54 protein-coding genes (2 of these 54 cut by a window edge) are annotated in these 57671 nt (G+C 62.8%); 23 read left to right on the forward strand and 31 right to left on the reverse strand.

What is annotated here, in order from left to right:
• Both AC1DW2_RS25360 and AC1DW2_RS25365 read left to right on the forward strand, forming a co-directional pair.
• A protein-coding gene (locus AC1DW2_RS25360; protein ID WP_477007395.1) for a hypothetical protein crosses the window boundary here: on the forward strand, positions 1-20 show its 3' end. Its footprint begins 904 nt before the window's first position; 20 of the gene's 924 nt are visible here — the last part of the coding sequence; its start codon lies beyond the left edge, outside the window; the stop codon is at positions 18-20.
• Entirely contained in the window at positions 17-1030 is a 1014-nt protein-coding gene (locus tag AC1DW2_RS25365) for a DUF2891 domain-containing protein (RefSeq protein WP_477007396.1), read from the forward strand. Before AC1DW2_RS25360 ends, AC1DW2_RS25365 begins: the two co-directional genes overlap by 4 nt.
• Positions 1031-1073: 43 nt before the next feature.
• Here the strand turns inward: AC1DW2_RS25365 and AC1DW2_RS25370 are convergent, their stop codons facing one another.
• The 13 genes from AC1DW2_RS25370 to AC1DW2_RS25430 form a co-directional block, all read right to left on the reverse strand.
• Positions 1074-2771 carry a dipeptide ABC transporter ATP-binding protein gene (locus tag AC1DW2_RS25370; RefSeq protein ID WP_477007397.1) on the reverse strand — a complete coding sequence of 566 codons (1698 nt, stop codon included), beginning with the start codon at positions 2769-2771 and terminating at the stop codon, positions 1074-1076.
• Positions 2750-3598 carry an ABC transporter permease gene (locus AC1DW2_RS25375; protein ID WP_477007398.1) on the reverse strand — a complete coding sequence of 283 codons (849 nt, stop codon included), beginning with the start codon at positions 3596-3598 and terminating at the stop codon, positions 2750-2752. The genes AC1DW2_RS25370 and AC1DW2_RS25375 overlap by 22 nt, the downstream gene beginning before the upstream one ends.
• Positions 3595-4605 carry an ABC transporter permease gene (locus AC1DW2_RS25380; protein ID WP_477007399.1) on the reverse strand — a complete coding sequence of 337 codons (1011 nt, stop codon included), beginning with the start codon at positions 4603-4605 and terminating at the stop codon, positions 3595-3597. Before AC1DW2_RS25380 ends, AC1DW2_RS25375 begins: the two co-directional genes overlap by 4 nt.
• A 38-nt stretch (positions 4606-4643) precedes the next feature.
• Positions 4644-6296 carry an ABC transporter substrate-binding protein gene (locus AC1DW2_RS25385; protein WP_477007400.1) on the reverse strand — a complete coding sequence of 551 codons (1653 nt, stop codon included), beginning with the start codon at positions 6294-6296 and terminating at the stop codon, positions 4644-4646.
• 958 nt (positions 6297-7254) lie between these two features.
• Complete coding sequence (locus AC1DW2_RS25390) at positions 7255-8577, reverse strand: cyclic nucleotide-binding domain-containing protein (RefSeq protein ID WP_477007401.1); 1323 nt, start codon at positions 8575-8577, stop codon at positions 7255-7257.
• Positions 8578-8718: 141 nt separating this feature from the next.
• Positions 8719-9159, reverse strand: a complete 441-nt coding sequence (locus AC1DW2_RS25395; RefSeq protein WP_081369286.1) for a hypothetical protein — start codon at positions 9157-9159, stop codon at positions 8719-8721.
• Between the two features lie 155 nt (positions 9160-9314).
• A complete protein-coding gene (locus AC1DW2_RS25400) occupies positions 9315-9515 on the reverse strand; it encodes a hypothetical protein (RefSeq protein ID WP_477007402.1) in 201 nt (66 codons plus the stop codon).
• A gap of 130 nt (positions 9516-9645) precedes the next feature.
• Complete coding sequence (locus AC1DW2_RS25405) at positions 9646-10059, reverse strand: outer membrane protein (RefSeq protein WP_477007403.1); 414 nt, start codon at positions 10057-10059, stop codon at positions 9646-9648.
• Entirely contained in the window at positions 10056-10220 is a 165-nt protein-coding gene (locus tag AC1DW2_RS25410) for a hypothetical protein (protein ID WP_477007404.1), read from the reverse strand. The genes AC1DW2_RS25405 and AC1DW2_RS25410 overlap by 4 nt, the downstream gene beginning before the upstream one ends.
• A gap of 480 nt (positions 10221-10700) precedes the next feature.
• Positions 10701-10823 (reverse strand): hypothetical protein, encoded by a 123-nt coding sequence (locus AC1DW2_RS25415; protein ID WP_477007405.1) that lies wholly within the window; start codon positions 10821-10823, stop codon positions 10701-10703.
• Positions 10824-11171: 348 nt separating this feature from the next.
• The gene (locus AC1DW2_RS25420; protein ID WP_477007406.1) at positions 11172-11897 is read right to left on the reverse strand and encodes a response regulator; all 726 of its coding nucleotides are present in this window, start codon (positions 11895-11897) and stop codon (positions 11172-11174) included.
• Positions 11890-13482, reverse strand: a complete 1593-nt coding sequence (locus tag AC1DW2_RS25425) for a DUF4118 domain-containing protein (protein WP_477007407.1) — start codon at positions 13480-13482, stop codon at positions 11890-11892. Before AC1DW2_RS25425 ends, AC1DW2_RS25420 begins: the two co-directional genes overlap by 8 nt.
• Positions 13483-13931: 449 nt before the next feature.
• Entirely contained in the window at positions 13932-14507 is a 576-nt protein-coding gene (locus tag AC1DW2_RS25430; protein WP_477007408.1) for a hypothetical protein, read from the reverse strand.
• Positions 14508-14949: 442 nt separating this feature from the next.
• On the opposite strand from AC1DW2_RS25430, the gene AC1DW2_RS25435 reads away from it, so the two are divergent.
• The 8 genes from AC1DW2_RS25435 to AC1DW2_RS25470 all read left to right on the forward strand — a co-directional run bounded on the left by AC1DW2_RS25435 (position 14950) and on the right by AC1DW2_RS25470 (position 26722).
• Positions 14950-16572, forward strand: a complete 1623-nt coding sequence (locus AC1DW2_RS25435; RefSeq protein WP_477007409.1) for an outer membrane beta-barrel protein — start codon at positions 14950-14952, stop codon at positions 16570-16572.
• Between the two features lie 65 nt (positions 16573-16637).
• On the forward strand, positions 16638-17363 hold the full coding sequence (locus AC1DW2_RS25440; protein WP_477007410.1) for an outer membrane protein: 726 nt from the start codon (positions 16638-16640) through the stop codon (positions 17361-17363).
• 518 nt (positions 17364-17881) lie between these two features.
• Positions 17882-19111, forward strand: a complete 1230-nt coding sequence (locus tag AC1DW2_RS25445) for an efflux RND transporter periplasmic adaptor subunit (RefSeq protein ID WP_477007411.1) — start codon at positions 17882-17884, stop codon at positions 19109-19111.
• 20 nt (positions 19112-19131) lie between these two features.
• Entirely contained in the window at positions 19132-22290 is a 3159-nt protein-coding gene (locus AC1DW2_RS25450; RefSeq protein WP_477007412.1) for an efflux RND transporter permease subunit, read from the forward strand.
• A 56-nt stretch (positions 22291-22346) separates the two neighbouring features.
• Positions 22347-23708, forward strand: coding sequence for a TolC family outer membrane protein (locus AC1DW2_RS25455; protein ID WP_477007413.1), 1362 nt, complete (start codon positions 22347-22349; stop codon positions 23706-23708).
• Positions 23709-23734: 26 nt separating this feature from the next.
• Positions 23735-23986 (forward strand): hypothetical protein, encoded by a 252-nt coding sequence (locus AC1DW2_RS25460; protein WP_477007414.1) that lies wholly within the window; start codon positions 23735-23737, stop codon positions 23984-23986.
• A gap of 807 nt (positions 23987-24793) precedes the next feature.
• Complete coding sequence (locus tag AC1DW2_RS25465; RefSeq protein WP_477007415.1) at positions 24794-25654, forward strand: DUF4118 domain-containing protein; 861 nt, start codon at positions 24794-24796, stop codon at positions 25652-25654.
• Positions 25655-25756: 102 nt separating this feature from the next.
• Entirely contained in the window at positions 25757-26722 is a 966-nt protein-coding gene (locus AC1DW2_RS25470) for a magnesium and cobalt transport protein CorA (RefSeq protein WP_477007416.1), read from the forward strand.
• Positions 26723-27300: 578 nt separating this feature from the next.
• Here AC1DW2_RS25470 and AC1DW2_RS25475 read toward each other — a convergent pair.
• Entirely contained in the window at positions 27301-28083 is a 783-nt protein-coding gene (locus AC1DW2_RS25475) for a toll/interleukin-1 receptor domain-containing protein (RefSeq protein WP_477007417.1), read from the reverse strand.
• A 361-nt stretch (positions 28084-28444) separates the two neighbouring features.
• Here AC1DW2_RS25475 and dusA point away from each other — a divergent pair, with 361 nt between their 5' ends.
• Positions 28445-29431: a tRNA dihydrouridine(20/20a) synthase DusA gene (dusA, locus tag AC1DW2_RS25480; RefSeq protein ID WP_477007418.1), complete on the forward strand. Its 987-nt coding sequence runs from the start codon at positions 28445-28447 to the stop codon at positions 29429-29431.
• 52 nt (positions 29432-29483) lie between these two features.
• On the opposite strand, the gene AC1DW2_RS25485 is transcribed toward dusA, so the two are convergent.
• The 6 genes from AC1DW2_RS25485 to AC1DW2_RS25510 all read right to left on the reverse strand — a co-directional run bounded on the left by AC1DW2_RS25485 (position 29484) and on the right by AC1DW2_RS25510 (position 35223).
• Complete coding sequence (locus tag AC1DW2_RS25485) at positions 29484-30152, reverse strand: outer membrane protein (RefSeq protein WP_477007419.1); 669 nt, start codon at positions 30150-30152, stop codon at positions 29484-29486.
• Positions 30153-30501: 349 nt separating this feature from the next.
• Positions 30502-31041 (reverse strand): TIGR02281 family clan AA aspartic protease, encoded by a 540-nt coding sequence (locus AC1DW2_RS25490; protein ID WP_063984038.1) that lies wholly within the window; start codon positions 31039-31041, stop codon positions 30502-30504.
• A 28-nt stretch (positions 31042-31069) separates the two neighbouring features.
• Positions 31070-31273 (reverse strand): DUF1289 domain-containing protein, encoded by a 204-nt coding sequence (locus AC1DW2_RS25495; protein ID WP_028146760.1) that lies wholly within the window; start codon positions 31271-31273, stop codon positions 31070-31072.
• Between the two features lie 44 nt (positions 31274-31317).
• Positions 31318-32913: a sensor histidine kinase gene (locus AC1DW2_RS25500; protein ID WP_283018637.1), complete on the reverse strand. Its 1596-nt coding sequence runs from the start codon at positions 32911-32913 to the stop codon at positions 31318-31320.
• 137 nt (positions 32914-33050) lie between these two features.
• Complete coding sequence (gene nhaD / locus AC1DW2_RS25505; protein ID WP_283018638.1) at positions 33051-34328, reverse strand: sodium:proton antiporter NhaD; 1278 nt, start codon at positions 34326-34328, stop codon at positions 33051-33053.
• Positions 34329-34350: 22 nt separating this feature from the next.
• The gene (locus AC1DW2_RS25510; RefSeq protein WP_354117347.1) at positions 34351-35223 is read right to left on the reverse strand and encodes an NAD(P)-dependent oxidoreductase; all 873 of its coding nucleotides are present in this window, start codon (positions 35221-35223) and stop codon (positions 34351-34353) included.
• A 206-nt stretch (positions 35224-35429) separates the two neighbouring features.
• Here AC1DW2_RS25510 and AC1DW2_RS25515 point away from each other — a divergent pair, with 206 nt between their 5' ends.
• The 4 genes from AC1DW2_RS25515 to AC1DW2_RS25530 all read left to right on the forward strand — a co-directional run bounded on the left by AC1DW2_RS25515 (position 35430) and on the right by AC1DW2_RS25530 (position 39272).
• Positions 35430-35867: a VOC family protein gene (locus AC1DW2_RS25515; protein ID WP_354176947.1), complete on the forward strand. Its 438-nt coding sequence runs from the start codon at positions 35430-35432 to the stop codon at positions 35865-35867.
• A 108-nt stretch (positions 35868-35975) separates the two neighbouring features.
• Complete coding sequence (locus AC1DW2_RS25520) at positions 35976-37118, forward strand: Mrp/NBP35 family ATP-binding protein (protein ID WP_166094096.1); 1143 nt, start codon at positions 35976-35978, stop codon at positions 37116-37118.
• A 193-nt stretch (positions 37119-37311) separates the two neighbouring features.
• Entirely contained in the window at positions 37312-38403 is a 1092-nt protein-coding gene (locus AC1DW2_RS25525) for a TRAP transporter substrate-binding protein (RefSeq protein ID WP_014496209.1), read from the forward strand.
• A 524-nt stretch (positions 38404-38927) separates the two neighbouring features.
• Complete coding sequence (locus AC1DW2_RS25530; protein WP_354176945.1) at positions 38928-39272, forward strand: YunG family protein; 345 nt, start codon at positions 38928-38930, stop codon at positions 39270-39272.
• A 125-nt stretch (positions 39273-39397) separates the two neighbouring features.
• On the opposite strand, the gene AC1DW2_RS25535 is transcribed toward AC1DW2_RS25530, so the two are convergent.
• Together AC1DW2_RS25535 and plsY are read right to left on the reverse strand one after the other, a co-directional pair.
• Positions 39398-40000, reverse strand: a complete 603-nt coding sequence (locus AC1DW2_RS25535; protein ID WP_354176944.1) for a TrbC/VirB2 family protein — start codon at positions 39998-40000, stop codon at positions 39398-39400.
• Positions 40001-40331: 331 nt separating this feature from the next.
• The gene (plsY, locus tag AC1DW2_RS25540) at positions 40332-41018 is read right to left on the reverse strand and encodes a glycerol-3-phosphate 1-O-acyltransferase PlsY (protein ID WP_354176942.1); all 687 of its coding nucleotides are present in this window, start codon (positions 41016-41018) and stop codon (positions 40332-40334) included.
• Positions 41019-41275: 257 nt separating this feature from the next.
• On the opposite strand from plsY, the gene AC1DW2_RS25545 reads away from it, so the two are divergent.
• A complete protein-coding gene (locus AC1DW2_RS25545; RefSeq protein WP_477007420.1) occupies positions 41276-41461 on the forward strand; it encodes a hypothetical protein in 186 nt (61 codons plus the stop codon).
• Positions 41462-41537: 76 nt separating this feature from the next.
• Here AC1DW2_RS25545 and AC1DW2_RS25550 read toward each other — a convergent pair whose 3' ends face one another.
• Positions 41538-42395 (reverse strand): metal-dependent phosphohydrolase, encoded by an 858-nt coding sequence (locus AC1DW2_RS25550; protein ID WP_477007421.1) that lies wholly within the window; start codon positions 42393-42395, stop codon positions 41538-41540.
• Positions 42396-42860: 465 nt separating this feature from the next.
• Between AC1DW2_RS25550 and AC1DW2_RS25555 the strand changes: the two genes are divergently transcribed.
• The 4 genes from AC1DW2_RS25555 (at position 42861) to AC1DW2_RS25570 (ending at position 47922) form a co-directional block, all read left to right on the forward strand.
• Positions 42861-44624, forward strand: coding sequence for a cache domain-containing protein (locus AC1DW2_RS25555; protein WP_477007422.1), 1764 nt, complete (start codon positions 42861-42863; stop codon positions 44622-44624).
• Positions 44625-44755: 131 nt separating this feature from the next.
• On the forward strand, positions 44756-45709 hold the full coding sequence (locus tag AC1DW2_RS25560; protein ID WP_071915177.1) for an ABC transporter substrate-binding protein: 954 nt from the start codon (positions 44756-44758) through the stop codon (positions 45707-45709).
• A 160-nt stretch (positions 45710-45869) separates the two neighbouring features.
• Entirely contained in the window at positions 45870-46544 is a 675-nt protein-coding gene (locus AC1DW2_RS25565; protein ID WP_477007423.1) for a response regulator, read from the forward strand.
• 67 nt (positions 46545-46611) lie between these two features.
• Positions 46612-47922 (forward strand): sensor histidine kinase, encoded by a 1311-nt coding sequence (locus tag AC1DW2_RS25570; protein WP_414643296.1) that lies wholly within the window; start codon positions 46612-46614, stop codon positions 47920-47922.
• A gap of 16 nt (positions 47923-47938) precedes the next feature.
• On the opposite strand, the gene AC1DW2_RS25575 is transcribed toward AC1DW2_RS25570, so the two are convergent.
• The 6 genes from AC1DW2_RS25575 to AC1DW2_RS25600 all read right to left on the reverse strand — a co-directional run bounded on the left by AC1DW2_RS25575 (position 47939) and on the right by AC1DW2_RS25600 (position 54299).
• The gene (locus tag AC1DW2_RS25575) at positions 47939-49225 is read right to left on the reverse strand and encodes a M20/M25/M40 family metallo-hydrolase (RefSeq protein ID WP_477007424.1); all 1287 of its coding nucleotides are present in this window, start codon (positions 49223-49225) and stop codon (positions 47939-47941) included.
• A gap of 121 nt (positions 49226-49346) precedes the next feature.
• Positions 49347-50948, reverse strand: a complete 1602-nt coding sequence (locus tag AC1DW2_RS25580) for a TRAP transporter large permease (protein ID WP_166352235.1) — start codon at positions 50946-50948, stop codon at positions 49347-49349.
• On the reverse strand, positions 50945-51484 hold the full coding sequence (locus tag AC1DW2_RS25585) for a TRAP transporter small permease subunit (RefSeq protein ID WP_014496195.1): 540 nt from the start codon (positions 51482-51484) through the stop codon (positions 50945-50947). The genes AC1DW2_RS25580 and AC1DW2_RS25585 overlap by 4 nt, the downstream gene beginning before the upstream one ends.
• Before the next feature lie 299 nt (positions 51485-51783).
• Positions 51784-52836 (reverse strand): GTP 3',8-cyclase MoaA, encoded by a 1053-nt coding sequence (gene moaA / locus AC1DW2_RS25590; protein ID WP_085404869.1) that lies wholly within the window; start codon positions 52834-52836, stop codon positions 51784-51786.
• Between the two features lie 131 nt (positions 52837-52967).
• A complete protein-coding gene (locus tag AC1DW2_RS25595; RefSeq protein ID WP_354117354.1) occupies positions 52968-53471 on the reverse strand; it encodes a hypothetical protein in 504 nt (167 codons plus the stop codon).
• Between the two features lie 153 nt (positions 53472-53624).
• On the reverse strand, positions 53625-54299 hold the full coding sequence (locus tag AC1DW2_RS25600; protein WP_085404867.1) for an HAD-IA family hydrolase: 675 nt from the start codon (positions 54297-54299) through the stop codon (positions 53625-53627).
• A gap of 165 nt (positions 54300-54464) precedes the next feature.
• Here AC1DW2_RS25600 and rpiA point away from each other — a divergent pair, with 165 nt between their 5' ends.
• From rpiA to gor, 3 genes are all read left to right on the forward strand, one after another.
• The gene (gene rpiA / locus AC1DW2_RS25605) at positions 54465-55190 is read left to right on the forward strand and encodes a ribose-5-phosphate isomerase RpiA (protein WP_247307008.1); all 726 of its coding nucleotides are present in this window, start codon (positions 54465-54467) and stop codon (positions 55188-55190) included.
• 2 nt (positions 55191-55192) lie between these two features.
• Complete coding sequence (locus tag AC1DW2_RS25610; protein WP_477007425.1) at positions 55193-55741, forward strand: DUF2059 domain-containing protein; 549 nt, start codon at positions 55193-55195, stop codon at positions 55739-55741.
• A 131-nt stretch (positions 55742-55872) separates the two neighbouring features.
• Entirely contained in the window at positions 55873-57261 is a 1389-nt protein-coding gene (gene gor / locus AC1DW2_RS25615; RefSeq protein WP_071915170.1) for a glutathione-disulfide reductase, read from the forward strand.
• Positions 57262-57300: 39 nt separating this feature from the next.
• Here the strand turns inward: gor and AC1DW2_RS25620 are convergent, their stop codons facing one another.
• Positions 57301-57450 carry a hypothetical protein gene (locus tag AC1DW2_RS25620; protein WP_155255931.1) on the reverse strand — a complete coding sequence of 50 codons (150 nt, stop codon included), beginning with the start codon at positions 57448-57450 and terminating at the stop codon, positions 57301-57303.
• Positions 57451-57511: 61 nt separating this feature from the next.
• Positions 57512-57671 carry the 3' end of a DUF892 family protein gene (locus AC1DW2_RS25625; protein WP_477007426.1) on the reverse strand. Its footprint extends 1154 nt past the window's final position, so only the last 160 of its 1314 coding nucleotides appear in the window; its start codon lies beyond the right edge, outside the window — the gene reads right to left on this strand; the stop codon is at positions 57512-57514.

Consider the following 57671-nt stretch of genomic DNA (forward strand, 5'->3'; position numbering starts at 1 on the left):
CTGGAAAGGCCAAGCCGTGACCACGCCCCGTCTTACCCGCGAACATGCCTCGCATTTTGCCAACATCGCGCTCGGCCATGTCGGGCGCGAATATCCCAATAACGTTGACCATGCGCTGGCTGAACCGGCGGATGCCCGCACGCCGAGCCAACTGCATCCGATCTTCTACGGCAGCTACGACTGGCATTCCTGCGTCCACAGCTACTGGATGCTGGCGCGACTGCTGCGCAGGTTTCCCGACTTTGCGGCAGCCTCCGACATCCGCGCTCTCTTCGATACGCAATTCGTGCCCGAGAAGGTCGCCGCCGAACGTGCTTACTTCGCCCGCCCGACTGCCCGCGGCTTCAAGCGGCCGTATGGCTGGGCCTGGCTCCTGAAGCTCGCGACTGAACTGGCGCTCCATCCTGACGATCGCTGGAGCCGCAATCTCGCGCCGCTGGCCGAGGTCATCGCGCAACGCTTTCGCGACTTCCTGCCGTTGGCGTTCTATCCCGTACGCGTCGGCACCCATTTCAATACGGCGTTTGGCCTGCGGATGGCGGCAGACTACGCCGCCATCAAAAAGGATGAAGCGCTCGCCAGGTTGCTGCACGAGACTGGCCAGCGCTGGTATGGTGAGGACAGCGACTGCCCCGCCTGGGGTGAGCCGAGCGGCGACGACTTCCAGTCCTCGGCTCTTATCGAGGCCGAATGCATGCGGCGCCTGTTGCCTCCGGACGCGTTCCTGCCCTGGTTCGATCGGTTTCTGCCGCGGCTGGTCGAACGACGGCCGGCAACGCTGTTCAAGCCTGCGACGGTCACCGATCGCACCGACGGCAAGATCGCTCATCTCGACGGGCTCAATCTCAGCCGCGCTTGGTGCTGGCGCTCTCTCGGCGACGCCTTGCCGGCAGGCGACCCCCGCCGCGTCGTTGCTCATGAAGCGGCGCGCGAGCATCTGGCCGCAGGCCTCCCCCATATCGCCGGTCACTACATGGGAGAGCACTGGCTCGCGAGCTTTGCCGTGCTCGCACTGGATGATGAGAACTGAGCGGGCAGGGGCCTTTCGCGGCTTATTCAATCCGCGGTCATGATCAACCGAAGGCGCGCGTGCGCATGTGTGCGACATCGTCGCCACCCGACGGGATCGACGCCAGCAGCGACCTCGTATAGGGCTGCTGAGGGTTGTCGAAGATGTCGGCGACGGCCCCGTGTTCGACGATGCGTCCGCGATGCATCACGGAGACGGTGTGGGCGAGCTGACGCACCAGCGCCAGGTCATGAGACACGAACACGTAGGTCAGGCCCAGAGTGGCCTGTAGCGAGAGCAGGACTTCGACGATGCCGGCCTGGACGCTGACGTCGAGCGCGGAGGTGGGTTCATCGAGGACGATTACGTCGGGCTTGAGGACCAGCGACCGGGCGATGGCCACGCGCTGGCGCTGGCCACCTGACAGGGCTCCGGGCTTGCGGGAGAGCAGGTGCTCGCCAAGTCCGACATCGGCCAACGCTTCGCGGACACGCTCATCCCGTTCCTTTCGCGTTCCGATCTTGAATCGATCGAGCGGCTCGCGCACGAGCCGCTCGATCGTCCAGGTCGGATCGAGCGAGGTGAACGGGTTCTGGTAGACCAGCTGAAGGTGGCGCCACACCGTCCGCAGTGCCTCGGGCGAGCGGCCGGTGATTTGTTCGCCTGCGACCGAGATGCTCCCGGTGTCGGGTCCCTCCAGTCCAAGCAGCAGCCGGACCGTCGTGGTCTTGCCCGAGCCCGATTCGCCGACCAGCGCGTGCGTGGTGCCAGCAGGGACGCTGAACGACAAATCGTCGACGGCCGTCAGCGCCTTGCCGTCGACTGTGAAGGTCTTCGTGACGGCGCTGACCTCGATCTTCGGTGCCTGGCCGGTCTTGAGGGAACGGAAGCCCGTGTCGCGCAGTGCGGCGTAACGGTCGGGGTTGAGGGCCGGGACATCCGCGCGCAGCCTCTTTGCGTAGGCCGACGCCGGCGAGGAGAAGACGGAAGCGGTCCGGCCAGCCTCCTGGATGACGCCGTCCTTGAGCACCACGAGCGAGTCCGCTCGCTCGGCGGCGATTGCAAGGTCGTGCGTGATGAGCAGCAGACTGATCTTGAGATCGTGCTGCAGCCGCGTGAGCAGGTCGAGGATCCGCTTCTGGATCGTGACGTCGAGCGCGGAGGTCGGCTCGTCCGCGACCAGCAGTGCCGGCCGTGGCAGGATCGCAAGGCCGATCAGCACGCGCTGGAGCATGCCGCCGGACAGCTGGTGCGGGTAGGAGTCGTAGACACGCAGGGGGGTGTCGAGCCCAACCTGGGCGAACGTCTCCAGGATGAGCTGCTTGCGGATCGCCTTGTCGGGCTCGTCGAGCAGCGCAGCCGACTCCTGCGCCTGGGCACCGATCGTCCGCACCGGGTTGAGTGAGTTGGCGGGATCCTGCGGGACGAACCCGATGGCTCGTCCCCGCAGCGGCCGGAAGCCGCGCTCGGAAATCCCCAGCACCTCCTGGCCGTCGAACGCGACGCGGCCGGTGGCGTGCCCGCCGCTGGGGAGCAGCCGCAGCACCGCGCGGGCGATCGTCGACTTGCCGGAACTGGACTCTCCGATGAGGGCGAGGCTCTCGCCGCGGCCGAGTTCAAAGCTCACGTTGGTTACGACCTCGTGCGGCCCATAGGAGACCGACAGGCCGTCGACCCGGAGCTGCGGAATCGACCGCAGCGGCGTCGGCGCGACGCGCTCGGCGCGGGTAAACGTGGCGGTCAGTCTGTCTTGCGGAGCCATCGGCTGATCCTGTTTGCGGAGAGGACGGTCGCGATCGTGACGAAGGCGGGGGCGTACACCAGCCACGGCCATTTGAGGTAGTCCTTGCCGATCGAGATCAGCAGGCCCCAGTCGGAGGCGGGAGGCGGATTGCCGTAGCCAAGGAAAGCAAGGCTGGCGATCACCAGGATCGACAGGCCGAACTGCAGCACCGCGAGCGGGAGCACCGAGCGCGATGCATTCGGCAGCACGTGCCGCAACAGAATGTGCCAGCGCGAGCCGCCCATCAGGAACGACGCCTCGACGAAAACGGCCTGCCGGGTCTTGATCACTTCCGAGCGCATCACCCGCGCGAACACGGCGACCGCCGAGACGCCGGTCGCAACCGCAGCGTTCGTGGTGTCGAAACCGATCGCGGTGACGACGATGACCGCCAGCAGGAAGTTCGGGATCGCCAGCAGCACATCCACCAGGCGGGCGAGCACGATGTCCATCCAGCCGCCGAGGAAGCCGGCCAGGAGGCCGATGAGCCCGCCGGCAACCGCGGCGATGACGACCGCGATGAGCGCGCTCGTCACCGAGGAGGCCGTGCCATAGACGACCCGGGTATAGAGGTCGCGACCGAGGTGATCGGTGCCGAACCAATGCGCTGCGCTGGGGCTGAGCAGCTTGTCAGCGGGGACGCCGCTGGCGGGATCATGACTGGTGAACAAGCTCGGCGCGAGCGACCAGGCGATTACGATCGCGATGACCGCGAATGCGAGCGCGACGGTTGGCGGCACCCGAAGGGCTGCCAGCCGGCTGATCGCCGTGATGCGTGGCGAGGAGGAAACGGAGACGAGTGTCATGGCGTCACCGCCTGGGAAAGTTTGGTGGAGCTCTCGTCGGCGGTGGTCGGGCGGACCTTGCGACCGCCGATCAGCTTCACGCGCGGGTCTAGCAGCGGGTAGACGAGGTCGGCGATCAAATTGACGAGCACGAACACCACTGCCGCAAGCGAGACGACCGCTTGCAGGACAGGCAGGTCCTGCGTGCTCACCGAACGCTGCACCAGGCTGCCGATGCCGGTGCGTCCGAACACCGTCTCGGTGATCAGCGAACCGCCGAGCAGTTCGCCGATGGCGAGTGCGATGACGGTGATGACCGGGAGCGAAGACGGCTTGAGCAGGTGCTTGGCAAAGAGGCGCATCTGCCCGAGCCCACGGCTGCGCGCARCGGCGGCGTATTCCTGCTCGGACTCGTTGTCGAGGTTCGCGATCAGCACCTCGGTGATCCGTGCGGAGATGGGGATGCCGAGCGCGACCGCGGCGAAGAAGGTCGTCCAGAAGCTGTCCGGCGCGATTACGCGAAAGAACCCGAGCTGGAAGCCGAAGATGTGGATCAGCACCAGGCCGATCACGAAGTTCGGCACCGACAGGAACAACGATGGGAAGCCACGCAGCAAGCCCTGGCCAAACCGTTTCGGAAGGAACTGGGTGCCGTAGGCGATCGTAGCCGCCAGCAGCAGCGCGATGGCGAAAGCTGCGGATGCGAGGATCAGTGTCGAAGGGAGAACCTCGGCGATCAGGGTTGTCACAGGCCGGTTGGATCGCATCGACAGGCCGAGGTCGCCGGTCACGAAGTTGGACAAGGACGCCCAGAGCTGGATCGGAATTGGCCGGTCCAGGCCTTGGGCGGCGATGATCTCCTTGATCTGATCCTCGCTGAATCCATTCTGCGGGTCGCGCAGCACGTTGGTGATGGGGTCACCAGGCAAAATACTGACGACGACGAAGGTGAAGACGTAAGCCAGCAGGATGACGACGACGGCTTGGGCGAAGCGCTTCGCGGCATAGGACAGGTAGGCGCTTCTCATGCCGGTCGCCTCCTCACGCTGCTTGTTTGCACTGCGGATTACTCGCCGATCGTTGCCGTGTAATAGCTGGCGTAGGCGATGCCGTTGTAGACCTCCCCCTTGAGCTTCGGGGACTGCACGTAGATCCGCTGGACGATCTGCGTGCGCGGGATGAAATAGCCCTGCTGGAGAACGTAGGTCTGCAACTCGTCGAGCAGCGGATTGCGAATGTCGAGAGAGGCCGCGCCGGCGATCTTGTCGCGCAGTTCATTGAGCTTCTTGTCGCTGTCGCCGAGGTTGAACCAGTTCTCGCCGTTGTTGGCGTCGGTGAGGATGCTGGCCACCGTGCCGGCGTCGATGAAGCTGCGCGTCACCTCGTAGGCCGGCACGGCCGGCCCGCCGAACCGGACCTTCTCGCCGAACGTCACGACGTCGTAGGCGCGAATGGTGACCTTCCAGCCGAGCTTGCCGAGTTGCTGGGCGATGAGCTCGTCGATCGACTTTGCCGTCGCAAGATAGGGGTTGGCGTGGAGCGTCAGCGACAGCTGCTTGCCGTCCTTGGTCCGGATGCCGCCAGCACCCTTGATCCAGCCGGCTTCGTCGAGAAGCTTCTCCGCCTTGCCGGGATTGTAGGCCAGGAGCTCGCTATGGTCGGTCGCACCCGGCACGTTGCTCTGGATGAAGGACGTCGCCAGCTTCCAGTCAGGCGTATAGACGGTATCGATGATCTCCTTCCGGTTGATGCCGGCCTGAAGAGCCTGGCGCACTTTCACGTCATTGTATGGCTCCAGCTTGGTGTTGATCGCGAGGCCGTTGACGAAACCGAGATAGCGCGGGGTCGCGACCGTGAAGCCCGCTTCCTTGAGCGATTTCAGTTCCTGCGGTGATGGGCTGTAGGCGACATCGGCCTGTCCCGACTGGACAGCGGCGACCCGCAGCGACGGCTCGGTCACGAGTTTGTAGGTGATCGAGTTGAGGTAGGCCGGACCGGTGTGGCCGACGGCTGCCGGCCCCCAATTGTAATCCTTGCGCTTGACCAGCTTGACGAAGTCGCCCTCTTTCCAGGAAGCGACCACATACGGGCCGCTGCCGGATGTCTTGGCCAGATCAGCCTGCTGCGCGGCGGGCTGCGCGATCGTCTTCGGGGAGATGAGGATAGAGCCGTGGTAGCCGAGCGTCGGGATAAACCCGAGCGTCGGCGCTTTGAAGACAACCTTCACTGTGGTGGCATCGACCGCCTCAGCATGGTCGTAAGTCTTCGGGAAGAGGCCAATCGGATTGATCCCCTCGTTCCGCCGGCCTGCGTGCCAGATGTCGAGATTGGCGACCACGGCTGACGCGTCGAGCGGTGTTCCGTCGGAGAAGGTCACACCCTTCTTGAGGTGCAGGGTGAACTGTATGGCCTCGCCGTTCTGCTCCCAGCTTTCGGCGATCCAGGGGCTGACCTTGCCGTCAGCATCGACATAGACGAGCTTGTCGGTCACGTGGCCCCAGATGTGGCCCTGGAAGCTGGAGATCGCGCTGTTGTTCGGAATCCAGGTGCTGCCGAGCGAGTCGATGAGGAAGGTGATGTCGCCGCCGTTCGGTGGAGCGCCGGCACTTCGCGCCGGAGAGAGGCCCGCCGTTGCCGTCACGGTCGCTGCTGCAATCACGGAGGCCGCAGCGAGGAGGCGGCGCCGGGAGAGCGAGAACATTGGGAAACGTGCGGTCATGAAGAGCCCCTGATGATTGATGCGCGATCAGGTCCCCGTTTCGCGAAAGCGTTACGGCACGATCAGCGTTTCCTCGTAGGAGAAGCGAAACAAAGGGACCTGGCCATTCCAAATTTCACTTGGGACAGACAACAAAAGCGTCGGGGGCGGGGCAGTGGACGCGATGGTCATTTTGTTTTCAGTGCGAACGCGCCCGATCTAGGTTTGTCCGTGACCGAACAGCGCAACGATTGCCGCTTCATTCGCGCGCCAACCCGAGTTCGGCGTCGAGACGGTCCTCTCAGGCGCATTATGTCGCGTGGCGCATAAAGACATTCTGCAAAAAGCCGAGCGCTGGAGAACGGCATGCTGGCGATCGAGAAATGAATGTTGCTGCTATCGTATTACGCGCGAAGCTTGCGTCGGTAGCGCGGTCTTGGGTGAAACGGAATAGGTCAGACACGGCCTTCGATGCGATTGCTCGTGCCGACGAGATCGGTGACGTTGGAAGCCGCATCGGACGAGTCAGCGGGTGCCGGGTTCGCTCGAATGCGATCGAGACAAATGTCGTGCCGGCCAATCTCGGCGATGAGTCCTGGGCGGTTCCGGAAGCCAGGCGAACGCCTTGTTCTCGTGGGCGCGACGTGCGCCCGGAGAATCCGAAGACGCGATTTCCGCTTCCGTGGCGCCCATGATGGACCGGAGCGAGAATTGAAGTCCTTCAATAGGTTAGATAGTGGCGTGTGCACGACGTGTGCACCGGGAGATCAAGAAAAATCTTGAGCAGGCCAGCGTGAGCAGGCGTCTTGAAGCAGGCGGATTGGTCGCGGAAAGTGCAACTTCTTTGCACTCACGCAGCTATCTGCGACCTATTCGATCAATGACGCGGCGTCGTGGGATGGGTCCAAAACGGTCTTTCGCAAAGTGAAGCTTGCCGGGTGCGCAGTGACGAGGAAGTCCTTGGCCGGGATCTGTGCTCTCAAACAAACGTCTCCGCCAGCGCCAGATAGAGGGCGAACAGAAAGCCGCCGACCGTGGGCAGTACGACCAGCGAGCCGCCTTCCGCGAGGGCGACGGGGATCATGGCGTGGGCGACCAGTGCGAGCACGGCGCCGCCGGCCACCGCCTGGGCGAAGATTGCTGCCAAAGCCTCGGTGTTGCCGATGAATGCCTTTCCGGCCGCGGCGGCGAGAATTCCGGCGACGAGGACGGTCGACCAAAGGCCGTAGATTGCGGCGTTACGATACCCGGCCCTGGTCAGCATGGAGGCGCTGGCGGCAGCTTCCGGAATGCCGCCGAGGAACATGCCGAGCATCAGGGTCAGCGACAAATTGCCGAAGCTCGTGAACTTGGCGCCGATGACCAGGCAGCCGGGGATGGTATCGAGGATGTTGCCAAGCACGATGGCCATGCCGGCGCCTTTGGCTGTCGTGGTCAGCAGTTCGCCGGCCTCATGGCGGTTGAGGTCCAGGCTGCCGCTGGCGACCTTGGCCCAGATCGTGGCATCAGTGCCGCCCTTGCTGAGATTGCTGATCGCACGCTGATGGCTGATCCGCGCGACGGCCCCGGCGAGACGAGGATCGCTGGCGACAAGCCGTTCGAAGTCGGCCTTGGCGATCACAAGCAGCTCGGTGTCCTCCGTGGCGCGTATGGTCGCAGTGCGCGGGCCGCCGCTGAGCAGCGCCATTTCTCCGAACGCGTGTCCCTCGCCGAGCACCGCGAGCGGCGCGCTGCCGGGATCCGCTGTCGCGCCGTTCAGAACCTCCACCTTGCCTTGCGCCACGATGTACAGCGCGTCGGCTTCGTCGCCGGCGCGGAACAGGATTTCTCCGTTCGCCAGCCTCTTTCCGCTGATGCTCTCCAGGATCGGCTCGATGTCCTCTGGCGGCAGATGCCGCATCAGGTCGCAGCTGGACAGAAGCCGGATGCGCTCGCTGGTGTCCGCATGCTTGCGCGCCAGCGCAAACTCACGGAACTGCGTCACGTAGCGAACGGCCGCGCCTCTCTTCTCCAGGAACAGCGAGGCGAAATAGTAGATGACCGCACCGGCCGCGAATCCCGTGCTGACGAAGGCCCACGCGGTTCGGGCACTGAAGCCTTGATGATGGAGCGATTGCGCGCCTTCATAGGCCAACTCGATCGCGAGCGCGGAGATCAGCGAGCCGGCGGCAAAGGCGAGCAGGCAGGCTAGGGGGCGCTTTGAAAAGGGAGCGTGAAGTCCGATCGCGGCGCCGATCAGGGAGGAGGACGTTGTCACCAAGCCCAACAAGGCGGCCATGGCGAGGTAGTAGGGCGACGTCATGAGGCTCCCAATACATCGCGATCGTTCGCCGCAACGTGCCTGCTGCAGCATGATGACGTGCGGGATGTAGGAAAGCGAGAGCGCCTGCGGCGTCGCCGCATAGGAAACTCATATAGACGCACTCAGCCGCAGCTCCGCGTTTCAGGCCGCCCGTTTCATCTGGGCAGAATCCTGCCGGTAGGCGGACATCACGAAGCCCTGACGGCATCTGACCCCGGCCTCGATTCGGAAGCCGAGCTGTTCGAGCTTCTTGCGGACCTTGAGTGCGAAGCCCGCCTCGTTCGACTTGATCAGCACCGCGATTGCAGCGGTCGTGCCGAGAGATGGTGCGATCTGGGACAGCGCCATCTCGAACTCACTGAACATGTCTTGCACGGTGATGAGGCCGACGGAAAAGGCCGGCTTACGCAAGAAGATGGAGGGCAGTCCAATTCGGGTGAAGCCGCGCTGGCGCAGCGCCTGATAGAGTTCGGCGCTACCACGGCCCGCGACGATCGCGCGATTGAGATTCGACAGATGGGTGAGCGAGATCATGGTCTCGACCACCTGGTCGCGATCGGTGAAGGGAGCGGGGTGGAGCACGAAGATACTCCTTACAGTAGGTGCGCGGGCGCACTGGAACGAGAATTTGCCCTGAATGGCGCGACCAATATCGTTCGCGGCCAGTATGATTTCGAGGGGACAGGCAGGCTTATCTCATAGGAACGGCATAGGATCGGGACGAGGTCGAGGTGCGTTCAACGTTCGTTGCGCATGTAGGCGCTTCGTGCCGTCACCGATCTCAGGTCGGGCTCCGCACTGCTGCCTGCACCAGGATGGTTGATCGTTGCCTCCGACAGGCGATGGATGCCGGCGTCGATCTGGTGATCCAAGGCATGAAGAATGACGTGCGCGACGGCGGCCGTCACCAGGATGAGAAGCCAAGAGCGCAAACCCATGAGACTTCCCCATCCCTGGTGGCGTTGCAAAGATCGGACAATTGGAGGGCTGGCCTGAACCGGAGCTTCGCTCAAAAAAGGAGCCCCGGACGTGCCGGGGCTCGAGTGGTTGGAGGCGTGCCGAGAGACTTCAGTATTTGGCGACGACAGGGGCATCCCAATGGAATTTGTAGTTGACGCCGACCAGCGCGGTCGAGGCACGCTGCTGGACGTTGATGACTTCACCCGCGCCGCCGCCAGCCAGTGTGAACGCCCGCGCGCTGTCGTCGAGGAACCACATGTAGTTATACTCGGCGAAGACCGACCAGTTCGGCGCGAACATCCATTCGGCGCCGATACCGATGGTCATGCCGGGCTGCATGAAGCTTGCGGACTCGATCAGCGCGCCGCCAGGCGCAAAGACCTGGTTGCGTTCCCGAATGAAGGCCGCACCGCCCTTGAGATAGCCGAGGAATTGCGGCGTCCAGAGATAGCCGATGCGGCCGGTAGCGGTGTAGATCTCTTTCAGGTTGTTCGCTTCGGAGAAGGCGGGGAAGTCGGTCAAGGCGTGGCTGCCCTTGATGTTGCCGAAATCGAAGCTGCCGCAACGCCGAACACCAGATTGCCGGTCTGGAAATCGCAACCGACCTGGCCGCCGCCGATCACGCCGCTGTCCTTCTCGCGGCCGTAGTCGTTCGGTGCAGCCACGCCGCTGACGTCGAGCACGCGGCCGTATTCAGCCGCGTCCAGCCGCCACCGACATTGGCGCCGAGGTAGCAGCCGGTCCAGTTGTAGAGCGGAGCGGCAGCCATTGGCCGCGCCTTCAACGGCAGATCGGCAGCGACTGCGGCGCTCGCCGCGCCGAGCCCGATCAGCACACTTGCGACAACAAGAGATTTCAATCGTCCGTACATTCGAGCCCCCTGCATGGCCATGAGGCCAATTCATCTTCGGAGGTGATGTTAGGGACAGCGCACGGTTTCCGCGATGCCGAAAGGGCTGCTTGAGCGCGCAGAGGTCGCTTTTTGCGCGCGCGTTGTACGCTCGCGACATCGCAAAATGCCGAAAAGAATTAAGGAAAAATAGCTTCCGGACTCGCGGAGTGGTTTCGGTAAATTGAGACGCCGGACATGGCCGCGCGATACGTCGAAGGTCGCCTGAGATTGTATCACTGTGATTGTGCCGGTGGTCCGGTGCGCAATCCCGTCAATCCCTGTCGCGCGTTCGCCAGGCGACGATGATGAAGATTGCGACAACGGCTGCGCCCGCAAGCATCCAGTACTGGGCGTCGATGCCAAAAACGCTAAATCTTTGAATGAGGAAGTCCACGGCACTCGCCCTTTTGTTGGGCAAGCTACGCGGTTCGGGAATGGAAATATATTATTTTTATACGATGGGTGTTCTGCGCGTCGTGCGCAGGCGGGCGGCGCAGGGTATGGGTCCGCCCTGGTCAGAGCGCGGATCGCGAGGCGCGCTCGATGACCAGTCCGTTGAGGAAATCTTCGAGCGCTATGCGTCCGGCCTCGTGTGCAGCCCGGTGCGAGCGAAACCCGGCTTCACGAAGCCTGATGCCCATCGGCCTGCGCTTGCGCCGGATCTCCCAGGACCAATCCTGACCTGCATCGCCGGACCAGGACACGACGACGTAAAAGGACCGTCTTGGCGAAGGGCGCAGCATCAGGTTACGCGAGCCATGGCCGGTTGCGCTTCCAGCCGATTCTGAAGCCGATAACCGACGCCGGACTCGGTGACCAGGAGACGCGGCTGGTTGGGATCGGCCTCGATCTTCTGGCGAAGCTTGCGCACGAGGATCCGAAGGTACTGGATGCTGTCGCGCTGATTGCCGTTCCAGATATCCTTCAGGAGCTGATCGTGGGTGACGACGAGGCCGACATGCATGGCGAGAACGTGCAGCAGTCGGTATTCCTTGCGGGTCAGGCGGACCAGATTGTTGTTCAGCGAGACCGTACGGGTCACGAGATCGACCGACAGCGGGCCTGCGACCACGACCGGATTTTCCGTCGCCGACTTGAAGTACCGCCGCAAGGCGGCCTCGCTTCGCGCCAGCAGTTCGGCCATGCCGAACGGCTTGACGACGTAATCGTCGGCGCCGGCCTGGAGCAGACGTACCTTCTCGTCCTCGCCGGCAGCGACGGAAAGGATGATGATCGGCACGTTGGACCACGCACGGATCCGCTCCAGCACCTCCGCGCCGTGAAGATCGGGTAGCGCCAGATCGAGAACGATGAGGTCAGGTGAACTGAAGGTCGCGAGCTTCAACGCCTCGGTGGCGTTTTCGGCCTCGAGCACGGCGAAGCTGTTGAGCTCGAAGCCGGCGCGGAGGAAGCGCCTGATCTTCGGTTCGTCGTCGATCAGGAGAACGATGTTTGCCGGCTTACTCATCTGTCAGCGCGATCGGTTCGGAGGTGGATGGCTCGAGCGTGGGCAGGGAGATCGATACCGTTGTTCCCTGTCCTTGGCCGCGGCTATGAACCGTGATCATGCCCTCAATGGCCTGGATGAAGGTCGAGGCGATCCAGAAGCCGAGGCCCGACCCCGGCACCGACGCCTGATGTCGCGCGCTTCGAAAGGACCGCTGGCCAAGCTTTTGCTGTTCATCGGCGGTGATACCGACGCCCTGATCGGACACGACGACGTGCACGCGACGGGGCTCGCAACGCACGTCCACGGTGATCGTCGAACCGGACGGCGAATATTTCGCGGCGTTCTCCAGGATCTGCCCGCAAGCCTCCTCCACCAGGCCCGAATCGACGTGGAGCAGCGGAAGATCATCTGCGAAATTTGCCTCTATCCGATGCGCCGAAAGCCGTCGCGCGCGGCGCGTGATGGCGCCGTGGACGATATCCCTCGGGTCCGCCCATTCGCGGCGCGGACTCAGTCCGCCCGCGGTGACGCGAGTCGCGCTGAGCAGGTTGCTGATATAGCCGTCGAGATGGCTCGCCTCGTCAGAGATCGCCTCGACCAGCGTTCTTATGCGCGCGTCCCCACGTATGGCCGGAATGGTCTCCAGCACGCTCGCCGAACCCTGGATCGCCGCGAGCGGCGTGCAAAGCTCGTGCGACAGTGTTCCATGGAAGGCGTCGCGTAGCATTTGCGCCTGCAGGCGTAATCGCGCGCTCTCCATCACCTTGCCGATGTCGAGGCGCTGCAGCGTCAGCGCGGTCTCGTCGAGGATTGATTGGATCCGTCGAGTCCGCCGTTCAATCGCTGGCTGGGAACCCAGACCGATATTGACCGCGATCACGCCGTGAATAGCGGAATCTGACGAGATCGCCCTGAGCAGCCAGATCTCGCCGCGCTGCTCGTCGACGATGGTCTGCAACCCTGGACCCGCTCCGGAATTCATCGCTGCCGCAGTTGCCTGCACTGAAAGTGGCGCGAAGCGGGACTCAGGCGGTTCGAAATGCCCGTCCGCAGTCGTCACGAACAAAGTTGCCGCGTGGCCGAAGGCGCCCTCGAAATGTTGACGGATGGCGGAAATCAAGTCCGCGACCGTAAAGCAGGAGGCGAGGCGACGCGAGAAGTCGTAGAGCGCATGCATCTCCTTCTCGCGCTGTCGCAACGTGTCCGTTTCCTTGCGCAGCCGCGAGGCCAGATTGCTGCTCACCAGCGCAACGATCAGGAACAGCAGGAGATCGACCGCCTCCTGCGGGTTGTCGACGCGAAAGCTGTCAAGAGGTTCGAAGAAGAAGAAATCCGCGGCTGCCGTGCCCGTGATCGATGCCGTCATTGCCGGCCAGACGCCCCATCGAGTCGCAGCATACATGACTGGAACGAGGTAGGCGATCGGAACCAGGCTTGACGCCAAGGTCGTGTTGAGTGCGAACAGCGCGGTGGTGACCAGTCCGATGCTCAGAACCGACAGCAACACCGGGATCGTGTTGCGCCACACGACGACACGCAGCGACGCGACCTCATCCAGGGCCGGTATCCCCGAGGATGGCAATTTGGAATCGGTCTGCCGCACGCTCGTCATCGAAAACATGCGGCCCAGAGGTGGATGAAGAATCAAAGTACGTACATGCCCTTGCCGACGGCGACATCGAAAGATCCGGCTCCGGCCGCGTCGGCCGCAACGGGATCAATGGTCAAACAAGACCCGATCGGACAATGTTCGGAAATTCGATTGCTATCGGCATGCGTCGACCAACGGCGCGCACCAGAACCCGTTCAATGTCGTGATGCAGACTCTTCGATGTCGTCAACTACCCGGCGAAGGAACGATGTTCCAGATCGACGTAGAAAATCTATGATGTTTGGAGTGGTCCAACATAAAAAAGAAATAGCCACAGTCTCCGTAATTCTACGGAATAAGTTCACTCCGGACTCCGCGTCAAGCGAAGTCGAGATCTGATTCCCTCAACGATTGTACCGGGCCTTAGGGCAACGCCGCGAACCGTGGCTGTGAGGCGCGTCTTATGCCTGCCGGACCAAGCTCGCATATTGCAGGGCGCGCTTCTCGCCGAGAAGCTCTGGCCTAGATGCGCGGTAGAGGCCGGCTTCGTCGGCCGAGCGAGTCTGAGGCAGCGCAAGGGCCGCGACCGCCGCGGCGCTGATCTGCTTGGGCGGATAGAGATAGAAGTCCATCAGCGGCATATGTGGCCCGTGCGCACTCTGTTTGAGGACGTCGCGCGCGGTCTCGCCGGCGACCGGATAGATCGCGTTCCATCCGGCGAAGCTGCTCGCCAGAATCTCCAGGGAGAGAATCGTGGTCGCGATCTGCACGAAGCCGTCATTGGCCTTCTTCGAGCTGCGGGTCGTCGAGGCGCGGCGCAGGATTCGGCGAAGCTCAGCGTGCCGTTCGATCAGCGGGCCCATGCGAAAGTGCCAAAGCATATTGGGCAACGAGGCGAAGCCGTGAACCTCGTGATACGATTCGATCAGGCTGCAACATTGCCGCGTCAGGTTCTTCGGCAGGAAGCCGAGGTCGAACGCGACACCGTCCGCTGTTGTGTTGTCGCTGGCGCGCGCTGCACAAGTCACGGCTTCCATGATCAAACCTCGCGAAGCAAATTTGCCTACGTGGCGAGCTTAGCGAGTCCAGGCATATATCTTCGATCGACAATCTGGCGCAGATACGTAGCAAAATAATAGCTGTGGTAAGCAAACGGCGCTTGGTTGCGAGTAAGTCGAGCACAGCGCGTCGCGCACTATGACGAAAATGACACAGCTCGAAGTGAACGTTTGCGCTGCATCATCGTTCTAACGGCAAAAGACCACTTTTTCGCTGACGAATTGAGCAAACGCGGTGAGCATCTGATGCTTACGAATGCAAATGATGCCCGCGAGACGCCTCGCGCTATTTTATTTTAACGAACGCGCGCTGGAAACCGCATCGCTTTTTTTTGCCTGCCTCACGAAAGATTGCACCTGAAGCTTAACCAAACCGAAAGAGCGCCTGGAAGGCGTCGGTCCAACAGCTTGGGGCAATATGATGAGAAACTATCTTTTGGCGGGCGTATCGCTGGTCGCGATGGGGATTGGTGGCGCTGCCAATGCAGCGGACACGCTTCCGCCCGTGGGGAAGACGTTCTGCGATCCCTACAAGAACTATGCGTGCATGGACTCCTATCTGGGGCAGGACTTCATGACCCGCTTCATCAACTACTATCGGCTCGAATGGGGTCATGAGGCCGCGCCGTCCGATCCGAAGGCGGCGGCGTCGCGCCGCGACGGATGGCCCGCGACACCGCAGAGCATTCCGCCGATGCCGTTCACCGAATGGCCCTATGGCGGTGCGACCGCAATCGGCGTCACGCGTCCGAACTCGGTCGACAGCCCGCTGATGAACGCGATGAGCAACACGGCCATCGGGCAGTGGATGAACGACGCGCACATCCAAGTCTATGGCTGGGTCAGCGCCGGCGGTAACCTCAGCAACAATACCGTCCGCGGCGGCAATTCGCCGGCAGCATACGACTACAATCCGAACACGGTTCAGCTCGATCAGGCCGTGGTCTATATCGAGCGACTGCCCGACACAGTCCAGAAGGACCACATCGACTGGGGCTTCCGGATCGCGCCGATCTATGGCGAGAACTATCGCTACACCACGGCTTACGGCTTGTGGAGCAATCAGCTCCTCCAGCAGAACAGGAACTACGGCTATGACATGCCGATGGCCTATGGCGAGGTCTTCATTCCCTATCTGGCCGACGGCCTTCTGCTGAGGTTCGGCCGCTACATCTCGATCCCGGACATCGAGGCGCAGCTCGCGCCGAACAACTACATGTATACGCATTCGATGACGTATACGTTCGACAACTATACGAACACCGGCATCAACGCCTCGCTCGCGCTGAACAAGAACTGGATGATCCAGGGAGGCTTCTCGGTCGGCACCGAAGCGATGCCCTGGCATGTCGGCGCCAAGATCGCCAATGCGAATCCAAATCCGCTGTTTCCGGACAGCACCATGCTGAAAGATCCCGGCGCGCAGCCGACCTTCAGTGCGGCCGTTCGCTATGTGACCGACAGCGGCAATGACGGCGTCTACGTGATCGCCAACGGCATCAACAACGGCACCTGGGGCTACAACAATCTCCAGTGGTACGGGCTGACCTATTATCACAAGTTCAACGATCAGTGGCACATCTCGTTCGAGACCTACAACGAGCACCAGAACAACGTGCTCAACCTCGACAATCCGGCCTCGGTCGCGCTCGTGGCCAGCGGTACACCGTTCTCGCTCGACGTCATGCCCTGGAACGCACCGTTCGGCGCGCATTGCGGCAACGCAACCCAGCTCTCGTGCACGGCGTCGGTCCAGACCTTCCTGACCTACGTGAACTACAGCCCGACGAAGATGGACAATATCTCCTATCGTCTCGAGTGGTTCGACGACAAGCAGGGACAGCGTACCGGCGTGAAGACGCGCTACGTCGAAACGGGGATCGGCTGGCAGCACTGGTTCTCGCCGCAGATCGAGATCCGGCCCGAAGTGTCGGTGTATCACGCGCTGGACGCGCCGGCGTTCAACGGTAACGCCAACTTCGGCATTCCCCCGAACAAGAAGACGGCCGTCATCGGTTCGGCGGACATCATCATCCACTTCTGATTCTGCGGACGGGTGGCGCCGCTAGCGCCACCCGCTTCGGAAGAGACATTCGACAGGGGCTAACAATGAAAACGATTCTTCTCACAACGGTTGCATTGGGCGCATTGACGGCGATGTCGCCGGCGTTTGGCGCCGATCTCCCGATCTACGGCAAGGCTCCGCCATTCGCGGCGCCGGCCTATGACTGGTCCGGCTTCTATGTCGGCGTCTTCGGCGGCTGGGGGCTCGGCAATCACAACGTGAACAACGCCACCGGCCCGGTTGGCTTCGCCAACTTCACGGCGAACTACGAATCGACGGGCGGCTTCGGCGGCGGCGAGATCGGCGCCAACTGGCAGAGCGGCAACATCGTCGTCGGCATCGAAGCAGACGGCTTTGGCGCTGACATCAAGGGCAACGACAATTTCGCGCTCGGCTGGAACGACGCGACAAAGCTGGGCTGGGGTGCCACGCTGCGGGGACGCGGCGGCATCGCGGTCGACCGCTTGTTGCTGTTCTTCACGGGCGGTTGGGCTTATGGCGAGCTGACGCACACCAACACCAATCCCGGCGTCGGGGTGGACACGTTCAAGGCCACACGGAGCGGCCTGACCGCCGGCGGTGGCATCGCCTATGCGTTCACCAACAATCTGATCGGAAAGTTCGAGTATCGCTATTTCGACTACGGCACGTTCCATCGCGATGCGCCGACCAACGGTGTGCTGCCGTACACGGTGGCGAACACCTATTCGACCGTGATGGTCGGGCTCGACTTCAAGTTCGGCGGCAACGCGGTGGTCGCGAAGTATTGACGCCAGGAGGCAGGGGGACTGCATGATCGGCTCGAGACGAAGACTGAAAGTTGCGGCGATGATCGCTCTCGTTGGGCTTGGCGCTTGCCTTGCCGGATGCGTGAGCGATCTCGGTGCCACTGCGACAGATGCGCCGGGTACTCACCAGATGCGCTACTACGGCGGGCCCAAATATCCGATGTGGCCGAGCCAATGAGATCGATCGGCACGGCGTGCCCTGTGAGCGGACAGGCCGTGCGGATCGTGATCTCCGTTGCCGCGAGTGTGATGTTGACGGGATGTGCTGTCAGTTCTGTGCAAGCGAACCATGCTACGCGCTGCCGACGCCATGACAGCCTGGGAGCATCACGGCGGATCGCCGACGGCATGTCCGGCAATCACGGTCCGATGCGGTACGACCGCGGGTCGAGATCGCCGATGTGGCGCGGCCGCGTTCAGAATTGAGCCCCGTTTGGGCGAGTAAGCCAAGGCCTCGCAGGAGGCACGGGAGTGCATGAGTCAATGCGCACGTTTGCATCATGAACGCCGGTTCGAGCCTTAGCCGGAAAAGAGTCGTTACGCTTGCGGCTGCGGCGATCGCGCTTGCCATTGCGACCGTTGGCGCGACGCAGATGCTCGCGTCACATGGCAAATCCATGGAGATGTCGAGCCAGGCCAAGGTAAGGCCGCCGCGCTATGTTCCGACCGCATCCGAGCTGGCCACGCTCTCGATCGCGCCGGTGACGGAGCGGGTGTTTCGTGCGGAGCACGTCACCGAGGGCAAGATCGCCGTCAACGAAGACAGCTCCACGCCGATTTTCTCGCCCTATGCGGGCCGTGTCGTGAAACTTCTGGTGAAGCCCAGCGATGTCGTCGAACGCGGGCAGCCGCTGTTCGTGGTCGAAGCCACCGACACCGTGCAGGGCCTGAACGATTTCGTGACGGCGCTCGGCAGCCTCAATACTGTGCGCTCCAAGCTCAACCTCGCGCAAATCGTCGAGAAGCGCGCCAACGACCTCTATGCCGGCAAAGCGGTACCTCTGAAGGACTGGCAGCAGGCGCAGGCCGATCTCATCACAGCGCAGAATGACATGCGCTCGGCGGAGACCGCGCTCGAGGCGGCGCATAATCGGCTGCGTATCCTGGGGCGGTCCGAGGAGCAGATCACCAAATTCCAGGAGACGCGTCAGATCAGCGCCGAGACGCCAATCACTTCGCCAATCGGCGGCACGGTCGTGCAGCGCAAGATCGGTCCCGGCCAGTTCATCAGCAGCAGCGCCAGCGATCCGGTGTTCGTGATCGGGGACCTCTCGACGGTCTGGCTCACGGCCTTCGTGCGCGAGAGCGAGGCTGCGGACATCGCCATCGGACAGGATATCGCCTTTACGGTGCTGGCGCTTCCCGGTCGCGAGTTCAAGGCGCGTGTCGATTACGTCGCCGCCGCGATCGATCCGTCGACGCGGCGTCTCATGGTCCGCGCCACCATCGACAACAGGGACGGATCGCTCAAACCGGAAATGTTCGCCAACGTTACCGTCTATGCCGGCGAAAACCGACCCTCGGTCGGCGTGCCGAAGCAGGCTCTAATCTTCGAGGGCGATCGTGTCCGGGTCTGGGTTTCGCGCGACGACGGTTCCGTCGAGCTGCGCGAAATCCAGATCGGGTTGACCAATGGCGACCTCGTTGAGGCGCGCGGCAACCTGAAGGCCGGCGAAAAGATCGTCACACGCGGAAGCCTGTTCATCGACCGTGCCGCTTCCGGCAGCTAACTTAAGGCAAGCCGGTTCACATGGAACGTCTCGTCGCCTTCGCAGTCAGTCGCCGCTTCCTCATGGTCGGCCTGTTCGCCGCCATGCTGGTCGGCGGCCTGATCGCGTTTCAGCAGCTCAACATCGAAGCGTATCCCGATCCGACGCCGCCGATGGTCGACATCGTGACGCAAAGTCCGGGGCTGTCGGCCGAGGAGATCGAGCGCTATATCACGATACCGCTGGAGACTCAGGTCGCCGGCATCAAGAACATGAAGGTGATCCGGACCATCTCGTTGTACGGCTTGTCCGACGTCAAGCTGCAGTTCTCCTTCGACTACACCTACGAGCAGGCCCTCCAGCAGGTCCTGAATCGCCTCTCGCAATTGCCGCCGCTGCCGAACAATGCGCAGCCGCAGATTTCGCCGCTGAGCCCGATCGGCGAGATCTATCGTTACCGGCTGGTGGGGCCGCCCAACTACTCCGTGCTCGATCTGAAGACGTTGCAGGATTGGGTCCTGCAACGGCGCTTCCGCACTGTCCCGGGCGTAATCGATGTAACTGGCTGGGGCGGCAAGACCAAAACCTACGAGGTTGAGGCTGATTTCAACAAGCTCGTGGCGAGCGGCTTGACGCTCCCGCAACTTCAACAGGCCATCAACAACGCCAACGTCAACGTTGGCGGCAACACCGTCAATATCGGCCCGCAATCAGCCGTTGTTCGCGGCGTCGGCCTGATCCGTTCGATCCACGCGCTCGAAAATACGATGGTGGCCTCCAACGGCGGCACGCCGGTGCTGGTCCGCGACGTCGCGACCGTCACCGTCGGCGAGCAACCGCGGCTCGGCATCGCCGGCCAGGATCAGGACGACGACATCGTTCAAGGCATTGTCCTGATGCGCCGCGGAGAGCAGAGCTCGCCGACCATTTCGCGCGTCGAAGAGCTCGTCGCCAGCATCAACAATTCGTCGATCCTGCCCCCTGGCGTGCGCATTGAGCGCATCTATGACCGCAAGGACCTGATCCAGACCACGACCCACACCGTGCTGGAGAACATGGTGGTCGGAATCGGCTTGATCGTGCTGTTGCAGTGGATCTTCCTCGGGGACCTGCGCAGCGCGATGATCGTCGGCGCAACGATTCCGTTTGCATTGTTTTTCGCAGTCACCATCCTCGTGCTGCGAGGCGAATCCGCCAATTTGCTGTCGGTGGGCGCTATCGATTTCGGGCTGATCGTGGATGCGACCGTGATCATGGTGGAGGCGATCTTCCGGCGCCTGTCGCATACCGAGCGGCTGACGCCAGGCGAGCGGGCGACGATTTCGTCACGCACTGTCATGGATATGAAGCATCATGCCATCCTGACGGCTGGCTCCGACGTGTCGCGCTCGATCTTCTTTGCCGCAGCCATCATCATCGCGGCCTTTTTGCCGCTGTTCACCTTGAGCGGCGTCGAAGGCAATATTTTTGGTCCGATGGCGCGGACTTATGCCTATGCCCTTGCAGGCGGCCTGCTTGCGACCTTCACGGTCACGCCGGCGCTGAGCGCCATCATCCTTCCGGCCCATGTCGAGGAGACCGAGACGTTTCTGATGCGCTGGGTGCATCGGCTCTATATGCCGGTGCTGGCGCGATCGCTCGCGCATCGCCGCGTCGTGCTGGCGGGCGGCGCCGTCCTGGTCCTGATCACGGTCGTCGCCGTACGATTGCTCGGGCTCGAGTTTCTGCCCAAGCTGGAGGAGGGCAATCTCTGGATCCGCGCAACCTTGCCGCCGACCATCTCGCTCCAGGAGGGTAACTCCTACGTCAACCAGATGCGCAAGGTGATCGCTGCCCGGCCAGAGGTCGAGTCGGTGGTATCGCAACATGGCCGGCCGGACGACGGTACCGACGCCGCCGGCTTCTTCAACGCAGAATTCTTTGCGCCGCTCAAGCCCGCCAAGGAATGGCCTGAGGGCGAGGACAAGGACGGGCTGACTGCCACGCTGCTGGGGCAGCTTCAGGAAAAGTTTCCGGGCGTCGAGTTCAACTTCTCGCAATATCTCCAGGACAACGTCTCGGAGGCCGTGTCGGGCGTGAAGGGCGAAAACTCGATCAAGCTTTATGGCAGTGACCTCCAGGCGTTGACGGACACCGCAAACAAGATCAAGGCGCAGCTCGCGACCGTTCAGGGGATCACCGACCTTGCGGTCTTCACCTCGCTCGGCCAACCGACCATCCAGATCGATGTCGACCGTGCCCGCGCCGCGCGGTACGGGCTGTCGCCGGGCGATATCAATGCGACGATCAAGACCGCGATCGGTGGCGACAGCGCCGGGGACCTCTACGAGCCGGGCTCCGACCGGCATTTCCCGATCATCGTCCGCCTTGCACCACAGTTCCGGAAGAGCGCCGAGGCAATCCAGAATTTGCGAATTGGGGCGCAGGGGCCGAACGGCGTCACGCAGGTGCCGCTGAGCGAAGTCGCGACAGTCAAGGTCCTTTCCGGCGCCGCCTATATCTATCGTGAGCAGCAGGAACGCTATCTGCCGATCAAATTCTCGGTGCGCGAGCGCGATCTCGGCAGCGCCATCCAGGAGGCGCAGGAGAAGGTCGCGGCCAACGTGCAATTGCCGGCGGGCTCGCATCTCGAATGGGTCGGCGAATTCGGCAATCTACAGGATGCGATCCGGYGGCTGTCGATCGTGGTGCCGATCAGCCTCGCGCTGATCGCCATGCTGATCTGGTTCAATTTCGGCTCGATCATCGACACCGTCCTGACCATGAGCGTGATCCCGATGGCTGTGCTCGGCGGCATCCTGGGCCTGCTCGTGACCGGCATTCCCTTCAGCGTCTCGGCGGCAATCGGCTTCATCGCACTGTTCGGCATCTCGGTGATGGACGGAATCATCATCCTGTCCCAGTACAACGCGCTGATCGACGAGGGTATGGAGCGCGGTGCCGCCATCCTGCGCACTGGCGAGCTTCAGCTTCGTCCGGTGTTGATGACCTGCGTGGTCGCAGGCATTGGGCTCTTGCCCGCGGCGCTCTCCAGCGGCATCGGCTCGCAGGTGCAGAAGCCGCTTGCGGTCGTGGTCGTCGCCGGAATGATGCTGGCGCCGATCGTCATTCTGGTCACGCTGCCAGCGCTGATCTCGATGTTCTCGCGGCGGACCCGGCCGGGCCTGGCGGCGCAGCCTCAGTTGGCGCCGGCAGAATGAGGTGGGCTGTGCGTAACAAGAGCGTCAGGGGGGCTGTGCGAGCGTCCGGCCGGACAATGGTACGTTTCCTTGCCGGGGCGGCGATGATGGTTTGCGAGCCATCGCGCGCGGAAACGCTGTCCGAGGCGTTGGTCCGGGCCTATCAGTCGAGCCCGCAGCTCAACGCCGATCGTGCCCGGCAGCGCGGCACGGACGAGAACGTGCCGCAGGCGCTCGCCGGCTACCGGCCGCAGGTGGTCGCGAGCCTCAGCGCGGGTTTGCAGGCGGTCAGGAATACGCTGCCCGACAACACGATCCAGGGCGCGACGCTGCGTCCGTGGACGATTGGCGTGACCGTCAGCCAGGTTCTGTTCAACGGCTTCAAGACCGCCAACAGCGTGCGCGTCGCCGAGTATCAGGTTCTGTCGGGGCGCGAAGCGTTGCGCAACACCGGGCAGGGCGTGCTGCTCGACGCCGTCACGGCCTATATGAACGTATTGGCCAATCAGGCGCTGGTCGAGGCGCAGCGCACCAACGTCGCTGTGCTGCGCGAGATCCAGGCGACGACGAAGAAGCGTCTCGATGCGGGCGATGTGACGCCGACCGATACGGCCCAGGCCGAGGCGCGCCTCAGTCGGGGCCTTGCCGATCTCAATGCCGCTGAGGTGACGCTTGCTATCAGCAAGGCGACCTACGTCCAGGTGATCGGCGGGCCGCCCGGTCAGTTGACGCCGGCCACGCCAGTCGATCGGTTATCGCCGGTGACGATGCCGGCATCGATCGAGACCGCCAATCACGAGCATCCTGCGGTGCTCGGTGCGGGATACGATGTGGATGTCGCGCAGACCACGATCAAGGTCGCAGAAGGCAGTCTGCTCCCGACGGTTGCCGTACAGGCGAACGCCAGCCGCTCCAAGGATTCGGATTCGACGCTGAGCACGTTTGCGACCAATCAGGCCTCGATCCTCGGCCAGATCAACGTGCCGATCTATGACGGCGGCACCGCCGCCTCGCAGACGCGCCAGGCCAAGGAACTCGCCTCGCAAAGCCGTCTGGTGCTTGAGCAGGTCAGGAGCCAGTCCCGGACGGCGGTTGTCGGCGCGTGGGTGTCCAATGAGGGCACCAAGGTCGCACTGACAGCGGCCGAGTCGGAGGCGAAGGCGGCAGACGTCGCATTGCAGGGGGTGCGCCGCGAGGCAGCCGGTGGCCAGCGCACCACGATAGACGTGCTCAACGCTCAGCAGGATCTCACCGCGGCCCGTTCGCGTCAGATCCAGGCGCAGCGCGACCGGGTGATCGCATCCTACACGCTGCTCAGCGCCGTCGGCCGGCTGGATGTCCGCACGCTCAATCTCGATACGCCGGATTATCTGCCGGAGGCCCACTATCACCAGGTGCGCGACGCTTGGCACGGCGTCCGCACACCATCCGGACAATAGGCGTTGGCGCCGCAGGAGGAATGAGCATGGTCGGCGGAAGGCGCGCACTCCCGGCTCTCGTTGTTGCCGTCGCGGCCGTGTTGGCCTCCACTTTCATGGCCAACGCACAGGGTTTTGGCCGAGGCCGCGGCAACTCAGGTCCGCCCGTCGAAAGCCGGCCAAAGGTCGACGAGAAGGCTTACAAGGCCGCGCTGGACAGGATTCCGGTCCCTGACGAGAAGTACGATCCCTGGGGTGGCGCTCGCGCCACGGATACAAAGGCGTCCAAGAAGAACTAGCGCACCGCCGGCCGACGACCGTTCGCCAGCATTGCGACGACCGTCATGGCCGCTAAACGTCTGCCGTTGCTCGCGACGGCAACTGATGAACTCCGGCTCTCGGGCAGTCGTGCCCACTATGCGGCGCCTATATGAGCGGACGCCGGGCTATCTCGATTTCCTATCCGATCACCCACATCATGCTTCCATGCGATATCCGTTCGTGGAGGCCAGGATGGCTAGGTGGCGATCACCATCGCAGCCGGTCTGCCTTCGAGGATCGAACCGATTCATTCCGGATTGACCGCGATCTCACTCCCAAGAGTGCGAACCAAGAGTGCGAACGCGGGTATCGGCGGTGTCTCGCTTCGGGGGCAATATGGCAAGGGAATCGTTCGCTAGGCTGATGCTCCTCACTTATCGCGCCCTTGAGGTGCTGATGACGTTCCTGTTTCCGGCCTGGTACGGACCGTCCGCCAGATACCGGCCGGAAAATCATTACATGCGCGGCCCAGGGCCGAAATGGCGTGCGAAATATCTGGCCGAGCCTGTCTCTCCCCCCACGCGGTCGATCACCTCTTCGCGTCCTCGACAGGAATGATCGCGCGCTCATGGCTGACCCGCGGCGCTGCCTCAGCCAATCGGAAAATCAAATACCTGAAACTCCGGGCGGCGGGCGCGCTTCGCGCGACGTTGAATATGCCTTTGATGCGGCTCACATGTGGATGGAGTTGTTGTATGCTCAGTTAGCTGTCAGCGCCGCAAGCGCACGCTGACGGGCTTTCTTTTCGGCCGACGTGTGTCGCCTGCCAGGCGGGAGTTCAAGTGGTGACGGATGTTGAATCGAAGCTGCCGCAGGACATCGCGCCGGCGCCTGATGCCGAGCCCCTTCTGGGTCCGGTAGCATCGGAAGTGGCGCGCTACCTTGTTTCGATCGCCATGACCGCCGCCGCAACGGTCATCGCTGTCGGTATTGACAGCAGCGTCACGATCCCCAACCTGTCGCTTATCTTCGTACTTCCAGTGATCATCGCAGGTGTGAGTCTCGGCCTCGGTCCGTCACTCTGTTCGGCGATATCAGGTGCTCTGGCATTCAATTTCTTCCTGACCGAGCCACGCTACTCATTAGCGGTCGATGACCCCGCGAACATCTGGGCGATTGGGCTGCTGTTCGTGGTCGGGGTGATCGTGAGTGCAGTTGCCTTCACCTCCCGGCAGAGGGCGACCGAAGCGAAGCTGTCGAGAAGGCGCGCGACCTTGCTGCAAGGCTATTGCCGTGATGTCGTCGCGGCCGACAATACGAAGACGATCGTCTCGGTTACGGCCCGGGCACTGGCAACGCTTTTCCAGGTTCCCGTCATCGTGATGCTCGTTAGGGAGGGCAGGGTGGTTTCCCTCGAGCAAGTCGGAGACGTGGAGCCGCAGGAGGCCGAGTTGGAGGCGGCACGATCGTCCCTGGCGACTGGAACTGTCATACGCAGTGGCATCTACCCCAATCTGGCCTCCCGCTTTGATTTCTGGCCCGTGGAAACGGACGAAGGCCGGAATGCCGTGGTTGGAATCGCATTCGACCCTGATGAACGCCCTTCGTCACCGGATGCGCAGATCGACGTCGTCGTGCGCATCTTAGCCTTGGTGCTTGACCGTCAACATGCGCGGGTCAAACGCGATGCCCGACCGTCAGATTGAATCCGAACCATCCCGCGCTCCAAGCCTGCAACAAAATGAAGGCAGGCGATTTAAGGTGACGGGGTGGTGCACACCGCTCGACAGGTTTGGAGGAAGCTCGTTGTGAGCGTCGTAGCAGCCCATTTGTATCGTCATGGCAAGAAGGCAAAAGCCGTCTCATTGGACGAGCCTATCGATTGCAAGGGAAAATCCGAGTTTGTCTGGATCGGGTTATTCGAGCCTCCGGAACGAGAGCTTGAACAGCTCGAGAAGAACTATGGGCTTCATCCTCTTGCGATTGAAGATGCGCTGAAAGCGAACCAATTGCCGAAGGTCGACGTTTATGGCGACCAGCTGTTCGTGATGACGCGCACAGCCCATCTCGAGCACGACCGCATCGCCTATGGTGAAACCGCAATTTTCGTCGGGAAGAATTTCATCATCACGGTTCGGCATGGCTCGGCGCGCGCGCATAGCAATCTCCGCGCCCAGCTCGAAGCAGCCCCCAGCCTGCTGGGCTATGGCCCCGACTACGTTCTCCATGCCATCCTCGACTTTATCGTCGACGGCTATCTTCCGGTGGTCGAGACGATCGAGGAACGCGTTCTCACCATGGAGCAAAGCGCGCTCGACAGCTTTCTTAGCCGCGCGGACGTCAAGCGGCTCTTCGGGCTTCGCCAAGAACTGATCCGCTTCCAGCGAATTATCGGCCCGATGACGGAGGTCTGTGGCCGGCTCGTGCACCTCGAGACGCCGTGTCTTGACGCCAACGCTCGTCCTTATTTCCAGGACGTCCTGGACCATGTGCGGCGCGTCGAAGCGATGGTGAACTCCCTGCGAGACGTTCTGACTTCGGTTTTCGAGGTGAGCAATCTGTTGGAGCAGCAGCGTCAGGGCGTGATCACGCGGCAGTTGGCTGCCTGGGCCGCCATACTGGCCGTACCGACCGCGATTGCCGGAATTTACGGCATGAACTTTGAAAACGTGCCCGAGCTGAAGACGCAATACGGCTACTTTGTCGTCGTTGGCATTATCGTCGTATTGTGCGGTGTGCTTTACCTGCGTTTCAAGCGCGCTCGATGGCTCTGACGCTAGTGGCCCGTCGCATTTGCCGAGTTGGGCCATTTCATAGATCGCACCGCGGCAAAGCTCAGTTGTGGAAATTCGGAGAGCTCGCGACTCGTAGACATCTGCCACCAACACAAGATCGCCGTGAGTGCTGCGTACCACCTCTTCCCACTTGTGATCTCCCGCAAAACGTGCCGGCCAAATGTCGACCCGGTTTGCGCGAATTCGCCTTCAATGTGACCCGCGTAAAGGGCGAGCGTTGCGCGAGTGACGTGTACATGGGGTTTTCGTGTGCGTGGTGAGAATCCGAAGGCCAGATTTTCGCTTCCAATTCGGACATAGATGAGCCTAGAAGGAGCGATCTGCGAAAGCCTCGTCGTACCAAATTTCTCAGTCGATCCAGTCACATACGGGGTCGATCCTAGATAAAATAGTTCAATAAAATGAATGACTTGCGTTGGAAATTTTCTACGGCACCCATGATGGATTGGAGCGGCCGCTCGAAAAGCTACTGCTTCGTCAGATAGTTGGTTCACCGCGAAGAAGTCGCGGCACACTTTTGGCACACCGTTTCGCGCGATTGGCGCATAGTGGACTGATTAAGACGGACCAGCCGGGATTGCCTCGTATTTCTCATGGTTTTTCCTGTGAAATACGCCCCGTAGCACGACAGAGGCTGGTCCCTGCGGTTTCAACGTTACGATCATCGGCATTTGAGGAGTGATCGCTCCGCCGAGAGGCGCAATTGCGTAGGCGTTAGTAACCGTTCCGTTGTCGAGCGTGAGATTGGCATTGAAGCCCCCTCGATGAGGTTGGCCGCCGTTAAGTTCAATCGTCACTTCGTTCTGGGGGTTTTGAACGAGTACAAGAAAGTCGGGATTTGGCTCCATCAGATGCGATGCGCTGATGCGGATGGTTAGCTCCTTGGCCGGGTCACCTGTGACGTGAAAGGTGAGGTTTGAAAACCCGAGGTGCTGGGGCGTGAACGTGTTGTTGCCCTGTATAACGTTCACGATCTGAACAATCGCGGCCTCGATGCCATGTGAGTACATGTCGATATAAAGGTTCTGCAGCAGGATCGGTGGCATAGGGCTGCCGTCAACTCGAACAGGTATGATCTTGCATTCACCTTTGGTGGATTTGTAGAGAGCGTTCTGCCACTCTAGCTCAACCATCTTGCTGGCTAGGCTGTTGGCTGAAACGAAGAAGAAAACGAACCGAGGGGATTTCATCCCCTCATTCATCTTCTGGATGATTCCGTCCCCGGGCTGCATCGACCACGAGTCATAAAAGACTTTGTCTTGACCGAAAATCTGGCCAAGCCGGATCGCAACGGGCTCAACTACTGGCTTGTCGTTATGGTTATGGCTCAGAAAAATCATCGACACCTCGGGCTGGTTCGACAGGAATCACAGAGCCAAGATACTAGAGATACCCTTTCGTGTTGCGAAGTTGGTTGTGAATACCTCACCAAACAATCAACGGTGCAACGAGCCTTCATCTCATTGTGTATAGCGACGCGATGCCCGCCTCGTGAGCTCAAGATCGCAGGATTGAAGTTGGCTCGGACTCGCGGCACACCAAAAAGAGCGTTTTGATTAGGAGTGGTAAGACCCGTGGCACACTTTTGGCACACCGAGATGGTCTGGAAATCAAACCAGCAAAATATGCCTTTGAATTTGCTGGTGAAAAATCTAGTTAGTTTTCATTGCGTTGGACCGAAAAAACGTCTAAGCCATTGATATGAAATGGAAATTTAGTATTGCCCCCAYGATGGACTGGACCGATAGCCGCTGTCGGGTGTTCCATCGCCATCTGACGCGGCGGGCGCTGCTCTATACGGAGATGTTGACGACCGGCGCCATCATTCATGGCGACCGGGAGCGGCTGCTCGGGTTCGACGCGGTCGAGCATCCGGTGGCGCTTCAGCTTGGCGGGTCGGACCCGCGCGAGCTCGCACAGGCCGCGCGGATCGGCGAAGAGTTCGGCTATGACGAGATCAACCTCAATGTCGGCTGCCCGTCGGATCGTGTGAAGGATGGCCGCTTTGGAGCCTGCCTCATGGCGGAGCCGGAGCTTGTGGCGCGATGTGTCGACGCGATGAAGGGCGCGGTTTCCATTCCCGTCACCGTCAAATGCCGCATCGGCATCGACGATCAGGATCCGGAGGTCGCGCTCGATACGCTTGCGCGCGGAGTGGTCGCCTCAGGCTGCGATGCGCTGATCGTGCATGCCCGCAAGGCCTGGCTCAACGGTCTGTCGCCGAAGGAGAACCGCGACATCCCGCCGCTCGACTACGACCGCGTCTATCGCCTCAAGCGCGCGATGCCTGATGTGCCCATCATCATCAACGGCGGCATCCCCGGTATCGACGAGGCGAAAGCGCATCTCGAGCACGTCGACGGCGTGATGCTCGGCCGCGCCGCCTATCAGGAGCCATGGCGGCTGCTCTCCGTCGATCAAGACATCTTCGGCGAAGCGGCGCCGCATGCGACGATGCAGGACGCGCTCGAAGCGATGATGCCCTATATCGAGCAGCAGCTCGCGCGGGGCACGCGGCTGCATGCGATCACGCGGCATTTCGTCGGGGCGTTCCACGCCGTGCCCGGCGCGCGCGCCTTCCGCCGCCATCTTGCCGAGCAGGGGGTGAAGCCGGGCGCCGGTGTGGACGTGCTGCGCGATGCGATCGCGCGTGTCGGTGCGCGCGCTCCGGCGGAGGCCGCGGCCTAGCCCAAACGGGTGAAGAGCCGGATCGCAAAATCCGGCTCCTCGTCGATCCGCCTCAGCGGAGCAGATCGAAATGATAGTTCACGCCGACTCGGAAGGTGTGGAATTTGGCGGCGTTCCAGTCCGGCAGATCGTCGTGCTTGAACTCGGTGTAGAGATACTCGGCCTTGGCCGACCATTTCGGCAGGAACGCCCATTCGACGCCGCCGCCCGCGGTCCAGCCCATCTTCATCTTGTTGATCGGCCCGTCCTTCAACTCGCCGGTGGCAAAACCCGCGGTCCCGAAGAACAGCAGCCGTGAATCCATCGTCGCGATGCCGGCGCGGGCGCGGCCGGTCATGTACCAGGGGATGCTCACCGCGGCGCTGTTGAGCGCGTCGCGGTTCTTGATGTCGCCGCCCTGGAAGTCATTCTCGATGCCGACCACGAACATCGGCGAGAGCTGGTAGTTGTAGCCAATCTGCACGCCGCCGACGGCGCCCTTGACCTTGCCGCCGCTGATGCCGACGAGATTATTGAACGCGTCGTCGCCGCTCTCTGCGTAGCCGGCGTTGAAGCCCGCATAGAGACCTGTCCACGAATACACCGGCTGCGGCGCCGTGTAGGCGGAGGAGGGCGCGGCGTAGCGCGGCGCCAGGTCGGCAGCGCAGGCGCTGCTCGCGGCGAACACCGCGGCAAAGGGCAGGGCGCGCATCGTGCGGCGTAAGGCGGCTCTGGCAGTCATGACTCTCAATCTCCCACTTGGCCGCACCTCACGGAGCAGCCTTGTCCAACCCCGATCCGGGAATGGGCTTGTTATAAACCGACTAGGCGGTTTGTAAATAGAGGAAATGCCACATCAACGGATTGTTCGCGGGGCTCGGGGTTAGGCGGTTGGCTGGCAGCCGCGCCGATGTTGCGCAGCGCGCGCGGACTGGATCAAGCGGGGCTGCCTGAATGGAGCGGCTCCGTCAGTTTGACTGGCGCCAGAGCGGCCAAGGAGCGATTTGACAAACGCCGATAGCGTTGTGCGTCTCAGGCAGTCCCGGCTGATTGGGCCCTGATCGTGCGCATGGGGCGCGCAGCGAAGCGGATTATCGGAGCGCGCGGCGATCCGGCAATTCCGGGTAGCCGGTGAGCATCAGCTTGTCGGCGCGCACACCCCAGCTCTCTAGGCGGTCGAGGAAGCTCATGCCAAGCAGATTGGTCTTCATCTGCCCGCGCGGCACGACGAGGGCCGGCACCGACTTTTCGACGAGGTGGCCGACGGAGAGACGGTCGAGCGTAAGGCGGGCAGCCTTGGTGTGGCCACCCGCGGTTTCGAGATCGACGTCGTATTCGAGCATCTCGAGCGGCAGTCCGATCGCTTTCGCGGTTTCCCAGGTCAGCACCACCGAGGTCGCGCCGGTATCGATCACCATCGGCGCGGCGACGCCGTTGATCTTCGCGCGCAGCGCGAATTCGCCGCCCTGGCCGCGCTGGATCTGCACGGCCGGGGCCGGGGAGGCGATCTGCGCGCGAAACATGTGCGAGACCTTGTTGCTTGCGCGCGCGATCCGGTCGGGATCGCCATAGGCGACAACGGCACCGGCCGTGCCGGCGAGCATGACGAGAACGAGCAGGAAGCGGATCATTGCGCGCCTCCGAGGCGACGCAGGGCGGTCAGGCGCGTTTCGGCGATCCCGCGATCGGCTGCAAACCCGCGTCCGCCATGCGTGCCGGCAACAGCGCCATCACCGCGAGCCGTTCCGTGCTCTCCATGGCGTGCCAGCGCGCGATCTCCGGCAAGGTCCGGCCGCAGCCGAAGCACAGCCTCGTCTTGGGATCGATCATGCAGACGGCGACGCACGGCGTTTCTTTGCTCATGTGGCCATAGTGGGGGATCGTCGGGCATGTCTGCAAGCATCTCGTTAAGAGCCCGTACCTGCGCTCATGATCGGCTTGTGGCGCGGCCGTCGCTTCTCGTCGGGCACCGCGGAACTGTCCGGCTGGAGCGGCGGAGAATCGTCCGACATCGGCGCCAGCGCACTCATCACGCGCTCCGGCGGGAAGGTGACGATCACTTCTGTGCCGATGCGTAGCTTCGATTTCAGCGTGAATGTGCCGCCATGCAGGTCGATCAGGTTCTTGGCGATGGGCAGGCCGAGCCCTGCACCCTGTTCGGCCGACTTGATCGAGTTGGAGCCCTGGCCGAACGAGGCGAGCACGATCGGGATCTCGTCCTCGGGGATGCCGGAGCCGGAATCCCTCACCGAGAGATATTGCCCGCCCGAAGCGGTCCAGCCGGCCTTGAGCCAGATCTCGCCGCCTTGCGGGGTGAACTTGATCGAGTTGGAGAGCAGGTTGAGCACGACCTGGCGGATCGCCCGCTCGTCGGCCCAGAGCCGCGGCATGGCCTGCTCGAACACCTCGTGGATGGTGATGCCGCGGCTCGAGGCGCGCAGCTTCATCAAATGGTGGCAGTCGGCGACGATGCCGACCAGCGACACCGCTTCCTCGTTGAGCTCGTAGCGGCCAGCCTCGATCCGCGACAGATCGAGGATCTCGTTGATGAGGTTGAGCAGGTGCACGCCGGAATTATGGATGTCCGCCGAGTATTCCTTGTAGACCGGCACCGCGTGTGCGCCAAATATTTCGCTCTTCATCACCTCGGAGAAGCCGAGGATCGCGTTCAGCGGCGTGCGCAGCTCGTGGCTCATCTGCGCGAGGAAGCGCGATTTTGCGACGTTGGCGGATTCGGCGCGGTGGCGCGCTTCGTCCGAGATCGCCTTGGCCTGTTCGAGCTCGCCGATCAGCGCGTCCTTCTCGGCGCGTGCCTCGAGCGTGGCGAAGGTCGAGGAGTGCAGGCGGTGCGCCAGCAGCACGAAATAGCCTTCGGCTGCGAGCGCGAGCGCCGCCAGGATGTAATTGTCGAGCGCGCCGGTGATTGCAAAGCTCAGCGCCATCGCGACCGCGACGGGCGCCGTGGCGGCAAGGGCGGCGATCGGCAGATTGGCGGCCAGCATGCTCGACACTGCGATCACCAGCAGCATCAGGAACATCATCAGCGTTTCCGTGACCATGTCGAGCACGGGATGGATCAGGATCGCCATCCAGCACAGGCCATAGAGCAGGTCGAGCACGACGAAGTGCGTCCGCCATGTGCGCGTCGCCGCGGGCGAGGAGGCCTCTGCCAGGAAACGGTGGCAGCTGCGGATCATCGCGGCGTGGATGCAGAGCATGCCGGCGGTCCAGGCCGCGGCTGGGATCGGCTGCATCCACAGCCCGAACAGCACGCCGGTGGCGACCACCAGCAGCATCACGACATAGGAGGCCGACAGCCGCGTCTGGGCATATTGGCGCAGCATCTCGGCGTCGAAAGCCGGCCGGGTTCCGCTGGTCGACGTTAACTTGTCGCGCGCCTCGCGTACCCGCTGCGACGCAGCCCGTCGGCTGCTCGCCGATGGCGCGCTCACCGGCTCGGCCGGAAGCTGTACGACCTCTGGCTTTTCAGCGGGTTTACTCATCGAACAACAACATTCCTGCCTGCGCAAAGGCGGGCCTTCTGCATTGTCTATCTCTGGCAAGAAATCCTTAAGAGGTGACTTAAGGAGCTAAAGAATTACGTTAACCCGGCGTTAATTTTGAACGCGCGCAGTGCCGGTCAGTGCAGTGCCGCATGCTGGGCGACGTAGACCACCGCGCCCGCCAGATAGCCCGCGAGCGCGGGGATGGCGATGCGGCGGGCGTACCAAAGGAACTCGATCCGCTCGAGCCCCATGGCGGCGACGCCTGCGGCCGAGCCGATGATCAGGATCGAGCCGCCGGTGCCGGCGCAATAGGCGATGAACTCCCAGAGGAAGCTGTCGGGCGGGTAGTGGCCGAGATCGTACATGCCCATGGTCGCCGCTACCAGCGGCACGTTGTCGATGACGGCGCTGAGCAGGCCGAGCACGACGACGATGACGTCCTGGCGGCCAATCGTCGCCTCCAGCCAGCGCGCCAGCATCGACAGGAGGCCGGCATGTTCGAGGCAGGCGACCGCCAGCAGAATGCCGAGGAAGAACACGATCGAGCTCATGTCGATCCGCGTCAGCGCATGCGCGAGCGTCAGCGGCCGGCGGACATGCTCGTCCTTGTCGCGGTGAACGACCTCGCCGACCAGCCAGACGATGCCGAGCCCGAGCAGCACGCCCATGAAGGGCGGCAGATGCGTGACCGCCTTGAAGGCGGGCACGGCGATCAATACACCGAGCCCTAGATAGAACATCAGGTTGCGCTCGAACGACCCGACGAGCTGAACTCCGTCGTCCTTGGGCGGCGGCGCGATGGTCTTGCCTTTCACCAGAAGGCTGATGAAGGCGAGCGGCACGAGCAGATTGACCAGCGAGGGCAGGAACACCGAGCCCATGATCTTCAGCGGCGTGATCTGCCCGCCGATCCACAGCATGGTCGTGGTGACGTCGCCGATCACGGTCCAGGCGCCGCCGGCATTGGCGGCGATGACGATGAGGGAGGCGAACAGCAGGCGGTCGTCGCGCCTGGCGATCAGCCGTTGGATCAGCGAGACCATCACGATGGTGGTGGTCAGATTGTCCAGGATCGCGCTGAGGAAGAAGGTCACGAAGCCGATCAGCCACATCAGGCGGACCTGGCTCGTCGTGCTGATGCGGGAGGTGATGACCTCGAAACCGTCGTGGGCGTCGATCACCTCGACGATGGTCATCGCGCCGATCAGGAAGAACACGATCTGCGCGGTGGAAACGACGGATTCGTCGATCTGCCGGCCGACCATGGCGTGGTCGCCGATCGTGGCCGCGTAGATCGCCCAGAGCAGCCCGGCGCCGATCAGCGCCGTGGCACTCTTGCTGATCCGGAGTGGGTGTTCGAGCGCGATCGCCGCATAGGCCAGAATGAAGATGACGGCGATCGCGATCAGCAAGGCGGGATCAGTTCGACAGGTGTCAGCGGTTCAGGCGCGCGAGCAGGCTCGACGTATCCCAGCGCTTGCCGCCCATCTTCTCGACCTCGGCGTAGAACTGGTCGACCAGCGCGGTCACCGGCAGATTGGCGCCGTTGCGGCGGGCTTCGGCCAGTGAGATCGAGAGGTCCTTGCGCATCCATTCGACCGCGAAGCCGAAATCATACTTGTCCTCGTTCATGGTCTTGTAGCGGTTCTCCATCTGCCAGGACTGCGCTGCGCCCTTGGAGATGGTCTCGATCACGGCGGCGACGTCGAGGCCACTCTTCTTGGCGAAGTGGATACCCTCGGAGAGGCCCTGGACCAGGCCCGCGATGCAGATCTGGTTGACCATCTTGGTCAGCTGGCCGGAGCCGGCGGGCCCGAGCAGCTTGCACATCCGCGCATAGGCGCCCGTGATGATTGGCTCGGCGCCGGCATAGGCGCCCTCGGCGCCGCCGCACATCACCGTCAGCACGCCGTTCTCGGCGCCGGCCTGGCCGCCCGAGACGGGAGCGTCGATGAATTTGAAGCCGGCCTTGGTGGCGGCAGCGTCGAGCTCGCGTGCGACCTCGGCGGAGGCGGTGGTGTGATCGACGAAGGTCGCGCCCTTCTTCATGCCGGCAAACGCGCCGTCGGGGCCGATCGTGACCGCGCGCAGATCATTGTCGTTGCCGACGCAGCACATCACGAAATCCTGGCCCTCGGCCGCGGCCTTCGGGGTCGCCGCGGTCTTGCCGCCGAACTTGTCCGCCCATTCCTTCGCCTTGGCCGCGGTGCGGTTGTAGACGGTGACCTCATGGCCCCCTTTTTTCACGAGGTGTCCGGCCATGGGGAAGCCCATCACGCCGAGACCGAGGAAAGCGACTTTAGCCATGTGTGGTACCTTGTCCGTAGTTTGGGTTTTACGGTTTTTGCCGGGCGAGGGGGCGCCTGGTTCCGCTATGAGGGCGGATTAGGAGCGCACCATAAACCCTTGAGGCCAGAGGGCAACGGCTTCGTTTGGCAGCCGCCTGTGCTAGGATGGCGGGACTTAAGGTCTTACATAAATTAAGGTCCTACATAAAAAAAGGGAGCGAAAGCATGGGCGGCGTGAGCGTTGGTGTCCTCGATCATTTCAACATCCGGACCCGGAATCTGGCCGAGACGGTCCGCTTCTATCAGGACGTGCTGGGCCTGGAAAAAGGCGCCCGGCCCGATTTCGCCTTCCCGGGGGCCTGGATGTACAGCGAGGGCAAGGCGGTGGTGCACCTCGTCGATATTTCCCCGACCTCGGAGCCACAAAAGCCGGATTCCGGCGTTGTCCACCATGTCGCCTTCGTCAGCCGCGGTTTCGACGGCATGAAGCAGCGATTGGCCTCCAAGGGCATGAAATTCGACTCCCGCCAGGTGCCCGGCGGCGACCTCTGGCAGATCTTCGTCCACGACCCCAACGGGGTCATGATCGAGCTCAATTACGAGGCCGCTGCGGAGCAGGGGGCTGCCCCCGCGGAGATGGCAGACGATATCGGCAAGCAGTAGCCTTTTGGCCGTTTCCGCTCTAATGGGGCATCCTCAAGCCTTGAGCGTGATCTGATCGGAAAGCCGCTCCACACTTTTCCGGATCATGCTCTGTTCAGGAGATGCGCTTTGAGCGTGACGCAGCAACAGGTTCTCGACAGCCTCGCCAGGATCAAGTCGCCCCGCGGGGTCGCGCTCACCAATGCCAATGTGCTGAGCGCGATCAGCGCGGCCGACGGCAAGGTGTTCTTCTCGATCAACGTCGATGCCGCCGAGGCGCGGGCCTGGGAATCCGTCCGGGCCGAGGCCGAGGCCGCGGTGCGCGCCATTCCCGGCGTCACCACCGTGATGGTGGCGCTGACCGCCGAGCGCAAGCCGGGTGCCGCACCGCCTCCGCCGCCAACGCCGAGCCGCGGCACGCCGGGCGTGCAGCCGGTCCACGCCCACAAGCCACCGCCGCAGGGCGGCGCCCAATCGCCGATGGCTCGCCAGTCCGAGATTCCGGGTGTCGCTGCCGTGATCGCGGTTGCCTCGGGCAAGGGCGGCGTCGGCAAGTCGACCACCGCGCTCAACCTGGCGCTGGGCCTGCGCGACCTCGGCCTCAAGGTCGGGCTGCTCGATGCCGACATCTACGGCCCCTCGGTGCCGCGGCTGACGGGCCTCCACGAGAAGCCGGCGCTGGACGGCGAGCGCAAGATGATTCCGCTCAAGCGTTTCGGCCTCGCCATCATGTCGATCGGCTTCCTGGTGGAGGAAGAGACCGCGATGATCTGGCGAGGTCCGATGGTGATGTCGGCGGTGACGCAGATGCTGCGCGACGTCGCATGGGGGAGCCTCGACGTGCTCGTGGTCGACATGCCGCCGGGCACCGGCGATGCCCAGCTCACGCTGGCGCAGAACGTGCCGCTCAAGGGCGCCGTGATCGTCTCGACCCCGCAGGACCTGTCCCTGATCGATGCAAGGCGGGGGCTTGCGATGTTCAGGAAGGTCAACGTGCCCGTTCTCGGCATCGTCGAGAACATGAGCTACTTCCAGTGCCCGCATTGCGGCACGAAATCGGATATTTTCGGCCATGGCGGCGCGCGCCACGAGGCCGAGAAGCTCGGGGTACCGTTCCTGGGCGAGATCCCCCTGCACATGGCGATTCGCGCCACCTCGGATGCCGGTAATCCCGTGGTCGACAGCGAGCCGGACGGCCCTCATGCGGCGATCTATCGCGCCATTGCGGGGCAGGTCCGGGACCAGCTCAAAGGCGTTATCGCCGCGGCCTGAGCCGGTCTTTTGGGGACATGCGACTTTCGTAGAGCCCCGTCATGCCATTGTCGCGTTCCGAAAGCGGGGCTTCCGTGTTAAAGGCCACGGCAGTCAAGCCCCTTCGGTTCGACGCGACAAAAACGCGTCGCCGGAACGAGCGGCGACAACGAGGAAGTTTAGGGGAAACGCCCCAACAAGGAGAGACCTGAAGATGAAGCGTCGTGATTTCCTGAAAGTGTCGGCAGCAGGCGCGGCGGCGACCGCCGCGGTGGCCTCGCCGGCGATCGCGCAGTCCATGCCCGAGATCAAGTGGCGCCTGACGTCGAGCTTCCCGAAGTCGCTCGACACCATCTATGGCGGTGGCGAGCAGCTGGCGAAGTACGTCGCCGAGATGACCGACAACAAATTCCAGATCCAGGTGTTCGCCGCCGGCGAAATCGTCCCCGGCCTCCAGGCGCTCGACGCGACCTCGAACGGCACGGTCGAGATGTGCCACACCGTCTCCTACTACTATGTCGGCAAGGACCCGACCTGGGCGATCTACGCCTCGGTGCCGTTCGGCCTCAACGCGCGCCAGCAGAACTCCTGGTGGTACCAGGGCGGCGGCGAGCAACTCGGCAACGAGTTCTTCAAGAAGTCGAACGTGATCGGTCAGCCCTGCGGCAACACCGGCACCCAGATGGGCGGTTGGTTCCGCAAGGAGATCAAGACCGTTGCGGACCTCTCCGGCCTCAAGATGCGCATCGGCGGCATCGCCGGCCAGGTGCTCCAGAAGGTCGGCGTCGTGCCGCAGCAGCTCGCCGGCGGCGACATCTATCCGGCACTGGAGAAGGGCACCATCGACGCCGCCGAGTGGGTCGGCCCCTACGATGACGAGAAGCTCGGCTTCGCCAAGGTCGCCAAGTACTACTACTATCCCGGCTTCTGGGAAGGCGGTCCGACCGTCCACGCCTTCACCAATTTGGACAAGTGGAATTCGCTGCCGAAGAACTACCAGGCGATCCTCACCAACGCGATGGCCAACGCCAACAGCTGGATGGCCGCGCGCTACGACATGCAGAACCCGGCGGCGCTGAAGCGTCTGGTCGCCGGCGGCACCCAGCTTCGTCCCTTCACCAACGAAGTGCTCGAGGCCTGCCTCAAGTCGACCAACGAGCTGTGGGGCGAGATCTCGGCCAAGAACCCCGACTTCAAGAAGTCGATCGACGCCATGCAGGCCTACCGCTCCGACGAATATCTGTGGTGGCAGGTCGCCGAATACACCTACGACAGCTTCATGATCCGCTCGCGCACCCGCGGCTGATCTTTCGAAACGTCGCAAGACGACAGAGCCCGGCCTCGTTCGCGAGGCCGGGCTTTTTCTTTTGCAGCCAGCGGCCGTCCAAACAAAAATATGAAAAACAACCCCATGCACAGTAGAAGCGCGATGAGGGCAGGTTGCCCTGTGAATGCCGCCAACCATCTGGACCGTTGGGGCAAATCAGCAGGAAGGGGCAATCGTCGCGCGACCGGGGCCAACGCGGCGATTTTGCCTGATCGCGGCATCTGGAATGACATCGTCATTTGCCGCGCGTCCGTTCCCGCATCGTCATTGCGAAGAGCCTTTGGGAAGAAGCAATCCAGACTGTCACCGCGGATGGACTCTGGATTGCTTCCGCCTTCGCCGAGGCTTCGGCGGACAAGTCGCTACGCCCGCAATGACGGGTGGATGGAGTTGGGGCTCAACCCAGCAACGAACCCGTTTGACACGTCGGGCAAAACAGTGGCAAAAGGCTAGAATCGTATAATCCGAAATTGCAGCTTCGGTGCCGATTCCGCGAGGTGACGATGAGCTTCGATCCCGATGAGGTTCAAAGCGTGCTGCGCAAGGCATGGTCGCTGTCGACTTCCAGCCAATGGACGCCGAACAATCCGGCGGCAGGGCAGTGCAACGTCACGGCGCTGCTCGTTCACGAACTCTTCGGCGGCGAGCTGCTGAAGACGCCTCTGCCGGCGGGCGATCATTTCTACAATCGGATCGAAGGACGGCGGTACGACTTCACAGCGAGCCAGTTCGATCAGCCGATTGCCTACGTCGACTTGCTCACAGATCGAGCCGACGCAGAGCTGGGCGCAACGAGTAAGCAACTGGCTGAGCTCAGGGCGGTGTTTCAGAGGCACCGCGGCAAGTGAGGTAGAGTAAGCAGACCGTAAGATGGGTAGAGCGCAGCGAAACCCATCATCTCACTCCGGGTGATCAAACATGCTACCCCGATTGTTGTCTTGGCAGACCACGTGTCGCTTCTGTTCGTCGTCGGTCATCGGCTGTCACCCCCACACTGCTCCTTGATGCGCTCGAAGGCGTCGATGTATTTGGTGTAGGATTTCTTTGCTCGCGCACCGAGTGCGTAAGGCTGGCAGGCCTCATCGGGAAACGACATCTTGCTCACGTCGGAGTCCAGCTGTAGACGCTGCGAATTACAGAACGCCCGCTTCTGCGAACCGAAATGAAGAGAATAGGTGCATCTGTTGTCAGGCGGAGCATCGGCCGGCCCGCGGCAAGATTCCCACAGCTGATAAGTCCCGTCGAACATCGTAAAATCCAATTGCACGACGTTGAAGCCATCCTTCTCCTGACTTGTGGAAAGAAAGACGCATTTCTTGTCTGGAATCTGCCGTATCTCAAGACGCATGCGCCGGTCGCCGAACTCTTCGAGTGTGACGGAATCATCCGCTGTATTCGTCAGCTTGTACGAATCCTCACCGAACGGTCCATGAATGAGCATCGCGACATCCGGCAAAATCGCGGCAGCATTCGATTGTCCGGACTGCGCATGGCTGTTCGATGCGATGCAAATCGTTGCGGCGAGAGCAAGAACGATCCGGCTCAGTGCGCTGCTCCAAACCAGCTTTCGCTTCATGTGACTGGACCCCAGGTGCCGCAGCGGACGTCCGCGCGGCACCCGTCGATGATGAACCGCTCAAGCGTGATTAGGTTGTACAGGAAATTGACACAACCGATAATGCGCGGAATGCTCAATTTTGAATGAAGCGGGTGCAGGGCGCATGCCGCCATCAAAGAGTGGCACTATCGCAACCCGGATGAGAGCCAATGGCTCTACGCATTTGCTGGCTGGGACGGCAGTGACCGCGTCAAGATGACGGCGACAGCACTTGGAGCACTGGAAAGACACGTGCAGGCTTCCATCGAATATCGGAACGGAGATTGGCGGCTCCTGGGGCCGCAATAGGCTAGACCTGCGCGCCTGCCTTCGTATCCGAGCCAGTTCGACCCAGGCGCGGCTCCGTCCCTGCCAACAGCCGTTGGATGTTGGCACGATGGCGAACGATCACATAGATGCCGCCTCCGATCACCAGCAGCCGATAGGGCAACGGGTGCTCGAAACCGCAGACGAGGGCGATCGCCGTCAGTGCAGCGAGGATCGAGCCAAGGGAAACAATCCGGGTCATCGCCAGCACGATGCCAAAGGCCGTCGCAGCACCCAATCCCACCGGCCACGACATCGCCAGCAAGACGCCCAGCCCGGTCGCGGCGGATTTGCCGCCTGTAAAGTTCAGCCAGATCGAGCGGCTATGCCCCAGCAGCGCGGCAATTCCGGCCAGGCCAACAGCCCATGGCACCCAAACTTGCAGATCAAGCGCTGCCGGCGGCGTCGGTGAAAGCTCCGTAGAGAGCCAGGGACAGAACGAGCGGGCAACGAGGATGGCCGCCGCGCCTTTCAGCACATCGGCGATGAGCACCACCAACGCAGGCCATTTTCCAAGAGTGCGCAAGACATTCGTCGCCCCGGTGGATTTGGAGCCATGCTCTCGAATATCGATGCCCCTAAGGAATTTCCCCGCCAGATAGCCCGTGGGTATCGAGCCGAAAAGATAGGCGACCACCAACCCGGCTGCGCTCGCTGTCCAGAAGACCATGGGTTCGATTTCCAATTTCCACAATCAGTGTTCTATCGCGGGGTTTGTTTGACCGCCATGGGGATGCTCTTGAACCTCATCTCGGCCAGGAACGTCAAACTCTGGACGCTTCAGGATGCTTGCCTTGTCCCCCAGCTTGACCGGCCTTTTTCACATACCAAACGCTGATCTTTGCATGGATCGCTACGCTCGCAATCGCGGGCGGGCCGCTGCTTTGGAGGTTCCTGAACTACAGGCCGGTGACGCGGTGTGTGATCTTGCAGGCTGTGTCGAATGTTGTCGCGACAGGGAGCTGGCTGACGTTTGGCACCGCCACGATCAACGCCTATCAGCGCGGTTTGATCTCGGTGTTCACGAGTATCCTCGCCGTGGCGCTCCTGTTTGCCGGAGCGGCGGGTGGCTCGTTCCTGACCGCGCGCTGGTGTCCCGACGAACAGCCCTGATGCGCGATACGCGCGGATCATTGGCGGGTGGGTTTCGTTTCGCTCCACCATTCTACGCACTGATGCGAACGCCGATCTACAGCTGCGGACCAGACAGTCTAACCTCTCGCTCGGCGCGGAAGACATTGCCATACAGGTTGCTGATCCATTGTCTTCCGCTCGAGGTTACGTTCAAATAACGGATCGCCGTCGGGACTTGCGGTGCGACCTTGGTCCAGTAGAACTGCGGATATTTGTGCACCACGTCCGCGGGTGTGGCGTATCCGAGCGATTTGTTGAGCCCTATCTCTTCGAATTCATAGAAGAGCGCATTTGATTTCTTCATGTAGTTCGGATCGCCGAGCTGGCCGATCAGATCAGCGGCTCGCAGCAACAAACCTTCTTCCTCGTCCAGATCATCCTTGAGTTCGCTCGTTGGTGCGTCTGTATAGGGAAAGCGGGTATATTCGATGGCCTGGGCAACGCGCGCGGCGTCGATCTGGTCGACTGCGTCGAGGCGCTCCACCGCGAACAATTTTGAGCGATCGACGTGATAGGGCGCAAGCGCTGCATCGGAGGAGCCGACCGGCAACTCAACCGTTCGGCCGGTACCATCAACGACATAGGCGCCCTCGTGGTCTCCGTAGATGACGCCCCGAACGTAGCCGATGTCGTGGATCAGACAGGCCAGGATAAAGTGAGCGTAATCGCTGGCCGTGGTTTGCCTCAGAAGTGAGCGGCCGATCAGGATGTCGTGCCCCACCAGCGTGACCAACAGGGTGTGCTCCACGTTGTGATACAATGCATCGCTGTTGCCGATACATTCCAGGGCCAGCTTCGCCGCGTAAGGGAGCAATTCCGGCAAGCTGGCATGCGATGAGCCGAAGCGGCCTTTTGTCTCCGAGATGAGGAACGCACCGAGCGCCTGGGACGTCAGTTCTGGAATTGTGATCATGAGCAAGGTCCTCGTCGACGAACCCCCAGTAAGCCTGCTGCAGGATCAGGAGGGAGAGGAGGCCACTGGAAGAATGCGACGCCGAGCTGGAATTTGCCGGGCGCCAACGAACTGAAAGGCGACGTCGCCGCCTCAAATGGGGCTGGACATGACGTGAGGCCAAAGGCGGGGGTGATGCTTGACCTAGATCAACGTGGCTACGGCGCATGCTACGTCTGCCCGGCAGCAACGCCCGTTCAGGGCGGTCAAAAGCCGGCGTGCGGCGCGAAGGCCAGTCAGCCGGAGGCTGACATCGGCCGACAATTCAGCCATGGCGCCACTTTGTCGCCAGACCGCGTGGCTGGTCCGCCCTAGAAAGCGCGAAGGGTGCACCGGTACGCTCGGGTTCGAATGAACCCCACCCGACGGCGGAGCGACATGTTATTCTGGGTCATTGTATTTATGTGATTATCAGGAGACCGGATCATGATTCCTCAGGATCGGTTTCGCGGCCTTTTTCATAAATATCTGTTCGCGCTTTTCGTGGCTGTCGCGATCCCACTTGCATTCAACGGCGTCATTGAGGCGTGGTTCGGCTATCGCGATCAGCGCGCGAGGCTCGACCAGTGGCTTAGCCTCCAGTCCGCATCCGCGGCCGCCGAAATTCACGATTTCATCCACGGCATCACGAGTCAGCTTGGCTGGCTGGTTCAGCTTCCATGGAGTGACGAGTTCGACGAACGCCGGCGGACCGACGCGTTGCGCCTGCTTCGACAAGCGCCCGCCATCGTCAGTCTCACACTCCTCGACGGCAATGGCCTGGAGCGTCTCTACATCTCGCGGATCGGCCTCAATCGTATCGAGAGCCGCACGGACCGATCAGCCGATCCCGCCTTGGTTGGTGCCCGCGCAGCTCAGATCTGGTTCAGCGACGTCAGCTACAATCGAGGCTCCGAACCGTACTTGACGGTCGGGATTGCCGGCAACCGGCCGGCTGTCGGCGCAGTCATAGCCGAAGTGAACCTCAAGCTGATTTGGGACGTGATCTCGGCGATCAAGGTCGGAAAGACCGGCTCCGCCTTCGTCCTGGACCGATCGGGTCGCCTGATCGCCCATCCCGACATCAGCCTCGTGCTCCGCGGGGCGGAGGAAGCAACCTCCAAGCCATTTCGGGCTGTGCGGGACGCGATAGGGTCGAAAGCGGGCTTCGCAACGAGCCGGGATGCGCAAGGACACTATGTTGCCGCCAGCGCTGCTCCCGTACAGGGCCCCGACTGGACAGTCGTGGTCGTGCTGCCGCTATCCGAAGCTTACGCGCCGATCTATTCCGCCCTGTGGCGGACGGCAATGCTTCTCGCAATCAGCACCATGCTCGCAGGCATTCTTGCCTATGCATTGGCGCACCGGATGACGGAGCCGATCAAGCTGCTCGAGGAGGGCACGGAGAGGATTGGTGCCGGGTCCTTTGACCACCGCATCTCGATCGACACCGGGGACGAGTTCCAGCGTCTTGCAAACAGTTTCAACAGAATGGCGTCCGAGTTGGCGCTGGCGCAGCAGCACCAGGAGCGCATCGCCAAGCTCAAGCGGTTCCTTGCCCCTCAGGTCGCCGATCTCGTCGATCGAGCCGGCGATGACAGCGTGCTGGACGGCCGCCGTACGGAAGTCGTCGTTGTCTTCTGCGATTTGAGGGGGTTCACCGCGTTTTCAGCAGGCGCCGCGCCCGAGGACGTCATGAGCGTATTGTCGGAATATTATGAAAGCCTTGGCAGGGTCATCACGAAATTCGAAGCGACGCTGATCAATTTCTCCGGAGACGGACTGATGGTGCTGGTGAACGCACCTGTCCCGGTCGAAGAGCCTGCATTGAGAGCCATCGATCTCGCCATCGACATGCAGACGAACGTGCAAGCCCTCATCGCCGGCTGGCGATCGCGTGGCTACCACATTGGTTTCGGAATCGGCCTTGCCAGCGGGCCGGCGACTGTCGGCCGGATCGGATATGAGGACCGGCTCGACTACACCGCCATTGGAAGCGTCGTGAATCTTGCGGCCCGGCTGTGCGGATCTGCCGCAGACAAGGAAATCCTGATCGACGCCAAAGTCGCCGCCGACGTCAAGGGCAGGCGGCCCGTTGAGGATCTCGGGGGCCGCGAGATCAAAGGATTTGACGAAGCCATTCCAGTCTTCGGAATATCCTTTGAGGCTCTCGAGCCGAGTGGCCGCGGGATGCCCGGCACAATCCGCTAGAGACTGTCCGCGTATCCGGGGCTATGCTCCGGCAAACGGCTGACGGCAGCGGGTCCGTGGGCATGAGGTGCGCCAACTCTGAAGCAGCGACGCTACGCAGACGCGCCAGACGGCGTGATTTTCTTCTTTGGATGGCAGGCGCCGCGACGTGGACGACCGTCTCGTATGGGCAGAAGCCCTCCATGCCGGTCATCGGATATCTTTGCCCGGAGTCACCCGAGCTCTTTGGCAGTCGACTTGAGGCTTTCCGACAGGGACTGGAGGAAGCCGGCTTCGTCGAGGGGCGCAATGTGGCGATCGACTTTCAGTGGGCCGCCGGACAATATTCTCGATTGCCAGCCCTGGCTGCCGAATTGGTCGCCAGAAATGTAGACCTGATCGTGGCTCCTGGCGGGGCTCCCGTGGCACTTGCCGCGAAGGGTACGGGTACGACCAAGACCATCGTGTTCGAGATGGGCGGCGACCCCGTTCAGCTACGCGTGGTGGACAGCCTGTCGCGGCCGGGCGGAAATATCACGGGGGTATCGAGCCTGAGCGTCGATGTGTCGCCAAAGCGGCTTGAGCTGATGCGCGACCTGTTGCCCACGGCGACCAGATTGGCGGTGGTCGCCAACCCGACAAGTCCGACCGCACCATCACAATTGCAGAAGCTTCAGGCGGCCGCAGAAACCCTGCGGGTTCAACTGCAGATCTATAGCGCAAGCAAGGAGGATGAATTTGAATCCGTGTTCGCGGCCGTTGCCAGGGACGGGCCAGGCGGAGTTGTGTTTACCTCCGACCCTTATTTTGCATTTCGCAGTGCCCGACTGGCGGCTCTCGCGATGAAATATCAATTGCCCGCAATCACGCAGACCCGAGACTTTCCCGTGGCTGGAGGCTTGATGAGCTACGGAGGAGATTTCATGCAGTCGCACCGTCGCGCGGGTATCTATGCCGGACGCATTCTGTCGGGCGAGAAGCCTTCTGATCTTCCGGTTCAGCTCGTCACGAAGGTGGAGCTCGTTGTCAACTTGAAGGCAGCGAAACTGCTCGGCCATCCGTTCTCCGCAGCAGTCATTGCCGGCGCGGACGAGGTGATCGAGTAAACCATCATGGGAACGCGCCCAGATCGGCTTACACGAACCTGACAGGGGCACGGGCGAGCCTGCCACGCGCTTTTTCGCTGGCCGAGGCGGCCGGAATGGTGGAAGAGAGCGAAGATGCGGCGCGAGCCGTGATTGCACCGGAACATCCGGCGGGACTGCGATGCGCCTTCTGATCGTCGAGGACAATGTCGAGCTGTCGCGGCTCGTTGCCGCCGGGCTGTCGGCCGCCGGCTACCAGAGCGACATCGTGAGCACCGCGGCCGAGGCACGCGAGGCGGTCAGCAGCGTCAGCTACGCTGCGATGATCCTCGAYCTCGGCTTGCCCGACGGCGACGGCCTGTCGGTGCTGCGCGAACTGCGCCGGCAGATGGAGCCGCTGCCGGTGCTGGTGCTGACCGCGCGCGGCGGCCTGCAGGACCGCGTCAGCGGCCTGCGCAGCGGCGCCGACGACTATCTGGCAAAGCCGTTCGCCATGGAGGAGCTGGTGGCGCGGCTGGAGGCGATCCTGCGCCGGCCCGGCCAGCTGCTCGGCCGCTCGCTGCGCCTCGCCAATCTCGTCTACGACACCGAAAGCCGCCAGATCTTCGTCGACGACCAGCCGCGGATCATCTCCGCGCGCGAGACCTCGGTGCTGGAGATTTTGCTGCGCCGGCAGGGGCGGGTGGTGCCGAAGAAGAACGTCGAGGACCACATCTTCGGGCTCGAAGGCGAGGTCGCCTCCAACGCGGTCGAGGTCTACGTCTCGCGGCTGCGCAAGCAGCTCACCGAGCACGGCGCCAAGGTCGTGATCCACACCGTCCGCGGCGTCGGCTATCTCATGTCCGAGGAGAAATAGCGTGGCGGCCGCCGGGGCCTATGGCAGATCGCCGACATTCAAATCGTTGATCTGGCGCATCGTGTTCATGCACATCGTGGCGGTCGCGGTGGTCGCGATCTTCCTGCCGCTGGTGCTGTTCTGGCTGCTCAATTCCGAAGTCGACCAGCTGCACCGCGAAGCCATGCGGGCGCAGGCCGAGGTGCTGGCCGAGCGCATCGTCGCGGCGCCGGACGGCCTGCTGACGTTCAACCTGCCGGACAGCCTGCGGGGCCTCTATTCGGAAGCCTACGGCCGCTATCTCTACGACATCCGCGATGCCGACGGCCGTTTGCTGTTTTCGTCCCGCCGCAAAACGGGAGCGGCCGCGTCGGCGCCGCCGACGCTTTCCGAGACGATTTCCGGCGCCGGCGTCACCCGCATCATCGACGGCAAGATCGTGCGCATCCGCGTGGCCGAGGATCTGGCGCATCGCGACGTCATCATCGACGACATCATCTCGAACTTCTTCCGCCGGGTCGGGTGGATCACCATTCCGATCCTGCTGATCCTGCTCGCCGCCGACATCATCATCTTCCGCCGTGCCATCGCGCCATTGTGGAAGGCGTCGGAGGAGGCCAGCAATATCGGGCCGGCGCGCACCGACATCCGCCTGCCGACGGAACAGATCCCGCGCGAGATCATGCCGCTGGTCACCGCCGTCAACCAGGCGCTCGACCGGCTCGAGGACGGTTTTCGGGTGCAGCGGCAGTTCACGGCGGATGCCGCGCATCAATTGCGCACGCCGCTCACGATCCTGCGCACGCGGATCGAGACGCTGGGCGATGGCGCCGCAAGGCAGGCGCTGCACGACGACATCGAAGGCATGAGCCGCATCGTCGCCCAGCTGCTGGAGATCGCCGAGCTCGATACCCTGGTGCTCGATCCCGGCGAGACCGCGGACCTGCGCGCCGTCTGCGCCGAGGTGGTCGGCTCCATCGCGCCGTTCGCGATCGCGCAGCACAAGGACATCGCGCTGAAGGGCGCCGACGCGCCGGTGCTGATCCATGGCAATGCGGAGATGCTCCAGCGCGCGATCTTCAACCTCGCCGAAAACGCCATCAAGTTCACGGCGAAGGATACCGCCGTCGACGTCGAGGTGCGCGAGGACGGTTCGGTGCGCGTGCGCGATTGCGGCCCCGGCATCGCGGAGACCGAGCGCGAGCTGATCTTCCAGCGCTTCTGGCGCGCCGACCGCCAGCGCAGCGACGGCGCGGGCCTCGGGCTCTCGATCGTGCGCGGGGTCGCGGACGATCATGCCGCGACGGTGGCGGTGGAAAATCTTCCCGGCGGCGGCGCGGAGTTCACGCTGCGGTTTCGGCTGGCGGAGGGAGCCGCGCACCCGGTTGGCCAAAGCTGACCACGGGAAGACGCCGCTATTTCAGCTTGCCCGTGGACAGGTCCATGATCATGCGCGTGGCCAGATAGAGCCGCGGCACGATGCTGTTGATCTGCACATATTCGGCATCGTTGGAGTGCGCGCCGAAGCCCGACAGGCCCATGCCTTCCACCACGGCGCCGCTGGTCTTGAGCGCGGCAAACGCGGCGTCTGTGCCGCCGCCGGTCGCCTTCTCGTCGACCTTGAGGGACAGTCCGATCTCCCCATAGATCGTTTTGCCGTAGGCCGCGACGCGGCGTGAGGCATCGTTGGCCTCCAGCGGCGGACGACGTACCTCGAATTTCAGCTCGACCCTGGAGTCGGGCAGCAGGCGGTTCTTGATCTTGTCCTGCAACGCCTTCTGCAACTCGTCGAAATCGGCGACCTTGAGCGCACGCGCATCGGCCTGGGCCGAGGCGTCGGCCGGGATCACGTTGCGGTTGGTGCCGGCCTTCGAGACCGTCCAGTTCAGCTTCAGGCCCTGCTCGGGCTTGGACAGGTCCTTCATCTGCAGCACCTGGTGCGAGAGCTCGTACAGCGCGTTGACGCCGCCCTCGGGCCGCGCGCCCGCGTGCGAGGACTTGCCATGCACCGTAAGATAGGCCGAGCCGATGCCGCTGGTAGCAAGGCGCAGCGTGCCGTCGGTGCCGCCGCCCTCGAACGAGAACACCACGTCCTGATCCGCGGCGAATTTGGTGATGGTGCTGCGCCAGCCGGGCGAGGAGATCTCCTCGTCGCCATTGGTGAGCACCGTGAGCGTGCCGTAGTCCTTGAAGTTGAGTTTCTGGAGCATCGCCACGGTATGGAGAATGAGCGCGACGCCCTGCTTGTCGTCGGCAATGCCGAGGCCGTAGGCCTTGTCGCCGTCGACGCGGAACGGCTGGTCCTTCAGCATGCCCTTCAGGTACACCGTGTCCATGTGGGCGATCAGCATGATCTTCTTGCTGCCGGTGCCCTTGAACACGGCGTGCACGGCCGGGCCGATTGTCTCGGGCGTGTCGTCGAGGCGATAGACGTCGGTGGGGTGCAAGATCTCCACCGTGCCGCCGAGCTGCTTGAGCTGGCCGGCAACGCGCTCGGCGATCTGGTTCAGGCCGTCGATGTCCTTGCTGCCGGATTCGATACTGACGAGATCGCGCAGCGTGTCGAGCAGCGGCTGCTGCTCCTTTTGCGCCAGCGCATGGACATCGGTCATCGGTTCCGCCTGCGCAAACGTTGCGGCACATGCCAGCCAGAGCGATGCGATCAAGGGAGCGAGCGACGGAGCAGGGAGCGATCGGGACATGCGCGGCGGTCCATCAGTTGGAGGATGGCCCGGTATGCCCGTGTTTGCGTTGCTTGTCACGCGCGCGGGCGCGCGCGTCATGAACCGCCGAGGCGGAACATGACGGCGATGGTTATGGCCGCTACTTCTGCGGTGGTCCGAGATCCAGCGGCGGCAGGTCGATCTGCGGCACTTCGATCTTGACCTTGTCGAGGTCGACGTTGAGCGGCTTGTCGAGCAGGCCCGTCACCGTGATCGGGAAGATGATCACGAGCAGCACCATGATCAGCTGCAGGCCGATCCAGGGGATTGCGCCCCAATAGATGTCGGAGCTCTTCACTTCCTTCGGCGCCACGCCGCGCAGATAGAACAGCGCGAAGCCGAACGGGGGATGCAGGAACGAGGTCTGCATGTTCACGCACAGCATCACGCCGAACCAGATCAGCGCCGCGTCCGGTCCCACCACCGGGGCGAGGACCTTCTGCGCGATCGGCGCGATCATCGGCAGGATGATGAAGGCGATCTCGAAGAAGTCGAGGAAGAACGCCAGGAAGAAGATGAAGAGGTTGATGAAGATCAGGAAGCCCCACACGCCGCCGGGCAGCGAGGTCAGCAGATGCTCGAGCCAGACGCCGCCGGAGACGCCGAGGAACACCACCGAGAAGCAGGTCGAGCCGATCAGGATGAAGGTGACCATGCAGGTGAGGCGCATGGTGGACTCGTAGCCCTGCTTGATGAGGTCGCGCAGCTCGGGGATGCGCGCGGCCTGGATGCAGATCCAGGCCACGGCGAGATAGGTGACTGCGAACGAGAGCCTGAAGACCAGGTTCTCGGTGAACAGCATCGCGACGATGGTGCCGACGCCGGCGGCGATCACGCCGCCGATCAGGATCATGCGGTCCTTCGAGGTGAAGTCCTTGTGATGGATCGCGGCGAGCACGATGGCGCCGACCGCGCCCATGGCGCCGGCTTCGGTCGGGGTCGCAAGACCCATCATCATGGTGCCGAGCACGACGAAGATCAGCACGGCCGAGGGGATGATGCCCATCAGGCACTTCTTCCACAGCGCCCAACCGGTCAGCGTGCGCGCTTCCTTCGGCACCGGCGGCACGTGGCTCGGCTTGATCAGGCCGAGGATGAAGGTGTAGCCGGCGAACAGCATGATCTGGAACACCGAGGGGCCCCAGGCGCCGAGATACATGTCGCCAACCGACTTGCCGAGCTGGTCGGCGAGCACGATCAGCACCAGCGAGGGCGGCACCAGCTGCGTGATGGTGCCGGAGGCCGCGAGCACGCCGGTGATATAGCGCATGTTGTAGCCGTAGCGGATCATCACGGGCATCGAGATCAGCGCCATGGCGATGACCTGCGCCGCTACCGTGCCGGTGATGGCGCCGAGGATGAAACCGACGATGATGACGGAATAGCCGAGGCCGCCGCGGACCGGGCCGAACAGCTGGCCCATCGAGTCCAGCATATCTTCGGCTAGTCCACATCTCTCTAATATGGCGCCCATGAAGGTGAAGAACGGGATCGCGAGCAGCAGCTCGTTGGAAAGCACGCTGCCGAACACGCGGCCGGGAATCGCCTGGAGGAAGTTGAGGTCGAAGAATCCGAGATAAATGGACAGGAAGCCGAAGGATAAGCCGACCGCCGCGAGCGTGAACGCGACGGGGAAGCCGATCAGCATCGCCAGAACCAGGCCGCCGAACATCAGCGGCGGCATCATTTCCAGCGTAATCATTGGGTCGGCCTCTCGTACTTGGCGTCGATCGTCACATAGCCCTGGAGAGCCGCGATACGCTTGATGACTTCGGAAACACCCTGAAGCGCCAGCAATACGAAGCCGGCGGGGATCACGAACTTGATGGGCCAGCGGATCAGGCCGCCGGCATTGCCCGACATCTCGCCGACGTTATAGGCCTGCATGAAGAACGGCCAGGACAGATAGGCGAGCAGTAGGCAGGAGGGGATCAGGAAGCAGAGCGTGCCGATCATGTCGAGCCAGAGCTGGCCGCGTTCCGAGAGCGTGAGGTAGAAGATCTCGACGCGGACATGCTCGTTGCGCTTGAAGGTGTAGGACGCGCCGAACATCACCAGGATGGCGAACATGTACCATTGCAGCTCCAGCCAGCCGTTCGAGGAGTTGCTGAAGGCATAGCGGATCATGGCATTGGCCGCGCTGACCAGGCACGCCAGCAGGACCAGGATGTTACAGACGTACCCAATCTTTTCATTGAGGGCGTCGATGGCGTTGCTCACCGCCAGCAATGGACGCATCTTACCTTCTCTCCGTCGCCGTCGCGGCCAACACTTTACGGGAGGCTTCAGCACGCATCGCCTGGCCGGCGTGCGAAAAGCACGCGACCGCACGGACAATATTCCGGAGCGATTGCGGCGTCAGTCCTCCCCTCGTGCCTTGCCGTCTTGACCGCGACCGCCAAAGGGGCGCGGCCGGCTTATTGCTGCCGGGCAAGCAAAGGCGGGTGCACCAAACCAGCGGGCTTGTGCGCCGTCAATCGGAAAATGGGCAAATTGACGCCGAGTCAAAAGCTTATGGCGGGGAGGGCGCGAATCCCTCAGCCGCCGGTGACGCTCATGTGCCTGGAGACGCTTGGGCGGTCGTGGCGGCGGTCGATGATGAAATCGTGGCCCTTGGGCTTCAGACCGATGGCGCGGTCGATCGCATCCGCAAGCAGCATGTCGTCGTCAGATGCACGCAGGGGTTTGCGCAAATCTGAAGCATCCTCGTGGCCGAGGCAGGTGTGCAGCGTGCCCGTGCAGGTGATGCGCACCCGGTTGCAGGATTCGCAGAAATTATGGGTCATCGGCGTGATGAAGCCGAGCTTGCCGCCGGTCTCGGCAACGCTGACATAGCGCGCCGGCCCGCCGGTGCTCTCGGCCAGATCGGTCAACGTGAATTGCTGGGCGAGCCGCGCGCGCACCAGCGACAGCGGCAGGTACTGGTCGATACGGCCCGAGCCGATCTCGCCCATCGGCATGACCTCGATCAGCGTCAGGCCCATGCCCTTGCCGTGCGCCCAGCGCATCAGGTCGGGAAGCTCGTCCTCGTTGAGGTTCTTCAGCGCCACCGCGTTGATCTTCACGCCAAGCCCAGCGGCGCGCGCGGCTTCGATGCCCTCCAGCACCTTGTCGATCTCGCCCCAGCGGGTGATCTCGCGAAATTTCTTGGGATCGAGCGTGTCGAGCGAGACGTTGATGCGGCGGACGCCGCAATCGGCGAGCTCCCGGGCGTGTTTCGCAAGCTGGGTGCCGTTGGTGGTCAGGGTCAGCTCGCTCAAGGCGCCGCTCGAAAGGTGGCGGGACAGCGAGCGCACCAGCGTCATCACGTTGCGGCGGACCAGCGGCTCGCCACCGGTGAGCCGCAGCTTCTTCACGCCCTTGGCGATGAAGGCCGTGCAGAGCCGGTCGAGCTCTTCCAGCGTCAGCAGGTCCGCCTTGGGCAGGAACGTCATGTCTTCCGACATGCAATAGAAGCAGCGCAGATCGCAGCGGTCGGTGACGGATACGCGCAAATACGAGATGGTCCGCCCGAACGGATCGGTCATCGCGCTCGACAGCGCGTCGCGGGGGCTCGCTGCTGCGAGAGGGCTCGCGGAAGGTCCGTTCATACCAGATGCCTTGCCAAATGCCTTGTCACTTACGGCGACGGGCGCACCTTTGCTTCAGTGGTGCTCTGGAAGTAATCTAAGCATCGGACGCGGCTAGGACAATCGGGTGGTATACGTAATCAGCGCCTGGATCAGCGCTTTCCTGCGTTCGGATCGGGGAACGGCGAGCCCGCCACCGCAGCAGGTGCAGCATCCGCAGGGGCCGCAGCGGGTGCGGCATCCGCAGGCGCCGCGGCGGCTGCGGCCGGCTTCGGCTTCTTCGGCCGGTGCGGCTTCTTCACAGGCTTGGGCGGCACTGCCGGCTGGAGTTCCGCGAACACCGGATTCGGGTCGGTGGTGACCGAGGCGGGCGTGGTGAAATCCCCGGGATTCTTGATCACGTTCACCGGCACGCTGGCCGGCTGATATTTCGGCAGCGCGAAAGCGACGGTGAACGGCGCGTCGGGGGCGGGAACCGAGACGGAGCAGGGGGTCTTGCAACCTGCACCCAGCGAGGTCGTGGCATCAGCCCCTGGAGGATTGGATTCGAGCCGGACCTGGACGGTCGGCGGCGCCGATTTGAACATGTCCCAAGACATCGAGGAGCAGCCACCAAGGCTCGCTCCCGCTAGCGCAATCGCGATGACACGACGCATGACCACCCACTTCTAACTGCGACGAACCGCCACATCCCCGGGCGAACCTACGAGCGTCGTTCCAAGCAAGCAACCGGCGCGCTGCGCATAGTTAATAGATGGTTAACGCAGGGTTCCGTAGAATATGCCAGTTATCTCAGAGGCTTGTGGCTCCTAGGTGGTCATCAGGCTGTGGGCCGCGGCCGGCAGGTCGCGCATGTGATGGATCAGCCGGTCCGGCTTCAGCTCGGCGATCGGCACGTCCGTATAGCCGAAGCTGACCCCGATCACGGGCACCCCGGCGCGCCGGGCTACGCCGACGTCGGTTCCGGCATCGCCGACCATGATGCTGGCTTTGACCGCTCCGCCGGCGCGCGCCACGGTCTCGCGGAAAATGGTCGGATCGGGCTTCTGGACGCCAAAGGTGTCCGCGCCACAGATCGCGGCAAAGCGGCGGGTGAGGTCGAGCTGGTCCAAAAGCCGCTTCGACAGCCATTCCAGCTTGTTGGTGCAGACCGCCAGCCGGTGGCCCTGGGCGGCAAACTGGTCGAGCGCGGCCTCGAGCCCTTCGAACGGGCGGGATTCGACCGCGATATGGTCGGCGTAATAGGCGATGAAATCCGCCGTCATTCGGTCCATGTCAGCCGGCGTGACCATGCGGCCTTCGGCCTCCAGCCCCCGTTCGATCAGCTTGCGGGCGCCGGCGCCGATCATGTTGCGGGCCGAGGCCATCGGCACGGGCGGCAGTCCTTCGCGGTCGAGCACGAAATTCAGCGCGGTGATCAGGTCGGGCGCCGTATCCACAAGCGTGCCGTCGAGATCGAAGACGAGGGTGTAAGGGGAGGTCATGGTCCCAGCGCTATCGGGCCGGCCGGATCGGCGCAAGGGCCGAAGCCATAAGTTCACCTTATAAGATCGGCCCGGAGGCCTGTTCCGGCAGGAAAAACGAGGCTACATAGGCCGCCGCAAGCAACCTATCGGCGGCACACTCTAAAATTCAGGGGCGGGCGCATCGTGAACATGGACCAGTTGAAGCGGCAGGCTGCGGCGCGCGCCCTCGAGGAGGTGCGTGACGGCATGCGGCTCGGGCTCGGCACCGGCTCAACCGCCAAGCATTTCGTCGAGCTGCTCGGCGAGCGCGTGCAGGCCGGGTTGAAAGTGATCGGCGTGCCGACCTCGGAGGCGACGCGCCTCGATGCCGAGCGCTGCGGTGTGAAGCTGACGACGCTGGACGAGATCGATCATCTCGACCTCACCGTCGACGGCGCCGACGAGATCGATCCCGACTTCAACCTGATCAAGGGCGGCGGCGGCGCGCTGCTGCGCGAGAAGATCGTGGCAGCCGCCTCGGATCGCATGATCGTGATTGCCGACGACAGCAAATGGGTGCCGACGCTCGGCCGCTTTCCGCTGCCGATCGAGGTCATCCCGTTCGGGCTCGGCGCGACGCGCCGCGCGATCGAGAAGGCATTTGCCGAATGCGGCGTTTCCGGGCAAATGGCGGTCCGCAAAGCCAAAGGCGGCGACAAGGATGGCCACGTTTTCGTCACCGATGGCGGCCACTGGATTCTCGATGCTCAGCTCGGACGCATCGTGGATCCGCCTGGCCTCGCCAAGGCGTTGAGCTCGATCCCCGGCGTGGTCGAGCATGGCTTGTTTATCGGCTTGGCCAGCTCGGCCGTTTTGGCGGGCGGCGAGGGAATTCGCGTGATTGAACGGCGTAAGCCGAAAGGAGACTAGGAATGAAGAGCGTATTGAGATTCTTGCCGGCCGCGACGCTTGCTGCTGGACTGGCCGTCTTGGCGGTCCCGGCGAGCGCGCAGCAGGCCGCGCCGGCCCAGAAGGCTGCTCCCGCGCCCGCCCCGCCGAAGGCCTCGCCTGCGGCGATCGCGGCGGCCAAGGAGATCCTGCAGATCAAGAACGCCACCGCGATGTATCAGGGCGCCGTGCCTGGCATGGTCGAGAAGACCAAGATCACGCTGATCCAGCAGAATCTCAACTACCAGAAGGAGCTCAGCGAGGTCGCGCCGATCGTGGCCCAGCAGCTCAACGGCCGCCAGAACGAGATCGGCGAAGGCATGGCGCAGATCTATGCCAGCGAGTTCACCGAGCAGGAACTGAAGGACCTCGTCACCTTCTACAAGTCGCCGCTGGGCAAGAAGCTGATCGACGCCGAGCCGCGCGCCATCGGCCTCAGCATGGCCTTCATGAACTCCTGGGCCCAGAACTTCTCCGAGACCGTGATGGGTGCCTTCCGTGCCGAGATGCGCAAGCGTGGCAAGGAAATCTGACAGTACCTATCTGATCAGAAATCCCTAAAGCGCGTCATCGCGCTTTAGGATGTTATTTGCGCATGGTCCTATCGGAGAACCGCTGCACACTTCTCCGGATCATGCGCTGAAAGAAGAKGTCGGAGTGGACAATGGCTGAATTCGACGTCGACCTCTTTGTCATCGGTGGCGGCTCGGGCGGCGTGCGTGCCGCCCGCATCGCGGCCGGCCACGGTGCGCGTGTGATGATCGCGGAAGAGTACCGCATGGGTGGGACCTGCGTGATCCGCGGCTGCGTGCCGAAGAAGCTGTTCGTGATCGGATCGCATGTCCGTCACGAGCTGGAAGATGCCGCCGGTTTCGGCTGGACCGTTCCGCCCGCGACCTTCGACTGGCCGACGCTGATCGCCAACAAGGACAAGGAGATCGCGCGGCTGGAAGCGGCCTACACGACGAATGTCGAGAAGTCGGGCGCGCAGGTCGTCAAGAGCCGCGCGGTGATCGAGGACAAGCACACCGTCCGCCTGCTCGAGAACGACCGGAAGATCACCGCAAAATACATCCTGATCGCCACCGGCGGCGCGCCCAACCACGGCGCCTCGATCCCCGGCATCGAGCACGTGATCTCCTCCAACGAGGCGTTCCATCTGAAGAAGCTGCCGAAGCGGATCGTGATCCAGGGCGGCGGCTATATCGCGCTGGAATTCGCCGGCATCTTCGCCGGCTACGGCTCCGACGTCACCGTGATCTATCGCGGCGACAACATCCTGCGCGGTTTCGACGAGGACGTTCGCGCCCACGTCCGCAGCGAGATGGAGAAGCAGGGCATCACCATTCTCACCGGCTGCACGGTGGCGAAGGTCGATCGGCACGGCGAGGAATTCACCACGCATCTGTCGAACGGCTCGAGCCTTGCTTCCGACCAGGTGATGTTCGCGATCGGCCGCCATCCGTCGGTCGCCAATCTCGGCCTGGAGAAGGCCGGCGTCGCCATCAACCCCGGGAATGGCGGCATCGCGGTGGACCATTTCTCGAAGAGCTCGGTCGACAACATCTATGCGATCGGCGACGTCACCCACCGGCACAACCTGACGCCGGTTGCGATCCGCGAGGGGCATGCGTTTGCCGACACCGTGTTCGGCAAGCGCGAGGTGCAGGTCGATCATTCCTACATTCCGACCGCGGTGTTCTCGCAGCCGGAGGTCGGCACGGTTGGTCTGACGGAAACCGAGGCGCGTGCGCAATTCAGCCACGTCGACATCTACAAGACGACGTTCCGCCCGATCAAGGCGACCATGTCCGGCCGCGACACCCGCGTGCTGATGAAGCTCGTCGTCGATGGCTCGACCGACCGCGTGCTCGGCTGCCACATCGTCGGCGATTGCGCTGCCGAGGTCACCCAGGTGGTCGCGATCGCGGTGAAGATGAAGGCGACCAAGGCCGACTTCGACGCGACGATCGCGCTGCATCCGACCGCGGCCGAAGAGCTCGTCACCATGCGCACGCCGACGGCGCGCCATGTGCGTCAGGCGGCGGAGTAGGACCGGCCTTCAGCGCGACCTCAAAGCACTGAGATCACGTCACGTCATCTCCGATATCTTGCCCTTGCCCTGGCAGGACTCGCATTTGACCGGATAGATCTTGCGGCCCGGGTGCGCTGGCTCCTTGGACTTGGGAAAGCCGGTTCCGTTGCACAGCGGGCAGGTATGTTCTTTGATCTTCGGGCGCATGCTAGATCCTTTCCGGCTGTGGTGGCGTAGCGGCCCCTGCAGGGGCCGCCTTGCCTTGTGGTCAATGGTTCAAGGCCGGCCTAGCCTCCGGCGGCTCATCCTCGGCGAAGGTTTGCTCGATGGCGGCGGGCATCTTCGCAACCGACATCAACGAACGTGCGACCTGATTGAGCAACTGGTCCGCGTTCTCTTCCTCGGCCAGATTCTTGGAAAGCAGCGCG

The organism is Bradyrhizobium sp. P3_C3, from assembly GCF_056402655.1.

Bases quoted from the DNA above. Each gene is read 5' to 3' on its own strand.
- moaA (WP_085404869.1), bottom strand. From the start codon at position 52,836: ATGAACGGACCTTCCGCGAGCCCTCTCGCAGCAGCGAGCCCCCGCGAC.
- AC1DW2_RS25620 (WP_155255931.1), bottom strand. From the start codon at position 57,450: ATGCGCCCGAAGATCAAAGAACATACCTGCCCGCTGTGCAACGGAACC.
- AC1DW2_RS25430 (WP_477007408.1), bottom strand. From the start codon at position 14,507: ATGGAAGCCGTGACTTGTGCAGCGCGCGCCAGCGACAACACAACAGCG.
- AC1DW2_RS25390 (WP_477007401.1), bottom strand. From the start codon at position 8,577: ATGACGTCGCCCTACTACCTCGCCATGGCCGCCTTGTTGGGCTTGGTG.
- AC1DW2_RS25440 (WP_477007410.1), top strand. From the start codon at position 16,638: ATGAAAACGATTCTTCTCACAACGGTTGCATTGGGCGCATTGACGGCG.
- AC1DW2_RS25435 (WP_477007409.1), top strand. From the start codon at position 14,950: ATGAGAAACTATCTTTTGGCGGGCGTATCGCTGGTCGCGATGGGGATT.
- AC1DW2_RS25475 (WP_477007417.1), bottom strand. From the start codon at position 28,083: ATGATTTTTCTGAGCCATAACCATAACGACAAGCCAGTAGTTGAGCCC.
- AC1DW2_RS25495 (WP_028146760.1), bottom strand. From the start codon at position 31,273: ATGAGCAAAGAAACGCCGTGCGTCGCCGTCTGCATGATCGATCCCAAG.
- AC1DW2_RS25535 (WP_354176944.1), bottom strand. From the start codon at position 40,000: ATGAAGCGAAAGCTGGTTTGGAGCAGCGCACTGAGCCGGATCGTTCTT.
- AC1DW2_RS25560 (WP_071915177.1), top strand. From the start codon at position 44,756: ATGGCAGGCGCCGCGACGTGGACGACCGTCTCGTATGGGCAGAAGCCC.
- AC1DW2_RS25550 (WP_477007421.1), bottom strand. From the start codon at position 42,395: ATGATCACAATTCCAGAACTGACGTCCCAGGCGCTCGGTGCGTTCCTC.
- AC1DW2_RS25525 (WP_014496209.1), top strand. From the start codon at position 37,312: ATGAAGCGTCGTGATTTCCTGAAAGTGTCGGCAGCAGGCGCGGCGGCG.
- AC1DW2_RS25500 (WP_283018637.1), bottom strand. From the start codon at position 32,913: ATGAGTAAACCCGCTGAAAAGCCAGAGGTCGTACAGCTTCCGGCCGAG.
- AC1DW2_RS25600 (WP_085404867.1), bottom strand. From the start codon at position 54,299: ATGACCTCCCCTTACACCCTCGTCTTCGATCTCGACGGCACGCTTGTG.
- AC1DW2_RS25575 (WP_477007424.1), bottom strand. From the start codon at position 49,225: ATGTCCCGATCGCTCCCTGCTCCGTCGCTCGCTCCCTTGATCGCATCG.
- AC1DW2_RS25555 (WP_477007422.1), top strand. From the start codon at position 42,861: ATGATTCCTCAGGATCGGTTTCGCGGCCTTTTTCATAAATATCTGTTC.
- AC1DW2_RS25515 (WP_354176947.1), top strand. From the start codon at position 35,430: ATGGGCGGCGTGAGCGTTGGTGTCCTCGATCATTTCAACATCCGGACC.
- AC1DW2_RS25610 (WP_477007425.1), top strand. From the start codon at position 55,193: ATGAAGAGCGTATTGAGATTCTTGCCGGCCGCGACGCTTGCTGCTGGA.
- AC1DW2_RS25385 (WP_477007400.1), bottom strand. From the start codon at position 6,296: ATGACCGCACGTTTCCCAATGTTCTCGCTCTCCCGGCGCCGCCTCCTC.
- AC1DW2_RS25585 (WP_014496195.1), bottom strand. From the start codon at position 51,484: ATGCGTCCATTGCTGGCGGTGAGCAACGCCATCGACGCCCTCAATGAA.
- AC1DW2_RS25580 (WP_166352235.1), bottom strand. From the start codon at position 50,948: ATGATTACGCTGGAAATGATGCCGCCGCTGATGTTCGGCGGCCTGGTT.
- gor (WP_071915170.1), top strand. From the start codon at position 55,873: ATGGCTGAATTCGACGTCGACCTCTTTGTCATCGGTGGCGGCTCGGGC.
- AC1DW2_RS25570 (WP_414643296.1), top strand. From the start codon at position 46,612: ATGCACATCGTGGCGGTCGCGGTGGTCGCGATCTTCCTGCCGCTGGTG.
- AC1DW2_RS25595 (WP_354117354.1), bottom strand. From the start codon at position 53,471: ATGCGTCGTGTCATCGCGATTGCGCTAGCGGGAGCGAGCCTTGGTGGC.
- AC1DW2_RS25370 (WP_477007397.1), bottom strand. From the start codon at position 2,771: ATGGCTCCGCAAGACAGACTGACCGCCACGTTTACCCGCGCCGAGCGC.
- AC1DW2_RS25445 (WP_477007411.1), top strand. From the start codon at position 17,882: ATGAACGCCGGTTCGAGCCTTAGCCGGAAAAGAGTCGTTACGCTTGCG.
- AC1DW2_RS25400 (WP_477007402.1), bottom strand. From the start codon at position 9,515: ATGGGTTTGCGCTCTTGGCTTCTCATCCTGGTGACGGCCGCCGTCGCG.
- AC1DW2_RS25510 (WP_354117347.1), bottom strand. From the start codon at position 35,223: ATGGCTAAAGTCGCTTTCCTCGGTCTCGGCGTGATGGGCTTCCCCATG.
- AC1DW2_RS25460 (WP_477007414.1), top strand. From the start codon at position 23,735: ATGGTCGGCGGAAGGCGCGCACTCCCGGCTCTCGTTGTTGCCGTCGCG.
- AC1DW2_RS25375 (WP_477007398.1), bottom strand. From the start codon at position 3,598: ATGACACTCGTCTCCGTTTCCTCCTCGCCACGCATCACGGCGATCAGC.
- plsY (WP_354176942.1), bottom strand. From the start codon at position 41,018: ATGGTCTTCTGGACAGCGAGCGCAGCCGGGTTGGTGGTCGCCTATCTT.
- AC1DW2_RS25530 (WP_354176945.1), top strand. From the start codon at position 38,928: ATGAGCTTCGATCCCGATGAGGTTCAAAGCGTGCTGCGCAAGGCATGG.
- AC1DW2_RS25490 (WP_063984038.1), bottom strand. From the start codon at position 31,041: ATGATCCGCTTCCTGCTCGTTCTCGTCATGCTCGCCGGCACGGCCGGT.
- AC1DW2_RS25420 (WP_477007406.1), bottom strand. From the start codon at position 11,897: ATGAGTAAGCCGGCAAACATCGTTCTCCTGATCGACGACGAACCGAAG.
- AC1DW2_RS25485 (WP_477007419.1), bottom strand. From the start codon at position 30,152: ATGACTGCCAGAGCCGCCTTACGCCGCACGATGCGCGCCCTGCCCTTT.
- AC1DW2_RS25455 (WP_477007413.1), top strand. From the start codon at position 22,347: ATGGTACGTTTCCTTGCCGGGGCGGCGATGATGGTTTGCGAGCCATCG.